The 57,671-nt window shown below is 64.2% G+C and carries 42 protein-coding genes and 2 riboswitches (2 of these 44 cut by a window edge); of the genes, 21 read left to right on the top strand and 21 right to left on the bottom strand.

The window, feature by feature from the left end; all coding sequences use genetic code 11:
* The 6 genes from ACMGF8_RS24125 to ACMGF8_RS24100 all read left to right on the top strand — a co-directional run.
* Positions 1-4,161: the 3' end of a DUF637 domain-containing protein gene (locus ACMGF8_RS24125; RefSeq protein ID WP_416757432.1), read on the top strand. The gene continues 6,906 nt to the left of window position 1, outside the view; the window shows 4,161 of its 11,067 coding nt (coding positions 6,907-11,067); its start codon lies beyond the left edge, outside the window; its stop codon occupies positions 4,159-4,161.
* A gap of 14 nt (positions 4,162-4,175) precedes the next feature.
* Positions 4,176-4,526, top strand: a complete 351-nt coding sequence (locus ACMGF8_RS24120; protein ID WP_102864857.1) for a DUF3969 family protein — start codon at positions 4,176-4,178, stop codon at positions 4,524-4,526.
* A gap of 87 nt (positions 4,527-4,613) precedes the next feature.
* Complete coding sequence (locus ACMGF8_RS24115; protein WP_258009287.1) at positions 4,614-4,742, top strand: hypothetical protein; 129 nt, start codon at positions 4,614-4,616, stop codon at positions 4,740-4,742.
* Between the two features lie 445 nt (positions 4,743-5,187).
* A complete protein-coding gene (locus ACMGF8_RS24110) occupies positions 5,188-5,736 on the top strand; it encodes a fimbrial protein (protein WP_102864858.1) in 549 nt (182 codons plus the stop codon).
* A gap of 78 nt (positions 5,737-5,814) precedes the next feature.
* Complete coding sequence (locus tag ACMGF8_RS24105; RefSeq protein ID WP_416757429.1) at positions 5,815-6,546, top strand: molecular chaperone; 732 nt, start codon at positions 5,815-5,817, stop codon at positions 6,544-6,546.
* Positions 6,547-6,655: 109 nt separating this feature from the next.
* Positions 6,656-9,073, top strand: coding sequence for a fimbria/pilus outer membrane usher protein (locus ACMGF8_RS24100; protein ID WP_416757427.1), 2,418 nt, complete (start codon positions 6,656-6,658; stop codon positions 9,071-9,073).
* Between the two features lie 87 nt (positions 9,074-9,160).
* On the opposite strand, the gene ACMGF8_RS24095 is transcribed toward ACMGF8_RS24100, so the two are convergent.
* Complete coding sequence (locus ACMGF8_RS24095; protein ID WP_416757425.1) at positions 9,161-12,751, bottom strand: ATP-binding protein; 3,591 nt, start codon at positions 12,749-12,751, stop codon at positions 9,161-9,163.
* A gap of 10 nt (positions 12,752-12,761) precedes the next feature.
* A complete protein-coding gene (locus ACMGF8_RS24090; RefSeq protein WP_102864861.1) occupies positions 12,762-13,385 on the bottom strand; it encodes a response regulator transcription factor in 624 nt (207 codons plus the stop codon).
* A gap of 335 nt (positions 13,386-13,720) precedes the next feature.
* Between ACMGF8_RS24090 and ACMGF8_RS24085 the strand changes: the two genes are divergently transcribed.
* Together ACMGF8_RS24085 and ACMGF8_RS24080 are read left to right on the top strand one after the other, a co-directional pair.
* Positions 13,721-14,680 carry a fimbrial protein gene (locus ACMGF8_RS24085; protein WP_416757423.1) on the top strand — a complete coding sequence of 320 codons (960 nt, stop codon included), beginning with the start codon at positions 13,721-13,723 and terminating at the stop codon, positions 14,678-14,680.
* 144 nt (positions 14,681-14,824) lie between these two features.
* Positions 14,825-16,066, top strand: coding sequence for an EAL domain-containing protein (locus ACMGF8_RS24080; protein WP_305949872.1), 1,242 nt, complete (start codon positions 14,825-14,827; stop codon positions 16,064-16,066).
* Between the two features lie 22 nt (positions 16,067-16,088).
* Here the strand turns inward: ACMGF8_RS24080 and ACMGF8_RS24075 are convergent, their stop codons facing one another.
* Both ACMGF8_RS24075 and ACMGF8_RS24070 read right to left on the bottom strand, forming a co-directional pair.
* Positions 16,089-16,715 (bottom strand): response regulator transcription factor, encoded by a 627-nt coding sequence (locus ACMGF8_RS24075; RefSeq protein ID WP_102864864.1) that lies wholly within the window; start codon positions 16,713-16,715, stop codon positions 16,089-16,091.
* A gap of 381 nt (positions 16,716-17,096) precedes the next feature.
* Positions 17,097-17,570, bottom strand: a complete 474-nt coding sequence (locus ACMGF8_RS24070) for a hypothetical protein (RefSeq protein ID WP_102864865.1) — start codon at positions 17,568-17,570, stop codon at positions 17,097-17,099.
* 200 nt (positions 17,571-17,770) lie between these two features.
* On the opposite strand from ACMGF8_RS24070, the gene ACMGF8_RS24065 reads away from it, so the two are divergent.
* Entirely contained in the window at positions 17,771-18,676 is a 906-nt protein-coding gene (locus ACMGF8_RS24065) for a LysR family transcriptional regulator (RefSeq protein ID WP_102864866.1), read from the top strand.
* Between the two features lie 583 nt (positions 18,677-19,259).
* Here the strand turns inward: ACMGF8_RS24065 and ACMGF8_RS24060 are convergent.
* The 5 genes from ACMGF8_RS24060 to ACMGF8_RS24040 all read right to left on the bottom strand — a co-directional run bounded on the left by ACMGF8_RS24060 (position 19,260) and on the right by ACMGF8_RS24040 (position 24,717).
* Positions 19,260-20,618: an OprD family outer membrane porin gene (locus ACMGF8_RS24060; protein ID WP_416757419.1), complete on the bottom strand. Its 1,359-nt coding sequence runs from the start codon at positions 20,616-20,618 to the stop codon at positions 19,260-19,262.
* A 116-nt stretch (positions 20,619-20,734) separates the two neighbouring features.
* Positions 20,735-22,084, bottom strand: a complete 1,350-nt coding sequence (locus ACMGF8_RS24055; protein ID WP_250330149.1) for a citrate-proton symporter — start codon at positions 22,082-22,084, stop codon at positions 20,735-20,737.
* 87 nt (positions 22,085-22,171) lie between these two features.
* Positions 22,172-23,566: an amidase gene (locus ACMGF8_RS24050; RefSeq protein ID WP_305949875.1), complete on the bottom strand. Its 1,395-nt coding sequence runs from the start codon at positions 23,564-23,566 to the stop codon at positions 22,172-22,174.
* 259 nt (positions 23,567-23,825) lie between these two features.
* Entirely contained in the window at positions 23,826-24,095 is a 270-nt protein-coding gene (locus ACMGF8_RS24045) for a hypothetical protein (protein WP_102864870.1), read from the bottom strand.
* Between the two features lie 349 nt (positions 24,096-24,444).
* Positions 24,445-24,717: a hypothetical protein gene (locus tag ACMGF8_RS24040; RefSeq protein WP_416757416.1), complete on the bottom strand. Its 273-nt coding sequence runs from the start codon at positions 24,715-24,717 to the stop codon at positions 24,445-24,447.
* 199 nt (positions 24,718-24,916) lie between these two features.
* Here ACMGF8_RS24040 and ACMGF8_RS24035 point away from each other — a divergent pair, with 199 nt between their 5' ends.
* Positions 24,917-27,550, top strand: coding sequence for an MGH1-like glycoside hydrolase domain-containing protein (locus ACMGF8_RS24035; RefSeq protein WP_416757414.1), 2,634 nt, complete (start codon positions 24,917-24,919; stop codon positions 27,548-27,550).
* 50 nt (positions 27,551-27,600) lie between these two features.
* Here ACMGF8_RS24035 and ACMGF8_RS24030 read toward each other — a convergent pair whose 3' ends face one another.
* The 3 genes from ACMGF8_RS24030 to ACMGF8_RS24020 form a co-directional block, all read right to left on the bottom strand.
* Positions 27,601-29,319 carry a hydrogenase maturation protein gene (locus tag ACMGF8_RS24030; protein WP_305949877.1) on the bottom strand — a complete coding sequence of 573 codons (1,719 nt, stop codon included), beginning with the start codon at positions 29,317-29,319 and terminating at the stop codon, positions 27,601-27,603.
* 259 nt (positions 29,320-29,578) lie between these two features.
* Entirely contained in the window at positions 29,579-29,893 is a 315-nt protein-coding gene (locus tag ACMGF8_RS24025) for an SCP2 sterol-binding domain-containing protein (RefSeq protein WP_011061945.1), read from the bottom strand.
* Positions 29,894-29,943: 50 nt separating this feature from the next.
* Complete coding sequence (locus ACMGF8_RS24020) at positions 29,944-30,654, bottom strand: histidine phosphatase family protein (protein WP_102864874.1); 711 nt, start codon at positions 30,652-30,654, stop codon at positions 29,944-29,946.
* A gap of 203 nt (positions 30,655-30,857) precedes the next feature.
* On the opposite strand from ACMGF8_RS24020, the gene sohB reads away from it, so the two are divergent.
* Positions 30,858-31,883 (top strand): protease SohB, encoded by a 1,026-nt coding sequence (gene sohB / locus ACMGF8_RS24015; protein WP_102864875.1) that lies wholly within the window; start codon positions 30,858-30,860, stop codon positions 31,881-31,883.
* Positions 31,884-31,993: 110 nt separating this feature from the next.
* Here sohB and ACMGF8_RS24010 read toward each other — a convergent pair whose 3' ends face one another.
* Positions 31,994-32,488 carry a DUF934 domain-containing protein gene (locus ACMGF8_RS24010; protein WP_016966421.1) on the bottom strand — a complete coding sequence of 165 codons (495 nt, stop codon included), beginning with the start codon at positions 32,486-32,488 and terminating at the stop codon, positions 31,994-31,996.
* Entirely contained in the window at positions 32,472-34,130 is a 1,659-nt protein-coding gene (locus tag ACMGF8_RS24005; protein WP_047305033.1) for a nitrite/sulfite reductase, read from the bottom strand. The genes ACMGF8_RS24010 and ACMGF8_RS24005 overlap by 17 nt, the downstream gene beginning before the upstream one ends.
* A 596-nt stretch (positions 34,131-34,726) precedes the next feature.
* Here ACMGF8_RS24005 and ACMGF8_RS24000 point away from each other — a divergent pair.
* The gene (locus ACMGF8_RS24000; protein ID WP_416757409.1) at positions 34,727-35,812 is read left to right on the top strand and encodes an ABC transporter substrate-binding protein; all 1,086 of its coding nucleotides are present in this window, start codon (positions 34,727-34,729) and stop codon (positions 35,810-35,812) included.
* Between the two features lie 7 nt (positions 35,813-35,819).
* Here the strand turns inward: ACMGF8_RS24000 and ACMGF8_RS23995 are convergent, their stop codons facing one another.
* Both ACMGF8_RS23995 and metH read right to left on the bottom strand, forming a co-directional pair.
* The gene (locus tag ACMGF8_RS23995) at positions 35,820-36,041 is read right to left on the bottom strand and encodes a DUF2970 domain-containing protein (protein ID WP_102864877.1); all 222 of its coding nucleotides are present in this window, start codon (positions 36,039-36,041) and stop codon (positions 35,820-35,822) included.
* 101 nt (positions 36,042-36,142) lie between these two features.
* Positions 36,143-39,853 carry a methionine synthase gene (gene metH, locus ACMGF8_RS23990; protein ID WP_102864878.1) on the bottom strand — a complete coding sequence of 1,237 codons (3,711 nt, stop codon included), beginning with the start codon at positions 39,851-39,853 and terminating at the stop codon, positions 36,143-36,145.
* Between the two features lie 156 nt (positions 39,854-40,009).
* On the opposite strand from metH, the gene ACMGF8_RS23985 reads away from it, so the two are divergent.
* The gene (locus ACMGF8_RS23985; protein WP_102864879.1) at positions 40,010-42,301 is read left to right on the top strand and encodes a fatty acid cis/trans isomerase; all 2,292 of its coding nucleotides are present in this window, start codon (positions 40,010-40,012) and stop codon (positions 42,299-42,301) included.
* Positions 42,302-42,444: 143 nt separating this feature from the next.
* Positions 42,445-43,029, top strand: a complete 585-nt coding sequence (gene nfuA, locus ACMGF8_RS23980) for a Fe-S biogenesis protein NfuA (RefSeq protein WP_102864880.1) — start codon at positions 42,445-42,447, stop codon at positions 43,027-43,029.
* A gap of 175 nt (positions 43,030-43,204) precedes the next feature.
* On the opposite strand, the gene cobM is transcribed toward nfuA, so the two are convergent.
* The 4 genes from cobM to ACMGF8_RS23960 form a co-directional block, all read right to left on the bottom strand.
* Positions 43,205-43,951 (bottom strand): precorrin-4 C(11)-methyltransferase, encoded by a 747-nt coding sequence (gene cobM / locus ACMGF8_RS23975; protein WP_416757406.1) that lies wholly within the window; start codon positions 43,949-43,951, stop codon positions 43,205-43,207.
* Positions 43,952-44,035: 84 nt separating this feature from the next.
* Positions 44,036-44,449 carry a cobalamin biosynthesis protein gene (locus tag ACMGF8_RS23970; RefSeq protein ID WP_416757404.1) on the bottom strand — a complete coding sequence of 138 codons (414 nt, stop codon included), beginning with the start codon at positions 44,447-44,449 and terminating at the stop codon, positions 44,036-44,038.
* On the bottom strand, positions 44,446-45,147 hold the full coding sequence (locus tag ACMGF8_RS23965) for a CbtA family protein (protein ID WP_115580390.1): 702 nt from the start codon (positions 45,145-45,147) through the stop codon (positions 44,446-44,448). The genes ACMGF8_RS23970 and ACMGF8_RS23965 overlap by 4 nt, the downstream gene beginning before the upstream one ends.
* Positions 45,148-45,158: 11 nt before the next feature.
* Positions 45,159-45,347: a CbtB domain-containing protein gene (locus ACMGF8_RS23960; protein ID WP_060839964.1), complete on the bottom strand. Its 189-nt coding sequence runs from the start codon at positions 45,345-45,347 to the stop codon at positions 45,159-45,161.
* A 96-nt stretch (positions 45,348-45,443) separates the two neighbouring features.
* Positions 45,444-45,676: riboswitch (cobalamin riboswitch) on the bottom strand.
* A gap of 73 nt (positions 45,677-45,749) precedes the next feature.
* Positions 45,750-45,962, top strand: a riboswitch (cobalamin riboswitch).
* A gap of 97 nt (positions 45,963-46,059) precedes the next feature.
* On the opposite strand from ACMGF8_RS23960, the gene cobW reads away from it, so the two are divergent.
* From cobW to ACMGF8_RS23925, 7 genes are all read left to right on the top strand, one after another.
* Positions 46,060-47,130, top strand: coding sequence for a cobalamin biosynthesis protein CobW (cobW, locus tag ACMGF8_RS23955; RefSeq protein WP_102864884.1), 1,071 nt, complete (start codon positions 46,060-46,062; stop codon positions 47,128-47,130).
* Between the two features lie 3 nt (positions 47,131-47,133).
* Positions 47,134-50,907 carry a cobaltochelatase subunit CobN gene (gene cobN, locus ACMGF8_RS23950; protein ID WP_416757401.1) on the top strand — a complete coding sequence of 1,258 codons (3,774 nt, stop codon included), beginning with the start codon at positions 47,134-47,136 and terminating at the stop codon, positions 50,905-50,907.
* 154 nt (positions 50,908-51,061) lie between these two features.
* Entirely contained in the window at positions 51,062-52,069 is a 1,008-nt protein-coding gene (locus ACMGF8_RS23945) for an ATP-binding protein (protein WP_115580388.1), read from the top strand.
* Positions 52,070-52,122: 53 nt separating this feature from the next.
* Positions 52,123-52,722 (top strand): vWA domain-containing protein, encoded by a 600-nt coding sequence (locus ACMGF8_RS23940; protein ID WP_416760363.1) that lies wholly within the window; start codon positions 52,123-52,125, stop codon positions 52,720-52,722.
* Between the two features lie 315 nt (positions 52,723-53,037).
* A complete protein-coding gene (locus ACMGF8_RS23935; protein WP_416757399.1) occupies positions 53,038-54,684 on the top strand; it encodes a phospholipase D-like domain-containing protein in 1,647 nt (548 codons plus the stop codon).
* Between the two features lie 133 nt (positions 54,685-54,817).
* Positions 54,818-56,395 (top strand): tyrosinase family protein, encoded by a 1,578-nt coding sequence (locus ACMGF8_RS23930; RefSeq protein WP_416757397.1) that lies wholly within the window; start codon positions 54,818-54,820, stop codon positions 56,393-56,395.
* 5 nt (positions 56,396-56,400) lie between these two features.
* On the top strand, positions 56,401-57,132 hold the full coding sequence (locus ACMGF8_RS23925) for a DUF2182 domain-containing protein (RefSeq protein WP_416757395.1): 732 nt from the start codon (positions 56,401-56,403) through the stop codon (positions 57,130-57,132).
* 78 nt (positions 57,133-57,210) lie between these two features.
* On the opposite strand, the gene ACMGF8_RS23920 is transcribed toward ACMGF8_RS23925, so the two are convergent.
* Positions 57,211-57,671, bottom strand: the 3' portion of a protein-coding gene (locus ACMGF8_RS23920) for a hypothetical protein (protein WP_416757393.1). The gene runs 1,564 nt beyond the window's last position; the window shows 461 of its 2,025 coding nt (coding positions 1,565-2,025); its start codon lies beyond the right edge, outside the window; its stop codon occupies positions 57,211-57,213.

Raw genomic sequence — 57,671 nt, 5'->3', positions numbered from 1 at the left:
ACCAGCGGCGCTATCACCAACCAGGCCTCCTTGGTGGCGTCCGGTTCTTCCGGCTATGAAGTTGGTGCCGGGGTCAAGATCAAGCGTGGGCTGTTCTTCCAGCTGGCCCGTGACGTGCAAGCCTATGATCGGGCGCACCCCCAGGGCAGTGCCTTCAACCAGCAGGATTTCGCGGCCCTGGTGGCCAAGTTCAACCCGGGGATCTTCTATGGTATCGACCGGCCGGTAGAGACCTCGACCCTGAGTTCTTCCTCCGCGCCGGCCATCATTCAGGCCGGTGGTAAGGCCCGGCTCACGGCGGCCAACGACATCAGCAGCATCAGCGTGATCAAGAGCGCCATTGCCGTGGGCGATCGCGCCCGGGACACCGGCGTGGGGGCGGCGAGCAAGCCGCTGATGGTGGTGCTCAACTCCCAGCTGCCGCCGGACCTGGCGCAGCAGCAGGTCAATCCCCTGAGCCTGCCGAACTTCAGCCTGCCTTCGGGGCAGAACGGGCTGTTTCGCTTGAGTGGCCAGGGGGGCACCGCGCAGCCTGCGGGCCCGGCGCACAGCTGGAACATGGGTGGCGCCAGCCTGGAACTGACCTCGCGTCAGGCCGGGCCGGAGCCGATCCGCCCTCGGGACCTGAGCAGTCAACCGCTGCCGCAGGTGGCCCTGGGCGCCCGTGAGCTGAATCTGCAGGATCACCAGGCCACCGGCGTCGATGGCCGCACCGCAGCGGTCCAGGTCAGCGCGACGGCGGCGGACTCGCCGCTGGGCGTGCTGCCCGTGGGCGGCACCGGCAACCAGAGCGTCAGCCGGGTCCAGGGCCTGCCGGACAGCAGCGTGCGCAGCAATCCCCACAAATACCTGATCGAAACCAACCCGCTGCTCACCGACCTCAAACAGTTCATGAGCTCCGATTATCTGCTGTCGAACCTCGGGTATGACCCGGACCAGAGTGCCAAGCGCCTGGGTGACGGCTTCTATGAGCAGCGGCTGATCCAGCAGGCGGTGACGGCGCGTACCGGCCAGCGGTTCCTCGATGGCCAGAACAGTGACGAGGGCATGTTCAAGTACCTGATGAACAACGCCATCGCCAGCAAGGATTCGCTCAACCTCGCGGTGGGCGTGACCCTGACCTCCCAGCAAGTGGCGGCCCTGACCCACGACATCGTCTGGCTCGAAGAGCAGGAGGTGAACGGCGAGAAGGTGCTGGTGCCGGTGCTGTACCTGGCCAACGCCAACAACCGCCTGGCGGCCAACGGCGCCCTGGTCCAGGGCCGGGACGTGACCCTGATTGCCGGTAAGGACCTGGTCAACTCCGGGACCTTGCGTGCCAGTGAGAACCTGAGTGCGACCACCGGCAACAACCTGGTCAATGGTGGCCTGATCGAGGCCGGCGAGCGCCTCAACCTGCTGGCCGGGGACAATCTGGTCAACCGCGCGGGCGGCATCATTGCCGGGCGCGATGTGACGGTCCGCGCCCTGGGCGGGGACGTGATCAACGAGCGCAGCATCAGCACGTTCCAGAGCAACCCTGGGAGCACCACTCAGCGCCTGGACTACGCCAACAGCGCGGCGCGGATCGAGGCCGGCAATAACCTGAGTGTGCAGGCGGGCCGCGACATCAATAACGTCGGCGGGGTGCTCAGCAGTGGTGCCGACATCGCCCTGGTGGCGGGGCGCGACGTCAACCTGACGTCGGCCCGGGAGCACGACAAAATCACCCGCGATCGTTACTTGAACGAAAGCGTCACTCAGCATGGTTCCAGCGTCAGTGCCGGGCGTGACATCGCAGTCAGCGCCGGACGCGACCTGACGGTAGTCGCCAGCCAGATCGAGGCCAAGCGGACCATCGCCATGGATGCCGTGGGGGACATGACCCTGGCCTCGGCCGCGGATGAGCAGCACAGCTACTCCAAGACCAAGAAGGTCACCCGCCAGGAAGATCATGAGCGTCAGGTCGGCACTTCTCTCACTGCCGGGGCCGATGTGGTCCTCAGTGCGGGCAAGGACCTGAGCCTGATCTCCAGTCGCATCAGCGCCGGCAACGAAGCCTACCTGGTGGCCGGTGACGACCTGGAACTGCTGGCCGCCCAGGACAGCGACTACTCGCTGTACGACATGAAGAAGAAGGGCAGTTGGGGGCGCAAGAAAGCGCGCCACGACGAGGTGACCCAGGTCACCCACGTTGGCAGCCAGATCAGCACTGGCGGCGACCTGACCCTCAAGAGCGGCGGCGACCAGAAGTACCAGGTGGCCAAGCTGGAAAGCGCCAAGGACCTGACCCTGGACAGTGGCGGCGCGATCACCTTCGAGGGGGTCAAGGACTTGCATGACGAGACCCATACCAAGAGCAAGAGCGATCTCTCCTGGTACTCGATGAAGGGCAAGGGCCGCACCGATGAAACCCTGCGCCAGAGCACCCTGGTGGCCCAGGGCAATCTGCTGATCAAGGCGGCCGATGGCATGCGCATCGATATCCGCCAGGTCGACCAGCAGACGGTCAGCCAGACCATCGATGCCATGGTTCAGGCCGATCCGGGCCTGGCGTGGATGAAGGACGCCCAGGCGCGTGGGGATATCGACTGGCGCCAGGTCAAGGAAATCCACGAAAGCTTCAAATACGACTCCTCGGGTCTCGGCGCGGGGGCCAAGCTGGTAGTCGCGATTCTGATGTCCCTGGCCATGGGCCCGGCGGGCCTTGGCCTGGCAGCGCCCCAGGCGGCGGTGGCCGGCAGCCTGGCCACCACCGGGGTCAGCAGCACCATCAGCAACAAGGGCAACCTGGGCTTGGCACTCAAGGAAACCTTCAGCGCCGACAGCCTGAAAAACGCCGCCATTGCCGGGTTCACCGCCGGTGCCTTCGAGTACGCCGATGCCAACTGGTTCGGCGGTGCGGACAGCGCCGGAGCGGGTACTGCAGTCCCGGGCACCGAGGGCAGCACGGCCTCGACCTTGCAGAATGCCAACCCGTCCAAGGACATCTTCCGCTGGAGCACGGCGGCCGACACCGTGACCCGCACCACGGGCCGGGCGCTGATCTCCAGCGGCATCTCCACGGCGATCGGGGGCGGCAGCTTTGGCGACAACTTTGGTGCGGCCTTGCTCGGCGAGGCGGGCAACGTGGCCATGGCGACGGGGTTCAACTGGGTCGGCGACAACGTCCGCTTCCCCAATGGCGGTCTCGAGAAGATCGTCGCCCACGCCCTGATGGGCGGTCTGCTGGCGGAAGCCACGGGCGGCGATTTCAAGACCGGCGCCGCGGCAGCCGGTTTGAACGAGGCCCTGATCAACCAACTGGCGAGCGTGGCCGACGGCAACAAGGACCTGCAGTTGGCGCTGTCACAATTGACCGGCCTGGTGGCAGCTGCGGCAGTGGGCAAGGACCTGGACAAAGGGGCGCAGATTGCCCAGATGGCCACGGCCTACAACTATCTGTTCCACGAGGAAATACTCGAGAAAGACCGCAAGCTGAGCGCCTGTACGACGAAAACCGAATGCGACGGCATTCGCGACTACTACCGCAATCTGGATGAGACCCGGAACAAGGAGTTTCCGCAGCTTTGCCAGCAGAACCCGACACTGTGCCAGGCGGTATTCGAGCGCCTCAGGTCCGAGGAAGGGACCAATCAGCAATGGATGAGCGACCTGCGCAAATCGGACCGGCCCGACCTGTTTGCTCAGTTGACCGATCTGTATCTTGTCATGGGCAACAATCAGGTCGCGCTCAATCGCTACATTGCCAACGCTCAGCGGGACAAGTATGGAACCCTGGGGGTGGTGGCTGCCGACTACATCCTCGAGGCCGCGGACCCCAGGTCAAAACTCTTCACCCCGGGCGGTGGCGCCAAGGGGCTGGCGGATGGGATCAAGCGCGGTATCGTTGGCGGCGGGGCCGGCCAGAACGGCGGCATCAAGCATGTCTATGATTCGCTGCGCAAAGCGCCGGAGTACCCCGTGGGCTTCAAGGAGCGCGCCGGAGGAACCACCCGCAATGCGGTCAAGAACGTGGAGGCGCTGGCTGACTTGCGCAAGGTGGAGCCCGGCAAGTGGAGCAAGGTGTACAAGGATGGTTTCGATAACGCGGGTGCACGGGTCTCGGTGCACTATTTCCAGAGTGAAAGTGGCAAGGTCTTCAACGTGAAGACCAAGAACGGTTGGAGTAATACCCGGTGAAGGAAATATCGTTGATGGTTGAAGCTCTGGGCTCTGAACAGGCCACCCGGCTGGTGTGCACGCTGGCGATTGGCTTGTTGACGTCGTTGCGCACCGAGGCCATCTCCCTGGAGGAGGCCGAGTGGATCCTGTTCACGCCGCGTACCGCAAGCATTTTGCAGGACAAGGGGCTATCGCCCGAGCTCTGTAATCTGATCATGGAGGCATGCGAACTGGAGGATGTGCAGAGCCTGAGGCCGGATCGCCTGGAGGCCAATGTGCAACAACTGGCCGAGCGTTTTGCATCGATCCTGCAAAGCGATCCCGGTTATGCCCACAGAGCCAGTGAAAAGATCCGTCGGGAAGACTTGTATGTCATCCGTTAGTCCTCGACCTGCTGAACTTCGTGTTGCTGCTTGCTCATCTGATCAGCAATCCGCGCTTGCTCGGCGAAGTCAGGGGAGGGGTAGCTGTTGCTGATGCCCGTGTTGGCGCCGCTAGTGACGCTGTTGCGGATCTTCCTGGCCGCCGCCATGACCTGCTGGCTGACCGCGCGTTTGTTCCTGCCGCAGCAGGGTCCTGGTCCCGCCGTGGCCAAGTGATTCACGTGCCCCCAGTTGCCGTTACAGGCAGCCGGGGGGGCGCGCCACGAAGTATCCAGCACTCGGATCGCCGCTGGAGATTGTCCTGGGCTCGGCCAAGGTCCGGCGTCTCAACCTGATCTGGCATCGCCAGCAACAGCTGGCGTCGGGGGCAGTGGTTGCACGGAAATATCAGCGCGATTGCCCCTGCGCTGCAGGTATGAAGAGCACAGGCTCGGCCCCGAAAAAAGCCACTGGTGCGGGCTTCTTAGTTGTTGCAGGCCCTTCGGGCCAAGGCTTTCGGGGGGCTCGAGGCCGAACGTCTTGATGGGCCTCCGGTTTGCAATCAAGAATCTTCTCGGTCACGCCCGAGAGCCGTCCTATCTCATTCACAAGTTAACGTTTGTAGGCTTTCCAGGCCTTGAGGAGCAAGGCAAACGTCAAACACGAGATAGGTATAAAACCCATGAAATTCATCAAGTCCGCACTGTCTGTCGCTGTGTGCTGTGTCGCTGCCCAGGCCATGGCGGCCGACGGCGAAATCAACTTCACCGGCTCGATTACTGCCAATACCTGTTCGGTGAGTGTCGGCGACCTCAACGGCGGTGCCGGCGTTAATGTTTCCCTGGGCAACGCGCCCGCCCTGTCACTGAAAAAGGCCGGCGATACCGCTGGCGCCGGTTCCTTTGCCCTGAGCATGACGGCACCGAAGGACGACAAGGATTGTGTGCTGACCGGCAAGACCGCCACCGTGCGCTTTCTCAGCATGAACGGTGCCGCCGGCCCCAACGGTGAGTGGCTGGCCCTGGAGGGCGCAGGCGGCGCTGGGGTGGCCAAGAACGTCGCGGTGCAGATTCGCGACGCCAAGGGCGTGGACGTGCAACTGGGCCGGGCCTCCAGCGAGTACGCGGACCTGACTCAACCGATGCGTTTCACCGCCAACTACATCGCCACCGGTGAAGCCACGCCGGGCACCGCCAACGCCAAGGCGTCCTTCAGCGTCGACTACAAGTAAGCGCGTTCCGGCCGGGGCTCCTGCCTGTGACTTGGGGGCCTCGGCATGCCCTGTTCCCTGCCTCAGGTTCTGATCGATATGACTACTTTCCCTCGCTTTCGCGGCGCGCTGCTGTGTGCGTCCCTGGCGCTGCTCTGGCCCGTCTCCCAGGCCAGCGCCGGCATCATGCTCAATGGCACGCGGATCATCCTCAACGCCGATGAACGCAGTGCCTCGACCATCGTCTCCAACCTCACCAGCAGCGATTACGCGGTGCAGACCTGGGTCAATGACGCCGCGGACAGCAAGGGCTCGCTCAGCCCGTTCATCGCCATGCCGGCGCTGTTCAAGGTGCGCGCGGGCGAGGAGCAGGTGGTACGGATCATCAAGACGCCCGGGCAACTGCCGGAGGATCAGGAGTCGGTGTTCTATTTCAATGCCCAGGAAATTCCCCTGCTGGAGCAAAAGCAGGAGAACACCCTGAAAGTGGCGGTGCGCACCCGGGTCAAGCTGTTCTATCGGCCCGGCCACTTGCCGGGCAGCGCTCAGGACGCGCCCGGCCAGTTGACCTGGAAACTCCTGGCGCAACCGTCGGGAACGGTGTTGCAGGTGACCAACCCGAGTGCCTATCACATCACTTTCATCGCTATCCGGGTGATGGATGGCGACACCCCGATCGAGCTGCAGGACGTCGACATGGTGGCCCCCAAGTCCACCCAGGACTTCCCTCTCAAGCGCCGGCTCAAGTCCGGCAGCGCCACGGTGGAATTCTCGATCATCAATGACTACGGGGGTTACAGCGATCCGTTGAAGTCCAGTGCGACATTCTGAGCCGATGACGTGCCTACGGAATGAAACCAGCGCATTCATGCAGAGGGTCAAGTTCGGGATGTGTGTGTGTTTGAAAAACTGGGTCGGTTGTTTAGCCGGATCGCTATTGTTGGCCGCGCTCAAGAACAGCGCAGTAGTCGCCGCAGAGTTCGATAGCGGATTCGTGGCGGATTTTGGCGGCAGCGGTGCGCTGAAAAGCGATCTCGAAGCCATGCTCCATGAGCAGGACGTGGGTCCGGGCCGCTACCTGGTGGAGATCAGTCTCAACCGTGATTATTTTGCCCAGCGCGACCTCAGCTTTGTCCCCGGCGACAAGGGCCTCAAGGCCTGCCTGCCGCAGGCACTACTGACGGAAATGGGAGTCAAGCTGCCTCCCTTGCAGGCCCCCGGCATCGATGAGCAATGCCTGGACTTGCCCGGGCTGGTGCAAGGCGCGAGCGTGAATTTCGACAGCCGCCAGCTCCGGCTGGACATCAGCGTGCCGCAGATAGCCATGAACCGCGATGCTCGGGGCTATGTGGCGTCCGAAGAGTGGGACAGCGGGGTCAATGCCGGCTTTCTCAACTATCAGTTCTCCGGATCCCAGAGCAGGAACCCGCAGCGCAACGCGGCCAACTATTACCTCTACCTCAATGGCGGTCTCAACCTCGGCGACTGGCGCCTGCGCTCCAGTTCGTCCTATCGCAAGGATGGCACCTGGGAGCGCGCCGCCAGCTATGTGCAACGCGACCTGCCGGGGACCCTGGGCAGCCTGACCCTGGGTGAAAGCGTGACCCCGGGAGACACCTTCCAGAGTGTGCCGTTTCGTGGCGTGCAACTGGCCAGCGACACGCAGATGCTGCCCGACTCGCTGCAGGGCTATGCGCCGGTGATCCATGGCGTGGCCCAGAGCCAGGCCCGGGTCGAGGTGCGTCAGCACGGCTATTCGCTGTACAGCACCTTCGTCTCCCCGGGGCCTTTCGAGATCCGCGACCTCAACGCCGCGTCCGGCAGTGGTGACCTGGAGGTGATCATCACCGAGGCCGATGGCAGCGAGCGGCGTTTCATCCAGCCTTACGCGACCCTGGGCAACCTGCTGCGCGACGGCACCTGGCGCTACAGCCTCAGCGCCGGCCAGTACCATGAGCCGGGCTCGCAGGTAGAGCAGCCGACCTTCACCCAGGCATCCCTGGCCTATGGCATGCCGCGGGACTACACCCTGTCCCTGGGCGGGTTGCTGGGGGAGGGCTATCGCGCCTATCAAGTCGGCGTGGGCAAGGGCCTGGGCACCTTCGGCGCTTTTTCCCTGGACGTGACCCAGGCCATGACCGACACCCCGCTGGGGTCGCTCAGTGGACAGAGTTATGGCCTGCGCTACGGCAAGGCGTTCGCCACCGGCACCAACCTGCGCTTTGCCGGCTATCGCTATTCGACCCCCGGTTACCGGGACTTCAGCGAGGCCGTGAGCCAGAGCACCTGGGACGGCGATCACGATGCGGACGGCCGCTATCGGCGGGTCAGCCGGCGCAGTCGGCTGGAGGCCAACCTTTCCCAGGCCTTTGCCGACAGCACGTCGTTGTACCTGAACCTGTCACAGCAGGATTACTGGAACTCGTCCCGGCAGCAACGTCAGGTGCAGTTCGGGGTCAGTGGCCAGGTGCAGCGGGTCAACCTGTCGCTGTACGCCAGCAAGAGCCTGAGCGACAGCGATGACCAGGGCGTGCAGGTGGGCCTGACCCTGAGTTTCCCGCTGGGTCGGCACAACGCCAGCGTCAGCCTGGAGCGCAATGCCGACGGCAGCCACGATCAGCGCCTGGGCCTGAGCGGCCTGGCGGGGGACTACCACAACCTCAACTACAACCTGGACATGCTGCGCAGCGAGCATTCGGCCAACACCGGCTCGGCCTCCGTCGGCTATCGCGCGCCCTGGGCCAACCTCAATGCCGGCCTGAGCAGCAGCAGCGCCTACAAGACCGCCAACGTCGGCCTCTCCGGCTCGGTGCTGGCCCATGCCGGTGGTGTGCAACTGGGGCAGAGCCTGGGCGATACCATGGCCCTGGTGGAGGTCAAGGACACCCCCAATGTGGGGGTCAACAATGCGCCGGGCACCTTTACCGATGCCAAGGGCTACAGCCTGGTGCCCTATGTGCAGCCGTACCGGCGCAACCGCATCAGCCTGGACACCAGCAAGCTGGACGCCAACACCGACATCGACAGCGGCGTGAGCACCGTGACCCCGCGGCGCGGTGCGGTGGTGCTGGCGCGCTTCAAGACCCGGCACACCGAGAAGGTGCTGGCCAGCGTGACCCTGCCCGGGGGCGCGGTGGTGCCGTTCGGCGCGGCGGTGCTGGATGCCGCGGGGCATAAGGTCAATGCCGTGGGCCCCATGGGCCAGGTGTTGCTGGCGGTGGGCGAGAGTCGCGACTTCCGCCTGGTCTGGGGGACCGCCGCCAGTCAGCAATGTGCCGTCACCCTGGACCTGCAACAGACCCGGGAACAGGAAGGCTTCAAGCTGGCGAACCTGCGTTGCGCGCCCTTGGGCCACTAGCGCCCGGTCCCGGCGTCAGACCCGGCCCGCAAGCTTCGGCTTGCGGGCTTTTGTTTGGCTCTGCACCCGGGCTTGGTGCGCCCTGGCTCAATGTGGCTGGGCGGAAGTGGCCAGGGTGCTGTTGAGCTGTTCCATCAGGGTCCTGACCTCCTGGCACAGATGGGCCAGGGCGTCGACGGCGGCGTTGTCCGCCAGGGCTTGCTCCAGGGTTTCGCACAAGCGCAGCAGGGCGTCGGACTGCATCATCTGCGCCGAGCTTTTCAGCTTGTGGGCCTGGCTGGCCAGGGTCTTGAAGTCGAGGCGGGCCATGGCCTCCTCCAGGGCGTGAAGGTCCTGCTGATTGCAGACGATCAGGTGGCCCAGCAGGCTGCGGCGCTTGTCCTCCGGCAGGTTGAACAGCAACAGCGCCGAACTGCCGTCTTCCACTTCCTGCGGCGTCCTGCTCTCGCTGAACAGCGGCACGTAGCGGGCCAGCATCGACACGCTCAAGGGCTTGAGCAGGCAGGCATCCATGCCGGCGGCGAGGCCGGCCTGCATGTCCTCGCCCCGGGCGCTGGCGGTGGTGCCGATGATGGTGCAGGGGGGCATGCGCATCTGCTGTTCCAGGCGGCGGATCTCTTCGGTCAGGCCGATGCCGTCCAGCTCCGGCATGTTGCAGTCGGTGATGATCAGGTCGACCTCGTTGTCCTCCCAGATGAACAGCGCCTCAAGCCCGTCGTGGGCCAGGATCGGCAGGTGGCCGAGCAGTTCGATCTGCTCCTTGAGCAGGGTCAGGCTCGGCAGGTGGTCCTCGACGATGAGGATCTTCAGGCGCCGCTGGATGGGCGCCGCCGGTTCGCTCTTGGGCAGCGCCAGTGGGGTGTCGCTGTGGGGGGCTTCTTCGGCGCAGGCGGTCAGGGTCATGGTGGTGCCCTTGCCCGGGCTGCTGTCCACCAGCAGGTCGCCATCGATGATCCGGCTCAGCGACTGGCAGATACACAGGCCGATGCCGGCGCCACTGTTGCGGTTGACGGTGACCCGGGAGAAGGGCGTGAACAGGCTGGCCATGTCGGCCGGATCGATGCCCGGGCCGGTGTCCTGCACGCTGATGGAGAAGGCGAAGCGCTGTTCGCCCAGCGCCACGCCCTGGACCCGCAGGGTGATGTCGCCACTGTCGGTGAACTTGATCGCGTTGCTCATCAGGTTAGAAAGGATCTGCTTGATCTTCAGCCGGTCCAGGCGCAATGGCAGGTCGGCGCAGGCATCGAAGTGGGTGATGATCGACAAGCCCTTGCGGGTCGCCAGGCTGTCGAAGATCCCGCGGATCGAGGTCACTATCTGCCGCAGGGTGCAGGTTTCCAGGTGCAGGCGGGTCTGCCCGGATTCGATGCTGGAGATATCCAGGATGCCCCCCAGCAGCTCCAGCAGGCTGACGGCCGCCTCGTGGGCCAATTGCAGCGATTCGAGGTTCTTGCCCTGGGGCGCCTTGCGGGTCAGTACCAGCTCCAGCATGCCGATGATGGCATTCATCGGGGTCCTGATTTCGTGGCTCATGGTGGCCAGGAAGGTCGATTTGGCGCTGTTGGCCCGGTCGGCGGCCTCCTTGGCCTGGCGCAGCTCTTCGAGGATGCGCAGGCGATCGCCGATATCCAGCCAGCCGCAGACCACGCCGAACACCTGCTGCTGATCGTCGCGCAGCGGCTGGATCCAGTGGTAGATATCCAGGCTCTGGCCGCCCAGGTGCAGGGTCTGGTCTCGGGCAATCGCGCTGCCCGATCGCACCACCTGCTCATAGTCGTGCTGCCATTGATTGACCACGGTGCGGCTGAGCAGCGCGTCGAGGACCTTGCTGTTGGTGCTGGAGGTGGCGCCGGGGACGAAGGTCTGGGCATAGGGGGTGTTGAACAGCAACAGCTCGCCGTCACGGTCACGCACGTAGATCGGGTGGGGAATGCTGTCGACGATGTTCTGGATCAGGCTCAGGCGCTCCTGCAATTGCTTGCGCACGATGGATTTCTTGAAGATCAGCTTGCGCAGGTAAAGGATCCAGATGCAGGTGGCCAGAAGCAGGACGAAGGAGGCGCTGAGCACCTGATAGACCCGCAGGGTCACCTGTTCCCAGTACTTGTTGTCGGTGGCGGCGTTGGCCCGCCAGCGTCCGGAAATGGCCGCGGTCTCGCTCGGGGAAATGCGCAGCAGGGCCTTTTCGATGATGGAAATCAGCACCTTGTTCTGCGGCTGGCTGGCGAGGCCGATCCGTGCGTTGACGCCCTTGAGCAGGCCCGAGACTTTCAGCGCGTCCTCGTATTTGTAGGACAGGTAGTAGCGGGCCTGGTTGGTGGAGGTCAGGGTGAAGTCGCTGCCGCCGTCGCGTACCCGGTTCAGGGAGTCGGCGACGTTGTCGGTGGTGTGGATCTTCAGGTGCGGGTAGTTCTGGCGGATGTGTTCCAGCAGGGCGTCGGAGGTGGGCAGGGCGATGCTCTGCTCGGGACTGTCCTTGAGGTTGAACTCCTCGGGGCCGTTGTTTCGGGTGATCAGGGTATAGGGCGTGGTGATGACCGGGCGGGTAAACAGGTACTTGCGATCCCGCGAGTCGGTTTCCGACATGATTCCCAGGTCCACTTCGCCCTTGTCGAGCAGTTCCATGGCCTTGTGCACCGAGCGGGTGCGGACGATCTCGAAGCGCAGTCCGGAGTTCAGGCGCACCAGTTCCAGAATGTCGGACATGGTGCCGCCGAACTGGCCGCTGTTGTCGAACAGCGCGTAGGGCGCGAGGTCTTCGCTGACGGCGATCCGGAAGGGCCTCTTGCTCTGCAGCAGCTGCTTTTCCTCGTTGTTGAGCACGCTGACGAATTCGTCATCGCTGCACTTGAGGGTCACCACCCACCAGTTGACCATCCGGATGATCTGGCAGCGGCTGCGCGACTGCAGTTGCTGGTTGAGGATCGAGACCAGGCGCCGGTTCTGCCCGGTGTAGGCAAAGCCGATGTAGGCCTCCAGGCCGTTGACGCTGATGTTGGTCACCAGCTGATTGTTGAAGCTCTGGTTCAGCAGGTAGTTGGTGCTGACGGTGTCGCCCAGGTAGGCCTGGGCCTGCCCCTTGAGCACGGCGGCGATGGCGTCATAGGGCGACTGGTAGTTCTTGATGGTGGCGCTGCGGAAGATCTTGAAGGTGTTCTCGTCGATGAAGCCGTCGGGGGTGGAGGAAATCTGTGCCGCGGGATCGCGCAGGTCCACGTCAAGCAGGCTGCCGGTGGTGGAATACAGGGCGATCTGGGTATAGGCGTAGGGCGAGGAGATTTGTACGCCGTACTTTTCCGCCTCCGGTTGGGTGGCGGCATCCACCAGATCGATTTCTCCCGCTTGCAGTGCCTTGAAGGCGCTCATGCGGTCCGGATAGCTGCTGATCTCGAAGCGGATGTTGAGGACTTTCTGCAGCGCCAGCAGGTTTTCCGCAAGGATGCCCTCCAGCTGTTTTTTCTCGGTGAAGATGGTCAGCGGCGGGTAGTCGGGGTAGGTCACGCCGATTCTGACCGGCTTGCGCTGGCTGAGCCAGGCCCGGTCTTGCTCGGTGACCTGGGCGGAGAACTGCAGGGCTTGTCCCCGTGACGATAACTGGAAGGGGTCGGCACCCTGGACAACGGCGGGCAGCAGGGCCGTGAACAGAGTCAGGAGTAGCGTCAGGTAGATGGGGTTCATAGGGCGCAGGTCAAAGCAGATTCATTTCTTTGGCTATGCCGGCCAGCTCTATGGTAGTGCGTACCCCCAACTTGCGAAGAATGTTGATCTTGTGTCCGCTGACCGTCTTGTTGCTCAAGTGCAGGCGTTCACCGATGGCCACATTACTCAGTCCCTGGACCAGTAGTTGCAAAACGATGATTTCCTTATTGGTGAGTCTCTGCGAAGCCGACTCGTTGTTCTGGCCGTGTTCCATGTAATGGGCCAGTACTTCCTTGGGGAAGTAAAGATAACCGTCATTGATGGTGTTGAGCCCCTTCACCAGTTCATCCATGTTGGCGCTCTTGTTGATGAAGCCCAGGGCTCCGGCTTGCATGCAGCGGGCCGCATAAGTGCTGGCCAATTGTGAGGTGAAGACCAGGGTCTTGATCTTGAGGTTTTCCGAGTGGATGCGTTGCAGCACCGACAGCCCGTCCAGGCTATCGAGGCCGATATCCAGCAGCAGGTACTCCGGGGCCAGGCTGCGGATCTTGGCGAGGGCGTCCAGGCCATCGGTTGATTCGGCAACGACCTGATAGCCATGTTGCTCCAGCGTGACTCTGATTGCCCCGCAGATAATCGGGTGATCATCCACGATCAGTACGGTTCTCGTCATGGTTTCCTCATTCTGATTCTTACTTGGAGAGTGTTTATAGCGGTATAGGATAAAGCTCCGGTTTAACATCCGAATTATACCTGCGCACCCTCTTGGACGGTTCTAAAGAGCAGTGCGCTGACGGACTTTTAAGGATGTTCTTGGTTTTCTACAAGAAGCTTCTTGGGTTTTTTGGCGGGTGCTTTTGTTAGCCTGTTGACTCTTTTAGTTGTGCTGGAAAAGAGCATCAGAGGCAGTTAATGCACGGTCGATTATTGTTTTTGCTTTGTTGCATAAGTGGCGGCGCCTGGGCCGATTGCACCGGTGGTGATACTGAAAAGTATCTGGACTTCGACATGGGCACTCAGTATGTGCCCCGTGATGCGCCCATCGGTTCGGTGATCGGCACGGCCAATGCCAGTTTCACTTACAAGCACTCCAGCGAGATTGAATGCCGCCATGGCGATCTGTGGGAGACTCGACTCAATGCCTGGCCCAGAGTGACGGGCATCACCCTGCCACCGTTCACGGGGCTGGATTTGAGCAAGGCCACCATCCTCAAGACCAATGTGCCCGGCGTCGGTGTGGTGATCAGTGCCCCCGGTCGCAGCATGACGCACTGGATCAACGTCAGCGGGGCACATCCTTTGGTCCCGTTCAAACTGAGCAATACCCAGGCCTTGCGTATCGTTGATCCGGTGGAAACCCGCTTCACCCTGATCAAAGTCAGCAATGATATTCCCATGGGCAGTTCGCAGGTCAGTAACAGCCAATCGGCAGTGGCGTTCTGGTCTGGCAACCGCCGTTTCCACAGCGTGTTCCTGCTCGCCACTGTGGTGCGCTCGGAGTGCTCCTTGGCCGGCGGCGCCAACACCTACCTCGAAGTGCCCATGGGCGAGGTCATGCGTCGCCAGTTCAACGGCAAGGACAGCCACATGGACAGCAAGGATGTGGTCATTCCCCTGACCAACTGTACGGCGGGCACCTACCCGACGGATCAGGGCTGGAACTACTACCAGAACGCCAACGCCCACCTGCGCCTGGAGGGCGTCCAGGGCTCGGCGATCCTCGACGCCCATCGGGGCATTCTCGGCCTGACGTCGGACTCCACCGCCAAGGGCGTGGCGGTGCAGGTCCTGCGCAAGGATGGCGTCACCCCCTTGACCCTGGGGCAGGAGGTATCGATGGCCCGTCTCAGCGGCAGCCAAATGAACATCGAACTCAAGGCCCGCTACATCCAGACCTCCAATTCGGCGGCAGGCCCCGAGCCGGGCAAGGCCAATGCCCGGGCGGCCTTTACCCTGACCTACAAGTAACCGCAGCGACTGGTCACACCCGCCCCTGGGGGCGGTGGGGCCGGCAAGGGCATGAACTCGGAAAGCTCTTGCTCCGATTCAGGAAGCGTCCTGAGTTCAAGCGAAGCTGTTTTGGATAGGATGATTTTTTCCGGAGCTGTCTTGATGTCGACGTTGAGCGTACTGCTGTTGTGTTCGAACGCTTTTCGGGTTCGACGCCTTTCTAGAATACTCACAGCCTCCGGGGTTGCCCGGGTTCAGGTGATCGGTCAGGAAAGCCAATGGGCGCAGTTCCCGCCCGAGCTGGATCAACTGGACCTGGTGATCTGCGATTCCCTGCAGTCGCTGACGGCCATCTACTACCTGCGCCGGCTCTGCGAGCACTACGGCTTTTTCTCGATGATCGAATGCGAGGCCCTGGATGCGCCCATCCGCTGGGGGCTGGCGAATTTCCGCGCACATTCGGGCAAGTACTGCGCCGGCAGCTACAGCGACCTGGACACCACGCAGATCAGCGGCTTGCTGCTCAAGGCCCTGACCGTCAAGCGCGCGGTGCACAAGCACACCCGCAGCAGCACCCTGGCCGCGCCGAAACGCCCCCCCGCCAGCAACGACTGGGTGGCGCAACGGGATGTGTTTCAGGCCCTGGCCGCGCAGCAGTTCATTCCCTACTTCCAGCCTCAGGTGTGCCTGCGCACCCGACGCATCACCGGTGTCGAGGTCCTGGCCCGCTGGCAGCATCCCGACAAGGGCGTGCTGGGGCCGCAATTCTTCCTCGACCTGTTCGACAGTCCGTCGCGGCATCGCCAGTTGTTCGAGTGCCTGGTGCACCAGGGGCTGCAGGTGCAACGGCAATTGCAGGGCACGCCGGGCGGCGAGGCCCTGGTGTTTTCCTACAACATCGAGGCCAGTCAATTGACCGACCCCGAGTTTGCCGCGCGGGTGTTGCAGCAGATCGACGCCGCTGGGGTGCCCAAGACTCAGGTCACCCTGGAAATCACCGAGCGCCAGGCCCTGACCCTGGACATGCAGAGCATCGAGAACATCAGCGTTCTGCTCAACAGCGGGGTACGCCTGTCCCTCGACGACTTTGGCACCGGGCATTCGTCGATCATGCGTCTGGCGGACATTCCCTTCGGCCAGATCAAGCTCGACTCGGGCTTTGTCGCCAGTGCCCTGGGGCACAAGGAAACCCGGATCATCGAGGCCCTGGTGGGGCTGGCCCGTTCGCTCGACCTGGAGTTGGTGGCCGAGGGCATCGAAACCGAGAAGCAGCGCCGGCATCTGCAGCGCCTGGGAATCGATGCGGCTCAGGGTTATCTGTTCCACAGGCCGATGAAGGGGGCGGCGCTGGCCCGGCTGCTGGCCACGGACAGCCCGCCGCTGCGGCTGATCCGTCAGGGCTAGTGCCACTGCGGGCCGGCACCGCTCACAGCAGGTCCATCTCCTTGGCGATGGTGGCCAGTTCGATGGTGGTGCGCACCCCGAGTTTCTTCAGCACATTGATCTTGTGCCCGCTGATGGTCTTGTTGCTCAGGTTGAGCTTGCTGGCGATTTCCAGGTTGCTGTAGCCGCTGGCCAGCAATTGCAGGATCACCAGTTCCTTGTTGGTCAGGTTGTTCAGTGCGTCATTGGCGGCGTGGCCGATTCCCCGGTACATCTCCAGGACTTCCTTGGGGAAATACAGATAGCCGTCGGCCAGGGCATTCAGGCCCTTGACCAGTTCCTGCAGGCCGGCGCTCTTGCTGATGAAACCCATGGCCCCGGCCTGCATGCAGCGCACGCCGTAGGTGCTGGCGCGATTGGCGGTGAATACCAGGGTCTTGACCTCCAGTTGGTCCACTGCAATGCGTTGCAGGACCGAGAGCCCATCCAGGTTGTCCAGGGAAATGTCCAGCAGCATGTAGTCCGGACGCAGCTTGTGAATCTTGTCCAGTGCGTCGAAGCCGTCGGAGGACTCGCCGATGGGCTTGTAGCCGTTCTCTTCAAGCAGCTCGCTGACCGCGGCGCAGATGATGGGATGGTCGTCGACGATAAGCACGCGTCTTTTTTTCATGGGGTCCTCGGAAGAAACCCTGGTCAGAGCTGTTAGGGCTCGTTGCGTAAAATGGGTCACTCGGCAGTCACTGCTTTTATTGTGGAAGTCATAGGCCCGATGACTCTTTTGCATGGGGTCAACGATGTTTTGCAGGGTCGCGGAGACCGCGGCGTAACCCCAAGAGAGTGAAGGCTTGGTAAACAGCGCAAGCATGTTAGTTCAGAAAAACGGGCAAAAGATTCGCGCAAGAAGCGACTGGTAAATATCCAAGACGCTTCTTGCCAGGGCGCGCGCGCAGTCTGTGAGCGCTGTACTCAAGTGGGAAGTTTGCGCAGTGTCCTCAGCCGCTCGGGGCTGAGGCTGGCGGGGCGGCAGGTCCTGGGCGCCGTTCAGTAGCTATTACGGCGCCTTGAGCATCACATAGGCTTCACCGCCACGGCGATCGTGCATGAGGATGAAGGTCTGCCCGTCGAGGGTGATCTTGGTCGGCACGCTCTGTGCCAGCGGGGTGCTGGAGAACTTGCCGGCCATGCTCAGAAACTGCTGGGTCAGCGAGCTGTCGTTCTGGCTCGGGGTGGTGATCGCGCATTCCTTGCCGGCCTGGACCTGGACCCCCAGGGTCTGGTCCTCGTTCATGCCCATCTTGGCGAAGCCGGCATCGGTGAGTTCAAGAATGCCATGGGCCCGGGCGGCGGTTTCGGCACCGGCGAAGGACGGCGCGGATTTCAGGCAGATATCGCGAAAGGCCAGGATGCCGGCGGAGGTGATGGTGGGTTCCTGCCTGATTTCCCGGGTCACGCTGGAGCAGGCGCCGAGCAGCGCCAGAGCGGCGAGAAGTGAGGCTAGGGATGCGGTGCGGGGCAGAGTGTTCATGGAAAATCCTTGCAAACGGGCCGGCCAGGGCGCGGGGAATGGTGCTTGCCGAATGAGGCGTCGGCGCTCTAGCAGGTTAGGCAGGGGCACCGTGCAGATCAATCTTTTGTGTGACATCCGCGGAGTCAGGAGCGATTGGCCAAGGGCTGGCGCAGTAATTGCGTGCCTGCTGGATCCGTTCAGCGAGGGGGCCTGTGGCCATGCAGTTACGAGCGTTGCGTTACTTCCACGAGGTGGCCCGGTGTGCCTCCCTGCGTCAGGCGGCCGAGCGCCTGTACGTGACGCCTACCGCCGTGAGCCGGCAGATCGAGCAGTTGGAGCACTTCTTTGGCACTGCGCTGATCGAGCGCGGCCCGCGGGGCATCCGCCTGACGGTGGAAGGCGAGTGCCTGGCCGAGCAGGTCAGTTCCACCTTGCGCGGCTTCGATCAGGTGCGCGACGTGATCGCCAGTCGCCAGAGCCAGGTAGCGGGTAACGTCAGCATCCATGTGTCGGAAAGTATCGTTTCCAGCGTGCTGGCGCCGGTGCTTGCGGCGTTCAACCGGGCCCATCCGAAAGTCACCTTCAACATCGTCATCGCCAGTGCCGGCGCCACCCTGGATGCCCTGTGCAGCGGCGAGGCCGATCTGGGCCTGGCCTTCTACCTGCCGGAGCGGGCCGAGGTGGACGTGACCGCCCATTGCCAGTTGTGGCACCGGGTGCTGGTCAGCGCCGAGCACCCGTTTGCCCAGTGCCCGAGCATTCGCCTGGCGGACCTGCAGGGCCAGCCCCTGGCGATTCCCGATTCGGCCTACGGCGTGCGCCAGGCCCTGGAAGGGGCGGCGAAGAAGCGCGGGGTGAGCATTCTGCCGGTGTTCACCACCAGTTCCCTGGAGGTGCAGAAAAGCCTGGCCCGCCAGCGCGCGGCGGTGCTGATCCTGCCCCAGGTGGATGCCGAGGCCCGGGACCTGGGGGATGGCCTGGTGGCGGTGCCGATCGACGACGAGTCCCTTGAGCGGATCCGCGTCGACCTGTGCGTGGTGCGCAACCGCCCCTTGTCGGTGGCCACCCTGAAATGCCAGGAAATGCTTGCCCGCGCAATGCAGCACTACGCCCTGGTCGATTGAGGTCCTGCATACATGACCCTGTAGCCGCTGCCGAGCCCGTGACGAGGCTGCGACAAGGTCCGCAGGGCCTTGCCTGGCGATCACCTGCCGACCACCCGGGCGGACTTGAAATCGTTGCGTCTGCTGCGCAGCCGTACGCAGCCTGCGGCAGCGGCTACACGATCGCCCAGGTGTGGCTGTAGCCGCTGCCGAGCCTGTGGCGAGGCTGCGACAAGGTCCGCAGGACCTTGCCTGGCGATCACCCGCCGACCACCCGGGCGGACTTGAAATCGTTGCGTCTGCTGCGCAGCCGTACGCAGCCTGCGGCAGCGGCTACACAATCGCCCTGGTGTGGCTGTAGCCGCTGCCGAGCCTGTGGCGAGGCTGCGACAAGGTCCGCAGGACCTTGCCTGGCGATCACCCGCCGACCACCACCGGGTGGATTTGAAATCGTTGCGTCTGCTGCGCAGCCGTACGCAGCCTGCGGCAGCGGCTACACAATCGCCCAGGTGTGGCTGTAGCCGCTGCCGAGCCTGTGGCGAGGCTGCGACAAGGTCCGCAGGACCTTGCCTGGCGATCTCTCGCCATCGCACCGCCCCATTTCTCAGAACAACTTGAACGGAAAGTTGCCCACCAGGCGGAACTCGTCATAGCTGCCGTCGATCTGCCCGCCGCTGGCGCGGTGGTTGTAGACGATGGTGCGCAGCACTGCATCCTTGAGCCGCCCGGATTGCACCACATACGCCAGCATCAGGCCGTTTTCGTCGTGCTTGGCGCCGTCCAGGCCGCGCACGTTGTAGCCGCGGTTGCGGCCGTTGCGATCGCCGTCGTAGTGCGTGCCATCGATGTCCCAGCCCTTGGCGTGCCACAGGCTGGCGCTCAGCCCGGGCACGCCGTAGGCGGCAAAATCCAGGTCGTAGCGCAGTTGCCAGGACTTTTCATTGGGGCCGTTGTAGTCCGAGTACAGGGAGTTGGCCATGTAGTTGCCGGTGGACTCCCAGACATAGTCGAAGTACTCGTTGCCGAACACTTGCTGCCAGGCCAGGGTCAGGCTGTGGGCCTGATGGCTGCCGGTCAGCGCCAGGCTCAGGGCGTCGTTGTCGATGTAGCCCAGGCGCTGCTGGCCCTGGTCTTGGGTGTGGTAGTAGTTGAACGCGGTCTTCAGCGCCAGCTGGCTTTTGTCCCCGGCGCGGTGGGTCAGGCCCAGGTAGTACTGGTCCCACATGTTCTCGAAGCGCGAGGCGTAGAGGCTGCCTTCCAGGCCCGGGCCGGGTTTCACGGTGGCCCCCAGGTAGCTGATGCGCTCACCGCTGTAGGCGCGGTTGCCGAAGGTGGTGGTCAGGCGCTCGCTGCCGGTGCCGGTGCGCGGGATGGCCCGGTCGAAACTACCGGCCTGCAGCGCCAGCCAGTCGGTCTCGTTGCTGTACAGGCCCACGCCCTGAAAGCTTGAGGGCAGGGCGCGGTTGTCCTTGAAACGCAGCACCGGGTTGTCGGTCATCAGGCGCCCGGCCTTGAGCTCGGTGTTGGACAGGCGCAAGCGCACATCGCCGATGCCCAGGCGGCTCCAGGTGGGCAGGGCGTCGCCGTCGCTGTCCACCAGCACCCGGTCGCCGCCATTGGCCACCCGGCCATGACCGCGCTCCAGGTTCACCGCGCTGAACAGCGCGGCATCCACGCCCAGGCCGATCAGCCCCTGGGTGTAGCCCGAGCTGTACTTGAGCATGCCGGTCTGTACCCAGGTTTCCCGCACCCGGGTGCGTTCGATGCCGTCGGGCTTCTTGATGCTCAGGTAGGTGTCGCGCTGGGTGTGCTGGTTGGAATAGTAGTGGCGCAGGTTGAGGTCCAGGTGGCTGCCCTGGATGAACCCCGGCGCCTGGTCCTGCTGGCTCGGGCGCGGGTTGTCCTGGGCGATGACGGCGCTACTGGCCGCCAGTGCCAGGGTGAACAGTACGGGCTGTTGCATGGTGCTTCCCCACAAATCAAAGGCGTCGGTCCTCCGCCCGACCGCGGTCATGCGCGGCCGGCAGGGTAGAGAAAAACGCGGTGCCGTAAAAGGGTGTCGGGCCGTGAGGCGAATGCTCAGCGGGCGCGGGCTTCTGCGAGCCGTTGGCCCGGGTGGCTGCGCCCGGGTGATTGCGGGCGGGTTTCCTTGGCGAACCAGGCCGCGGTCAGGCACACCAGGTTGGCCACCAACAGGTAGCCCACTGGCGACATCGGGTTGCCGGTGGTGCCGATCAGCCAGGTGATGATGATCTGCGCGGTACCGCCGAAGGCCGCCACGCCAAAGGCGTAGACGATGGAGAAACCGGTGGAGCGCACCGCCTTGGGAAAGCTCTCCACCAGCAGCACGATCAGCGCCGCGCCGCTCATGCCGTGCAGGCCGGAGAGCACCGCCAGGGTCAGCAGGAAAGTCGTCGGGCTGGGGTGTTCGGTCATCAGTTGCAAGGCCGGGAACAGCACCAGCAACAGCACCACTCTTGGCGCCATGAGGATGGTGCGGCGGCCGAAACGGTCGCAGAGCATGCCGCCGGCAATTGCGCACACCGCCATCGCCGCGCCGGCCACCAGGGTCGAGAGCATGGAGATGCTGGTGGGCAGCTTGAGCTCGGTGAGGGCGAAGGTGGTCATGTAGTTGATGAAGTACTGGGTGATGGTGCTGCCGGAGAGAATCAGCAACCCCAGCACCAGGGCCCGGCGGTGCTCGCCGAACACCTGGCGCACCAGGCTGCCGGTGCTGGCCTCTTCGCCCTGGCCGTGGAAGGTTTCCGCCAGGTTGCGGCGGATGTAGATGCCGATCGGCAGCACCAGCAGGCCGAACACGAAGGGCACGCGCCAGCCCCAGCTGTTGAGGTCCTCAGGCGATAGCACCTGGGTCAGGGTGTAGCCCACGGTGCCGGCGGCCATGGCGGCCACGCCCTGGGCCACCACCTGCCAGCAGGCGTAGGTGCCGCGCTTGTGCGGCGGCGCGGCTTCGAGGATGTAGGTGGTGGCGGGGCCGGCCTCGCCGCCCCAGGCCAGGCCCTGGATCAGCCGGGTGATTACCAGCAGGATCGGCGCGGCGATGCCGATGCTCTCGTAGCTGGGCAGGATGGCGATGCTGCCGGTACCCACGGCCATCATCACCAGGGTCAGGAGCATCGCCGGCTTGCGTCCGACCCGGTCGGCGTAGGCGCCGATCAGCACCGCCCCCAGGGGCCGCACGATAAAGCCGACGCCGAAGGCGGTGACCGACAGCATCAGGCTGACGAAGGCACTGTCGGAGGGAAAGAAGGTGTGGCCAATCATCACCGCGAAGGTGGCGTAGACCCCGAAATCGAAGAACTCCACGGCGTTGCCGAGGATCACCGCGAACACGCTGCGCTTGCCCCCCGCCGCGTTGGGCGTTTCGGGCTCGGGTGTGGCGGATGGATTGGACGCTTGGCTGTGCATACTGGCCCCTCGAATTTTTATTCATAGGTTGCCCAGGCCCCGGGCGGCAAGGCCCGGAGCTGGGGTGAAGGTGGCAGTTTCGGTGTGTCAGTGAGACGGCGGATTCGGCCAGCTGTGGATTGCTCCGCGCCAGCTCTCATAGGTCTTGGCCACTTGCAGCAGCCATTGATCGGCAAAGCGCGGGGCGATCATCTGCAGGCCGATGGGCAGGCCATCGGCGGCGAAACCGCAGTTGATCGACAGCGCCGGTTGTTCGCCCATGTTCCAGGGCAGGGTGAAGACGATGTGCTCGAACGGTTGCTGCGGGTCGTTGCTCGGCGACGGCCACTGCGCGGGAAAACTGTTGACCTGGTTGGTCGGCGACAGCACCAGGTCGAACTCGCTGAACACCTGGGCGGCGCGGCGGCGCATCTCGAAGGTCTGGTTGAAGCCCTGCACCGCCTCGACCCCGGACAGCTCGGCCCCCGGCGCCGCCCAGTCGCGGATATAGGGCAGCACCTTGGCAAACTGCTCGGCGCCCAGGGCCGAGAGTTCCGCCCATTGCCGGGCGCGCCAGAAGCGGTCCAGGCCGTCCAGTTGCGCGCGATCCATGATCGGCGCCAGGGTGCGCACCTGGGCGCCGTGGCTTTCGAACCATTTCGCAGCACGCTCCACCGCCTCACAGACAAAACCTTCCGGCTGCAGCCCGGCGCCGGGCTCCAGCATCAGGCCGATCTTCAGGCCGTTGACCGACACCGGTTCATCGCTCCAGTCGCCGGTCAAGGGCGGCAGGCTGGTGGCATCGCGGGCGTCGGGCTTGGCCAGGTAGCGCATCAGCAGCACCGTGTCCTCGACACTGCGGGTCATGGGCCCGGCGCAACGCCCGGTGTAATACGGATCGATGGGAATCCGCCCCAGGGTCGGCTTGAACCCCACCAGAGCGCACCAGGCGGCCGGCAGGCGCACCGAGCCGCCGATGTCGGTGCCGATGTGCAGCGGCCCGTAACCGGCGGCCGCTGCGGCCGCGGCCCCGGAACTGGAGCCACCGGTATTGCAGGCAGTGTTCCAGGGATTGCGGGTAATGCCGTGGAAGCTCGACAGCCCCGAAGACAACATGCCGAAATCCGGCACCGTGGTCTTGGCCAGGATGATCGCCCCGGCCTCACGCATCCGCGCGGCCGGTGGCGCATCCTGCAGGGCCGGCTTCAGGGCGGTGGCCGCGCTGCCCAGGGGAATCGGCGTGCCTTGGGTGGCGATCAGTTCCTTGATCGTCACTGGAATCCCGTCCAGCGGGCCGTTGGGGGCGCCCTTGTTCCAGCGCTCGGTGGCGGCCCGGGCCAGCAGGCGTACCTGCTCCGGATCGAAGGCATAGAGCGCCCGGATATGCGGCTCCCAGCGCCCGATATGGGCCAGCAGATGGTCGTAGTAGTCCAGGGGCGAGAGCTGGCGGCTGGCGAACTGCGCCAGCAACTGGGCGGTGGATAGATCGTGCAAATCAGTCATCGAACGCATCCTTGTGTCGGGCGTCAGTCGGGTTGCTGATGACCCGACTGTAGCGCTTGAACCTTAGCCCAACCATCACAAAGGACGCAGCGTGGTGTTGCGTTTTTGTGAGCACTGCGGCGGCGTATTGCTCGGCCTGATTGGAATGCGGCCTCACCCAATCGAGACGTTCTGTGGGAGCGGGCTTGCCTGCGAAGGGGGCCGAAAGGTCTACACATGGCTCCCGCTCCTCTTCGCCGGCAAGCCCGCTCCTACCGGTTCAGCGGGTCTGCGCTTGCAGCTGGCGGCCCAGCACATCCAGCACATCGCAGCCATCGCGCAGCGGGATGGCGCAGATCAGCGCCAGCTCTTGCAGCACCACCGCATCGCCGGGGATGTCGGGGCGGGTAGCGAAGTTTTCCAGCAGTTGAGTGACGGCGCGGATGCGATAGGCGGCTGCTTCGTACAGCACATCGGCAGGGGCCTGGGTATCGATCAGCAGGGAAGGAATGGTGCAGTCGTGGCCGGTGATCGGCATGTATCTGTTCATAAGTAACGCCTCGGTCGGTTGAGAGCGCCACTGGATCGTCGCCAAACGAAAGGTGGCAGCTGTACGCAGGTTGGCGAACCGGGACCGGGGAGCCGGCAGACCCGAAGGTCTCCCGCGTACAGCCGCCATATAGGCAGCGTTACGGATGCGAAAAGCCCTGCAAACAAGCACAGGGCTCTCGCACACGGTCATCGGGTCGCCAAACCCGTTCGTCATCAGGACGACCCGGGACTATAGGCATGCACTCCAGAACGGGACAAGGCACTGGCAGGACAGGACTTTCTGAGTTTGCTGTAGGACTCAGGAGCGCGAGTGTGGATCAAGCGTGCCGCAGGTTCAATGGCGGGGCTCAGTCGAAGCCGACGCTTGCGCTGTGGCGGGTTTCGCGTTCGTGCAGCTGGTCGATATTGGTTTCGTAGGTGCACTGGCCGCTGCAGTGGTGCTCGTAGCTGATGGCCGGCTTGAACTGCAACTTGAGCTTCGGCGTGTCGCTCTCCGGTGCCGGGGCCTGGGCGGTGGCCGGCAACGGAGGCTGCGGGTAGCTCAGGTCAAGGCCGGTGGCCTGGGCCGAACAGGCTGCCATCAGTAACAGGCTGGGGTAAAACGCTTTGCAACTGAACATCATCGAATCCGCATGGCCATAAAAGGGTTGCCGATTATAACGAGCCAGGGGCGGAAAATTTAACCGCACAGGCTCTGGAGCGGGCTTTGCGCGGGGTTTTCGTCGCCGTGGACGTTTGCACCGTGAAACATTTGTCACGGGGCAGGGGGACCGCTCGCTCCTACACTGCAACTCATCTTCGTGGCCAAGGACACCTCCCATGCCGGCAAAGTCTGCACCCCGCCTTCTCGACACCCTTGAAGGCCAGCGCCTGCAAGGCAGCGAGGCCGAGCACTGGCGCCAGTGGGGCCCGTACCTGAGTGAGCGGCAGTGGGGCACGGTGCGCGAGGACTACAGCGCCGATGGCGATGCCTGGAGCTACTTCCCCCACGAGCATGCCCGTAGCCGCGCCTACCGCTGGGGCGAGGACGGGCTGGCGGGGTTTTCCGACAAGGCCCAGCACTGGTGCCTGGGGCTGGCGTTGTGGAACGAGCACGACAGCATTCTCAAGGAGCGTCTGTTCGGCCTGGACAATGCCGAGGGCAACCACGGCGAGGACGTCAAGGAGCTGTACTTCTACCTCGACGGCGTGCCCAGCCATGCCTACATGCGCATGCTCTACAAGTACCCCCAGGCGGCCTTTCCCTATGCCGACCTGGTGGCGGAAAACGCCCGTCGCGGCCTGAAGGATGCCGAGTACGAGATCCTCGATACCGGGGTGTTCGAGGACAACCGTTACTTTGATGTGACGGTGGAGTACGCCAAGCACAGGGCCGATGACATTTTCATGCTCGTCACCGTGCACAACCGTTTCCACCAGCCGGCGCGGCTGCGGGTGCTGCCTCAGGTCTGGGCGCGCAACACCTGGAGTTGGGGTGGCGACGAGCCGCGACCGAGCCTGCGCCTGGAGGGCGACAGGGTGCTGGCGCGGCACGGGCAACTGCCCGAGCGGCAGGTCACCGCCTGGGGCGCCGAGCCTTGCCAGTGGCTGTTCTGCAACAACGACAGCAACTTCCCCAAGCTGGACGGGCTGGCGACGCCGGGGCCGTTCAAGGACGGCATCAACGACTATCTGGTGGACGGGCAAGCCAGCGCGGTGGCCTTCGATGGCGGCACCCGGGTGGCGGCGCATTTCGTCCTGGAGCTGGCGGGCGGCGAGAGCAAGCGGCTGTTCCTGCGCTTTGCCCCGGCCGGCAGTGAACCGGTCAGCGCCCGCAACCTGTTCGAGCAGCGGCGGCGCGAGGCCGATGAGTTCTACGCGGCGCTGCAGCAGGGCATTGAAAGCGCGGACGCGCGCAATGTGCAGCGTCAGGCCCTGGCCGGGTTGCTGTGGTCCAAGCAACTGTATGACTTCGACGTCAACCGGTGGCTGGACGGCGATCCCGGGCAGCCGGCGCCCCCCAGCGAGCGCAAGCACTTGCGCAATACTCATTGGCGCCATCTGTCCAACTGCGACATCGTTTCCATGCCCGATACCTGGGAATACCCCTGGTATGCCTCCTGGGACCTGGGCTTCCAGGCGGTGGCCTTCGCCCTGATCGACCCCGGCTTTGCCAAGCAGCAACTGCTGTTGCTGGTCAAGGATCGGTTCATGCACCCCAACGGCCAGCTGCCGGCCTACGAGTGGCGCTTCGATGATGCCAACCCGCCGGTGCACGCCTGGGCCTGCTGGCGGGTCTATCAGCAGGAAAAGGCCCTGACTGGCGTGGGCGACCTGGACTTTCTCGAACGTATCTTCCACAAGCTGCTGCTGAATTTTTCCTGGTGGGTCAACCGCAAGGACGCCGAGGGCCGCAACCTGTTCCAGGGTGGTTTTCTCGGCCTGGACAATATCGCCCTGTTCGATCGTTCCGCGCCGTTGCCTGATGGTTTCACCCTGGATCAGGCCGACGGTACGGCCTGGGTCGCGGCCTACGCCCTGGACCTGATGCGCATCGCCCTGGAGCTGGCCAAGCGCAATGGCGTGTACGTGGACATTGCGGTGAAGTTCTTCGAGCACTTCCTTTATATCGCCGGGGCCATCAACCGCGTGGATCAAAGCGCCGAGGGGCTGTGGGACGAACAGGACCAGTTTTTCTACGACGTGCTGCACCGTCCCGATGGGCAGAACGAACCCCTGCGCCTGCGCTCCATCGTTGGCTTGATGCCGCTGTTCGCGGTGCAGGTGCTGGAGCAGCACGAGCACCAGAACCTGCCGGGGCTGGCCCAGCGCCTGCTGGGCTTCTTGCATCACCGGCCGGACCTGGCGAGCCTGGTGTCGCGCTGGTACGAACCGGGCAAGGGCAACCGCATGCTCCTGGCGCTGTTGCGCGGCGAGCGCACCAAGGACCTGCTCAAGCGCATGCTCGATGAAAGCGAGTTCCTCTCGGACTTCGGCATCCGCTCCCTGTCCAAGGCCTTCGAGCAGCCGTTCGCCATGCAGGTGGATGGCAAGCAACTGTGCGCCCGCTATGTACCGGCGGAGTCCGATTCACGGCTGTACGGCGGCAACTCCAACTGGCGCGGGCCGCTGTGGATGCCGATCAACTACCTGCTGATCGAATCCCTGCGTGAGTTTCATCGCTACTACGACGTCAACTTTTCGGTGGAGTACCCGCGGGGTTCGGGGTATCTGGCGTCCCTGGAGGAAGTGGCCGACGGCTTGAGCCAGCGCCTGACGCGATTGTTTCTGCTGGACGAGGAAGGGCGCAGGCCGTCCATGAGCGGCTATCCGCAGTTGCAGGTAGAGGCCGAGGACCGCGAGCTGGTGCTGTTCCATGAATATTTTCATGGTGAAACCGGGCGTGGGCTGGGGGCGTCCCATCAGACGGGGTGGACGGCGCTGGTGGCGCTGCTGTTACAGCCACGAGGCTGAAGGCGTCGCCCGGCGAGCCGGGCGACGGTTGCGCAAGGGGAGGCTTTGGATCAACCCACCAGGGCGATGTCCTGGGGCTTGGCCCAGGCTTCGATCAGCCGCTCCGGTGTGCAGCAGGTCTTGCGCTTGTAGACGAAGTTGCTGCACTTCTCGGCGAAGCCCTTGCGGTTTTGCACCATGTCCATGTGCATCTCTTCCAGCTCGGCGTTGCGGCAGTGCTGCATCAACTGTGGGTCGGCGTCCAGCTTGCGCTGGCGCAGGTGCTGGTAGCGCGGGTCGGTGAGTACGCCGTTGGCCCGTTGCAGCAGCCACAGGCCGAACTCGTCCGGGCAGCGCGGGCCGATCTCCTGGACCATGCCCATCTGCAGGGCCTGGAGGGCGCTGATGGGCAGGCAGGCTTCGGTCAGTTGCTTGGCCATGGCCTGGCCGACGGCGCGGGGCAGGCTGTAGGTCCAGTACTCGGAGCCGTACAGGCCCATGCTCTTGTAGTGCGGGTTGTACACGGTGTCGGCGCGGGCCAGGACCACGTCCGCGGCCAGGGCCAGCATCAGGCCGCCAGCGCCGGCATTGCCGGTCAGGCCGCTGACCACCAGTTGGCGGGCGCTGAGCAGTTCCAGGCAGACGTCGTCGATGGCCTGGATGTTGGCCCAGGCTTCCAGGCCCGGCACTTCGGCGGCCTGGATCACATTCAGGTGCACGCCGTTGCTGAAGGCGCCGCGGCCGCCGCGTACCAGCAGCACCTGGGTGTCTCGGGCCTTGGCCCAGCGCAGGGCGCTGACCAGGCGCTGGCATTGCTCAGTGCTCATGGCGCCGTTGTAGAACTCGAAGGTCAGCTCACCGACTCGGCCGGACTCGCGGTAGCGAATCGGCTGGTAGGACTCGGTGCTGAACGGGCTGCTGGAGACCGACCAGTCCAGCACCGGTACATCGGCCAGGCGTTCGCCGAGTACGTGTCGGGCCGGGCGCTTGAAGGTTTCTTCGCCGGGCTGGGGCTTGAGGCGCAGGGCGCCGATCCACAGGCTGTGGTCGCCGCAGGCCACCAGCACCGCATCGTCATGCACCGCCAGCAGTTGCCCGGGCATGCCGGTGCGCGAGTCCAGGTGAGCGTCGTACACGTAGTACTGACCGCCGGCGAGGCTGGCGAGGACGCCGGGCTGGCCGTCAGCGGCGTCGATGCTGCGCTTGATGAACTGCGCGCTGTCGTGCCAGCTGAAGGTGCGGTCGCACTGCTTCATGTTCGGTTGCAGGCGGCCAAGCACTGCGGGGTTGTCGTAGTCCAGAGGGACCGGGGTAAAGCCGTTGCGGAATTTTTCCACCACATCGCGGATGCAATGGATGGCGGCGTCGCTGACCAGGCCGTTGTACAGCTCGGACTTGCGCAGGCCGGCGGGCAGGTTGAATTCGTGGGTCGACCAGATTGGCCCGGCGTCCATTTCTTCCACCGCCTGCAACGCGGTGACGCCCCAGCGCTTGAGCTCCTTGCTGATGGCCCAGTCCAGGGCGCTGGCACCACGGTCGCCGACGATGCCTGGGTGAATGATCACCACCGGACGCTTGGCGTTGCTCCACAGCTGCTGCGGTACCCGGTCCTTGAGGAACGGGCAGATCACCAGGTCGGCCTCGGCCTCTTCGATCTGCCGGCAGACCTCTTCTTCACCGGTGAACAGCACCACGCTGGGGCGGTGCCCGGCCTGGCGCAGGTCGAGCCAGGCGCGTTGGGTCAGGCCGTTGAAGGCGGTGGACAGCAGGATGATCTTCAGTGATCGCATAAGCAGACTCTTCCGTGAGTGATAGCGGTGTGGCAAAGGGCTCCGGCTGTGCCGTCCCTGGCCGCAATGGAGGCGCAAGAGTAGAGGGGGGGGGCGAGGCACAAACTGACCGAGATCAATCAAGCGTGCGGCCGGAAGACTGAGCTGCCCAGTGGTATTGATCCAGGGCAAAGCGGCGGGCTAGAGGCGTTGCGTGGTGCAGAAACGACAAATCCCGCCACGGGGGCGGGATTTGTCTACAGCCGGACCTTGCGGGGTCTTAGGCTGGGAACAGCTCGCTCAGCTTCATGGCCAGCATCATGTCGCCTTCGGCGCGCAGTTTGCCGCCCATGAAGGCTTGCATGCCGTCGGTTTCGCCGCTGACGATGCCGTCCAGGGTTTCGCCGTCCATCACCAGGGTGACTTGGGCGTCTGGGTTTTCGCCTTCCTTGAGTTCACAGGTGCTGTCCTTGACGACCAGCGAGAAGTGCTTGGAATCATCGATGCGGAAACCGAAAACCAGGTCCAGGCCGGCAGCGGCAGCTGGGTTGAACTTGGCTTGCATGGCTTGTACGGCGTCAGCTACGGAGGTCATGGTTCGATCCTTTTATGGGTGGTTACAGCAAGGGTCACAGTAAGCCGGGCTCAACGGAAAGTGATGAGCTCCGGAGCCTTCAACAGTTGCAGATGGGCATGACCGTTGAAGGAAGCCAAAGACACCTCGCGCCCGCGGAACTTCAGCTGGTTGAGCGAGGTGTTGACGATTTGCCAATTCAGTTCGAACGCCTGCTGGGCAGGTATCCGGGTGATCAGGTGGAGCAGGGCGGTGATGGTGCCGCCGGAGGTGAATACGGCAATCTTGTGCTGGTTGTCCGCGGCTTCGAGAATCCGCTGCAGGCCGCCCTGGACCCGCTCGACGAAGCCCAGCCAGCTTTCCAGCCCGGGAGGATCGTAGGTGCCGGCCAGCCAGCGCTGGATGATCAGGGCGAAGATGCGTTGGAACTCGGCGCGGTTCTGCGCGGCGTTGCGCAGGATGTTCAGGGCTTCGGGTTCCTGGGGCAACAGGTCGGGGAGCAGGGCGCGGATAATGGCATCGGCGTCGAACTCGTTGAAGGCTGAATCGATTTCCAATGGCGGGTGGTCAAACCCGGCGGCGTTCATCTGTTCCATCGCGGCCTGCGCGGTGTGCTGCTGGCGCCGCAGGTCGCCGGACAGGCAGCGATCAAAGCTGATGCCCAGCGCCGCCAGATGCTCACCGAGCACTGCAGCCTGGCGCACGCCGGTGGCAGACAGCACGTCGTAGTCGTCTGCACCGAAAGAGGCTTGGCCATGTCGAATCAAATAGATGCTGCCCACGTCCGTGTCGTCCCGGTACGTTGAAAGTTTTGCGAGGTTATGAGGATGCCAGTGAGCTGTCAATGAAAAAACATACGCTTGTTTGAAATGCTTGTTGGAGCCTCGTAACACGAGGTTTCGCGACTGGTGGCCGACCGGTCGCGCCGGTATGCTGGAGCCCATTGCGCTGCTGGTTGGCAGCGGTTCATGTTTGAGGAGTCCCTGTGGAGTTTTTCGCCGAATACGCCAGTTTTCTGGCCAAGACCGTGACCCTGGTGGTCGCCATCCTGGTGGTGCTGATCACTGCCGCTGCGCTGCGCAGCAAGGGCCGCCGCAAAGGCACCGGGCAGTTGCAGGTCAGCAAGCTGAATGATTTCTACAAGGACCTGCGCGAGCGCCTGGAGCAGAGCCTGCTGGACAAGGATCAGCTCAAGGCCTTGCGCAAGGCCCAGGGCAAGACCGAGAAGAAACAGAAGAAACAACCGGCCGAGGCCAAGCCCCGGGTGTTCGTGCTGGACTTCAATGGCGATATCAAGGCTTCGGCGACCGAAGGCCTGCGCCATGAGATCACCGCCTTGCTGAGCCTGGCCACGCCCAAGGATGAAGTGGTGCTGCGTCTGGAAAGCGGTGGCGGCATGGTGCACAGCTATGGCCTGGCTTCCTCTCAACTGGCGCGTATTCGCCAGGCCGGGGTGCCTTTGACCGTATGCATCGACAAGGTGGCGGCCAGCGGCGGCTACATGATGGCCTGCATCGGTGAGAAGATTATCAGCGCGCCGTTCGCCATCCTCGGCTCCATCGGCGTGGTGGCCCAGTTGCCCAACGTCAACCGCCTGCTGAAAAAGCACGACATCGATTTTGAAGTGCTCACCGCCGGCGAGTACAAGCGCACCCTGACGGTGTTTGGCGAGAACACCGAGAAGGGCCGGGAGAAGTTCCAGGAAGACCTGGATGTGACCCATCAGTTGTTCAAGAACTTCGTGTCTCGCTATCGCCCGCAATTGGCCATTGATGAAGTGGCCACCGGTGAAGTCTGGTTGGGCGTGGCGGCGCAGGAGAAGCTGCTGGTGGACGAGCTGAAAACCAGCGATGAGTACCTGGCGGACAAAGCCAAGAATGCCGAGGTGTTCCACCTGCACTATGCCGAGCGCAAGAGCTTGCAGGAGCGTGTGGGGCTGGCGGCCAGCGGTTCCATCGACCGCGTGCTGCTGACCTGGTGGAGCCGCCTGACCCAGCAGCGTTTCTGGTAAGCCACCACTTGCAGAAGCCGGCAAGCCGGCTATTGCGCCAGGGTCGGAAGCAGGTACAAAAAAGCCCTGGACCGGGAAACCGGTTCAGGGCTTTTTGTTGGCGCCAGGGCTTAGCGGCGACGGAACAGCGGCAGCGGTTCGTCGGTAGCGGCCTGGTAGGTCACCGAGAAGTCCTTGAGGCTTTCAAGGGCTTCGTAGGGGTCCTTGTCGGCCCGCAGGGCGTAGGCGTCGAAGCCGCAGCGGTGCAGGTAGAACAGCTGGTCGCGCAACACGTCGCCAATCGCTCGCAGTTCGCCTTTGTAGCCATAACGGTCACGCAGCAGGCGGGCGTTGGAGTAGTTGCGGCCATCGGTAAAGGCCGGGAAGTTCAGGGCAATGACCTGGAAATGCTCGACGTCGTCACCGATCTCCTCGGCTTCTTCGTCCGCATCCAGCCACACGCCCAGACCGCCATCGCGGGCCTTGAGGGCGTGGGCGTGGTCGCGCCACAAGGCCAGCGGCACGATCAGGTCGTCGCAGTTGGAGATGCCGTCGAGGGTCGCGTCCTTGGGCAGCAAGTGCCAGGTTTCGTCGATGACCTCGTTGTTCTTAATGATTCGCTGCATAGACGCGCTCCTTGAAGAGGTCGATGCCAATACGTTGATAGGTGTCGATGAAGCGTTCGTCTTCGGTACGTTGTTCCACGTACACGTCGATCAGCTTCGAGATCACGTCGGGCATGTCGTCCTGGGCGAAGGACGGGCCGAGGATCTTGCCCAGGCTCGCGTCGCGGCTGGCGCTACCACCCAGGGACACCTGGTAGAACTCCTCGCCTTTCTTGTCCACTCCGAGGATGCCGATGTGGCCGACGTGGTGGTGACCGCAGGCGTTCATGCAGCCGGAGATGTTCAGGTCCAGCTCGCCGATGTCGAACAGGTAGTCCAGGTCGTCGAAACGGCGCTGGATGGATTCGGCGATCGGGATCGACTTGGCGTTGGCCAGGGAGCAGAAGTCGCCGCCCGGGCAGCAGATGATGTCGGTCAGCAGGCCGATGTTCGGCGTGGCGAAACCGTTTTCACGCAGCTCGCCCCACAGGGTGAACAGTTGGCTCTGCTCGACGTCGGCGAGAATCACGTTCTGTTCATGGGAGGTGCGCAACTGGCCGAAGCTGTAACGGTCGGCCAGATCGGCGATGGCGTCGAACTGCTTGTCGGTCACGTCCCCCGGCGCTACGCCGGTAGGTTTGAGCGACAGGGTCACGGCAACGTAGCCCGGCTTCTTGTGGGCCAGGGTGTTGCGCGCACGCCAGCGGGCAAAGCCCGGGTGCTCCTTGTCCAGGGCCGCCAGTTCGGCGTCCTGGTTGCTCAGGGCCTTGTAGTCGGGGTCGACGAAGTGTTTAGCCACCCGATGCACTTCGGCTTCGGTGAGGGTGGTCTGGCCGCCCCGCAGGTGGACCATTTCCGCCTCGACCTTCTCGGCGAACACTTCCGGCGTCAGGGCCTTGACCAGGATCTTGATCCGCGCCTTGTACTTGTTGTCGCGACGGCCGTAGCGGTTGTAGACCCGCAGGATGGCGTCGAGGTAGCTCAACAGGTCCTGCCAGGGCAGGAACTCGTTGATGAAGGCGCCGACCACCGGGGTACGGCCCAGACCGCCACCGACCAGCACGCGGAAACCCAGCTCGCCGGCAGCGTTGTACACCGGCTCCAGGCCAATGTCGTGGACCTCGATGGCTGCGCGGTCGGAAGTCGAGCCGTTGATGGCGATCTTGAACTTGCGCGGCAGATAGGCGAATTCGGGGTGGAAGGTGGTCCATTGACGGACGATCTCGCACCAGGGGCGCGGGTCGATCAACTCGTCGGCGGCGACACCGGCAAACTGGTCGGTGGTGACGTTACGCAGGCAGTTGCCGCTGGTCTGGATGGCGTGCATCTGCACGGTGGCCAGTTCGGCCAGGATGTCCGGCACGTCTTCCAGGGCTGGCCAGTTGAACTGCACGTTTTGCCGGGTGCTGATGTGCGCATAGCCCTTGTCGTAGTCACGGGCGATCTTGGCCATCATCCGCGCCTGGCGCGAGGTCAATTGGCCGTAAGGCACGGCTACCCGCAGCATTGGGGCAAAACGTTGGATATAAAGGCCATTCTGCAGGCGCAGGGGACGGAATTCCTCTTCGCTCAGCTCGCCTGCCAGATAGCGTCGGGTCTGATCACGGAACTGCTTGACGCGGTCCTCGATGATCCGCTGATCGTACTCGTCGTATACGTACATATAGGTCCAGTTCTCAGGCTACAGGTGGCGCCAAAGCGCACTTGGCAAATACTGCGGTGAACGGCTTCGGTACGTTGCTTCGACTGGCGTCGACCGGGGCTTGTCGCCGGTTTCACCTCGTCCTGCCTTCGTTCTCGCTCAACCCCACCCATGTAAGCAAATCTGCGCGCACGGCCGCGCACTCCGGTCGGAGCCGCCGAACGATACCAGTTTGTGGTTATGCGCAAAAGTGATGTTTGAGTATATGCAAAGAACCAAAACGACTAACGGTAGGGGTATATGAGTATCCACATTTGAGGTGGGGACAATCCTGGTCTTAACTGTGGTCGTGTCTTTGAGCAGTCACCGACAAAATCTACTAGAGGCGATGCTATGAGCCATCCAACCAAAACAAGGAAAAGTGACAGTAGCGTTGATGCTTGGGCCATTCTCTTTCTGATCATACTGGTCGTGGGTACGGCCGTGTTTTGGGTCAGCCACCAGTAGTCGAGCGTAAAAGAAGAGCCCGAATTGTCGGACAATCAGGACAATTTGCCGCCGTTGGCCAGCAATTTGCCAGTTATACTGCCTGGGATAATCCAGGGGCTCTTTTCACAATGTTCAAGGTTCTGTGCAAGTGGGTGATATGTCTGAGTTTGCCGTTCTGGGCGGTGGCTCAAGCAACGTCGGTGGTGTTTCTCAACCCCGGTAATTCAACGGAAACCTTCTGGGTCAGTTATTCGCGGTTCATGCAGGCAGCCGCCCGGGATCTGGGCATGGACCTGCAAATTCTCTATGGCGAACGCAATCCGCAGAATTCTCTCGATCAGGCTCGGGAGCTGTTTCAGCGAGCGCAAAAGCCCGATTACCTGATATTGGTCAACGAACAGTATGTCGCTCCGCAGATCCTGCGCATGTCGCAGGGTTCCGGGGTCAAGCTATTTATCGTCAACAGCCCACTGACCGAGGATCAGCGGGCGTTGATCCGCCAAAGTCGCAGCAGTTACTCCGATTGGATCGGCAGCATGATGAGCAACGATGAAGAGGCCGGTTATCGGATGCTCAAGGAGTTGTTGCGCCAGCATGGCCCTTTGCCTGCCGGGCAAACAATCGATTTGCTGGCCTTTTCCGGGGTGAAAGTCACGCCGGCCGCGCAGTTGCGCGAGCAAGGGCTGCACCGGGCCCTGGCGGAAAATCCTCAGGTGCGTCTGCGCCAGCTCGTGTATGGCGAATGGAACCGGCAGCGGGCGCACGAACAAGCACAACAGCTGTTGCAGCGCTATCCACAGACGCAACTGATCTGGTCGGCTAACGACGAAATGGCTCTGGGGGCCATGCAGGCTGCCCGGGAATTGGGTCGCAAGCCGGGGCGCGATCTGCTGTTCAGTGGACTCAACAGTTCGCCCGAAGCCTTGCAGGCATTGATCGACGGGGAGTTGTCGGTGCTGATGGCCGGACATTTCACCAGCGGCGGCTGGGCCCTGGTGGCCCTGCATGATGATGCGCTGGGGTTCGATGCTCGACGTCTGGGAGGGCCGGACTGGCATTTGTCGTTGTTCCAGTCATTGACCCGTGACCAGGCCCGGCAACTAATGCGCCTGGGCGATCAGGTCGGTGCCCGGGTCGATTTTCGCGGGCTGTCCGCCCAAGGCAAGCTGGACAGCTACCGCTATCCCTTCAGTTTGCAGCTGTTGCTGCGCTGACGCCGTTTCAGACTCCCGCCAGGTGCATCGCCAGGTTGGCGATGCCCAGCAGCACCAGCACGAACAGGGTGGTAAAGAGAATGCCCAGCACGATGAAGTGACTGGGTTTGCCGTGACTGAAGTCCCGGGCGCGATTTTTCCCGCTTTGTACGCCGAAGGCGGCCGCCAGCACGCTTTGCAGCATCTGCAGGAAGGTTGGGGGCTGATTGTCGCTGCTTGGATCGTCCATAAATCCCTCGACACGGTTGGGTGTCAACAGAGCATAGACAATGTCGCCTGTGATGGCGGGCTGGTGTAGGAGCCGGCAGGCCGGCTCCTACAGAGTCTGGGTCAGTTGTCGTAGCCCAGGTTCGGCGCCAGCCAACGTTCGCTTACGGCCAGGTCCTGGCCCTTGCGCTCGGTGTAGCTCTGTACCTGGTCCTTGTCGACCTTGCCCACCGCAAAGTACTGCGCCTGCGGGTGGGCGAAGTACCAGCCGCTGACTGCAGCCGCCGGGAACATGGCGAAGTGTTCGGTGAGGAACACGCCACTGCGGCCGGCGCGGCCTTCGCTGGCCTCGGGGTCGAGCAGGGCGAACAGGGTGCTCTTCTCGGTGTGATCCGGGCAGGCCGGATAACCCGGGGCAGGGCGGATACCGCTGTACTGCTCCTTGATCAGCGCCTCGTTGTCCAGCTGCTCATCCTGGGCATAGCCCCAGTAGTCCTTGCGCACCTGCTGGTGCAGCCACTCGGCGCAGGCTTCGGCCAGGCGATCGGCCAGGGCCTTGACCATGATCGAGTTGTAGTCGTCGCCGGCGTCCTGATAGGCCTTGGCCACTTCTTCGGCGCCGATGCCTGCGGTGGTGATGAAACCGCCCACATAGTCGGTGATGCCGCTGTCCTTGGGCGCGACGAAGTCCGCCAGGGAGAAGTTCGGCTTGCCGTCGGTCTTGATGATCTGCTGGCGCAGGTGGTGCAGGCGGGCCAATGGCTGGCCGTCGTCGCCGTAGACTTCCAGGTCGTCGTCCTGCACCTGGTTGGCCGGCCAGAAGCCGAACACCGCGCGGGCGCTGATCAGCTTCTCGTTGATCAGCTTGTCGAGCATCTCCCGGGCGTCCTTGTACAGCGCGGTGGCGGCTTCACCCACCACTTCGTCTTCAAGGATGCGCGGGTACTTGCCGGCCAGGTCCCAGGAGATGAAGAACGGCGTCCAGTCGATGTACTCGGCCAGCACCTTGAGGTCGATGTTGTCCAGCACCCGGGCGCCGGTGAAGGTTGGCTTGACCGGCTGGTAGTTGGCCCAGTCGAACTGTGGCTTCTTGGCGATGGCTGCGGCGTAGCTCAGGCGCTCGGTACGGGCGCTGCGGTTGGCGGTGCGCTCGCGCACCTCCACGTACTCCTCCCGGGTCTTCTCGACGAAGCCGGCCTTGAGCTCCTTGGACAGCAGCTGGGTGGCCACGCCCACGGCGCGGGAGGCGTCGGTGACGTAGACCACCGCGTCATTGCTGTACTTGGGTTCGATCTTCACCGCGGTGTGGGCCTTGGAGGTGGTGGCGCCACCAATCATCAGCGGCAGGTGGAAATCCTGGCGCTGCATCTCGCGGGCGACGTGGACCATCTCGTCCAGGGACGGAGTGATCAGCCCGGACAGGCCGATGATGTCGCACTTCTGCTCCTTGGCCACCTGGAGGATCTTCTCCGCCGGCACCATCACCCCGAGGTCGACGATGTCGTAGCCGTTGCAGCCCAGGACCACGCCGACGATGTTCTTGCCGATGTCGTGCACATCGCCTTTTACCGTGGCCATGAGGATCTTGCCCTTGGCCTCCGGCTTGTCGCCTTTCTCCAGTTCGATGAACGGAATCAGGTGGGCTACTGCCTGTTTCATCACCCGGGCGGATTTCACCACCTGGGGCAGGAACATCTTGCCGGCGCCAAACAGGTCGCCGACCACGTTCATGCCGGACATCAGCGGGCCTTCGATCACTTCGATCGGGCGGCTGAAACTCAGGCGCGACTCTTCGGTGTCTTCGACGATATGGCTGGTGATGCCCTTGACCAGGGCGTGCTCCAGGCGCTTGTTGACGTCCCAGCTGCGCCATTCCTCGGTTTCCGCCTCCTTGACGCTGCCATCGCCCTTGAACTGGTCGGCGATGGCCAGCAGCGCGTCGGTGCCGTTTGGCGTGCGGTTGAGCACCACGTCTTCCACGGCGTCACGCAGCTGCTGCGGGATCTGGTCGTAGATCTCCAGCTGGCCGGCGTTGACGATGCCCATGGTCAGGCCATTGCGGATCGCGTACAGCAGGAACACCGAGTGGATCGCCTCACGCACCGGGTTGTTGCCGCGGAACGAGAACGACACGTTGGACACGCCGCCGGAGCTCAGGGCATAGGGCAGTTCGTCGCGGATGTAGGCGCAGGCGTTGATGAAGTCCACCGCGTAGTTGTTGTGTTCCTCGATGCCGGTGGCCACGGCGAAGATGTTCGGGTCGAAGATGATGTCTTCCGGCGGGAAGCCCACTTCATTGACCAGAATGTCGTAGGAGCGCTTGCAGATTTCCTTCTTGCGCGCCTCGGTGTCGGCCTGGCCGACCTCGTCGAAGGCCATTACCACAACGGCAGCGCCGTAGCGCTTGCACAACTTGGCGTGGTGAATGAACTGCTCGACGCCTTCTTTCATGCTGATGGAGTTGACGATGCCCTTGCCCTGGATGCACTTGAGGCCGGCTTCGATCACTTCCCACTTCGAGGAGTCGATCATGATCGGTACGCGGGAGATGTCCGGCTCGCCGGCGATCAGATTGAGGAAGGTGACCATGGCCTTCTTCGAGTCCAGCATCCCTTCGTCCATGTTGATGTCGATCACCTGGGCGCCAGCTTCCACCTGCTGCAGGGCGACTTCCAGGGCCTCGGTGTAGTTGTCCTCGCGGATTAGCCGGGCGAACTTGGCCGAACCGGTGATGTTGGTGCGCTCACCAACGTTCACGAACAGCGAGTTGCGATCGATGGTGAAGGGCTCCAGGCCCGACAGGCGGCAAGCCTTGGGAATGTCCGGGATCTGTCGCGGGGCATAACCGGCCACGGCTTTGGCGATGGCGGCAATGTGCCCCGGGGTGGTGCCGCAGCAGCCGCCGACGATATTCAGGAAGCCGCTCTGGGCGAACTCCTCGATAACCTTGGCGGTTTGCTCCGGCAGTTCGTCGTATTCGCCGAATTCGTTGGGCAGGCCGGCGTTGGGGTGCGCCGAAACGTGGGTGCTGGCCTTGTTCGACAGCTCTTCCAGGTAGGGGCGCAGTTCGCTGGCGCCCAGGGCGCAGTTCAGGCCCACCGAGATCGGCTTGGCGTGGGCCACGGAGTTCCAGAAGGCCTCGGTGGTCTGGCCCGACAGGGTGCGGCCAGAGGCATCGGTGATGGTCCCGGAAATCATGATCGGCAGCTCGACGCCCAACTCTTCGAACACGCCCTGTACGGCGAAGATTGCCGCCTTGGCGTTCAAGGTGTCGAAGATGGTCTCGATCAGGATCAGGTCGGCGCCGCCTTCGATCAGGCCCTTGGTGGACTCGGTGTAGTTCTCCACCAGTTCATCGAAGGTGACGTTGCGGTAGCCGGGGTTGTTGACGTCGGGCGACAGCGAGCAGGTGCGGCTGGTCGGGCCCAGGACGCCGGCGACGAAGCGCGGCTTGTCCGGGTTCTCCTGGGTCTTGGCGTCGGCCACCTTGCGGGCCAGGCGTGCGCCCTCTACGTTTAATTCGTAGGCCAGTTCTTCCATGCCGTAATCGGCCATGGAAATGCGTGTGGCGTTGAAGGTGTTGGTTTCCAGGATGTCGGCGCCGGCATCCAGATAGGCTTTTTCGATGCCACCGATCACGTCCGGACGGGTGATCACCAGCAGGTCGTTGTTGCCCTTGACGTCGCTGGGCCAGTCGGCGAAACGCTTGCCACGGTAGTCCTGTTCTTCGAGCTTGTAGCTCTGGATCATGGTGCCCATGCCGCCATCGAGAATCAGAATGCGCTCTTTGAGGGCTTGCTGGAGAGCGTGGAGGCGAGCACTGCGATCAGACATGAGAACTACCTGGTAGGGCCATAACGAAGGGCGTGGATCATAGCAAACCTGCATGGATTTGCGGCATGTACGGGTTTTACATGAATATCGCTCATGTTGGTGGCCGGGCGACATCGGTAGAATCGCGGCGTTTTTTTTACTTTCGGGACCAGGGACATGCCGTACCGTTTTGTCGTTGCCAGCGCTTTGCTGCTGCTCAGTTCATTGTGCATGGCCCAAGGTCCCGCACCGGCCATTTCCTACACCCGCGACATCCAGCCGATCTTCACCGAGAAGTGCGTGGCCTGTCATGCCTGCTACGACTCCGCCTGTCAGCTCAACCTGGGCAGTGGCGAAGGGGCCGGTCGCGGTGCCTCGAAGATTCCGGTGTACGACGGTGAGCGCAGCAAGGCCCAGGCGCCTACGCGGCTGTTCTATGACGCCAGCGGCAAGGCGGCCTGGCAGCGCCAGGGCTTCTATTCGGTGCTCGACGCCCAGGGCAGCCAGGCAGCGCTGATGGCGCGCATGCTCGAACTCGGCCACCGCACCCCCTTGCAACCCAATGCCAAGCTGCCCAGCGAGATCGTGCTGGGCTTGAGCCGGGAGAACATGTGCCCGCAGCCGGGGGAGTTCGACGCCTATGCCGGTGCTCATCCCAAGGAGGGCATGCCCCTGGCCGTCACCGGCCTCACTGACCAGCAGTACCAGACCCTGCAACGCTGGCTGGCCTCCGGCGCGCCGATCGACGAACAGGGCCTGGCCCCCAGTGCCCGGGAAAGCCTGCAAGTGGCCCAGTGGGAGAACCTGCTCAACGCCCCCGGCGCGCGGGAAAGCCTGGTGGCGCGCTGGCTCTACGAGCACTGGTTCCTGGCCCATATCTATTTCGAAGGCGGCGAGCCGGGGCACTTCTTCCAGTGGGTGCGCTCGCGGACCCCCAGCGGCCAGCCCATCGACCTGATCAACACCCGGCGCCCCAACGACGACCCGGGCACCCAGGTGTATTACCGCCTGTGGCCGGTGCAAGGGGTGATCGTGCACAAGACCCACATCACCTACCCGCTGAGCGCGGCGAAGATGGCCCGGGTCAAGACCCTGTTCTACAGCGGCGACTGGCAGGTCAGCGCCTTGCCGGGCTACGGGCCGGGGCGCCGGGCCAATCCGTTCGAGACCTTCGAGGCGATTCCGGCCAAGGCCCGCTACCAGTTCATGCTGGATAACGCCGAATACTTCGTGCGCACCTTCATTCGTGGCCCGGTGTGCCGCGGGCAGATCGCCACCGATGTGATCCGCGACAACTTCTGGGCGCTGTTCCAGGCCCCGGAACACGACCTGTACATCACCGATCCTACCTATCGTGGCCAAGCCACACCGCTGTTGGCCATGCCTGGGCAGAACGACGATGTCGGCAGCGTGCTCAGCCTGTGGCTGTCCTATCGCGACAAGCGCAACGAGTACGAAGCCCTGCGCCGCGACTTCTATGCCGACTCTCCGGCCCCCAGCTGGTCGACCCTGTGGGCCGGCAACGACAACGCGCTGCTGAGCATCTTCCGCCACTTCGACAGTGCTTCGGTGAGCAAGGGCCTGATCGGCGAGGTGCCGCAGACGATGTGGCTGTTCGATTACCCGCTGCTGGAGCGCACCTATTATCAGTTGGCGGTGAATTTCGACGTGTTCGGCAACGTCTCCCACCAGGCCCAGACCCGGTTGTACTTCGACCTGATCCGCAACGGCGCCGAGCAGAACTTCCTGCGCCTGATGCCCGCTGGGACTCGTGAAGATTTCCTTGACGATTGGTACCAGAACAGCGGCAAGTTCAAGATGTGGCTGGATTACGAGTCCATCGACGACGACAAGCGCAGCGCCCTGAAACTGGACCCCAAGGACCCGAAGAAAGACTTCGCCCATCAGTTGCTGGCCCGCTATGGCGAGCTCAACGCCAAGCCGGACCCGATCAATCGCTGTGACAGTGCCTATTGCTCGCGGCCCAATATCGACCCGGCGTTGCAGGATGCCGATCAGGCCCTGAGCCGCCTGGCGTCGCGTCCGGCGGCGGGACTCAAGGTCATCGAGCAGTTGCCGGAAGCCACCTTGCTGCGGGTCCAGGCCCCGAGCGGCAAGCGCGAGTTCTACAGCATGCTGCGCAATCGCGCCCACAGTAACGTGGCCTTCATGCTGGGCGAGTCGCTACGCTACCAGCCGGGTCTGGACACCTTGACCATTTTTCCGGGCATTCTCAGCAGTTATCCGAACTTCATGTTCAACGTTCCGAGCGAGCAGGTGCCGGCATTTGTCCAGGCCATGCAAGCGGCCAGGGATGCCGCCGGCTTCGAGAAGATCGTCGATCGCTGGGGGATTCGCCGCAGTCATCCGCAGTTCTGGCAGTACTTCCACGATCAGACCCGTTATCTGCAGGAAGTCGACCCGGTCGAGGCCGGAGTCATGGACATGAACCGTTACGAAAACCTCTGATACAGGGCCGCTATCTGTCCTCGGGACGCCCGCTGGCGGGCCCCGGGGAAGCCCTATACCAAGGTCTATCCCGACAAAAATACTAGGACTTTGTCAGCGGCGTCGATTGGCGTAAACTGCGCCCACGTCTGCGAGGAACCACCATGAGCGCCATAACCATTACCGACGCCGCCCACGATTATCTGGCTGATCTGCTATCCAAGCAGAACACCCCGGGGATTGGCATCCGCATCTTCATTACCCAGCCAGGAACTCAGTACGCCGAGACCTGCATCGCCTATTGCAAGCCGGGCGAAGAGAAACCCGAAGACAAGGCCCTTGGCCTGAAGAGCTTCACCGCCTACATCGACGCCTTCAGCGAAGGCTTTCTCGATGACGCGGTGGTCGACTACGCCACCGACCGCATGGGCGGCCAGCTGACCATCAAGGCGCCCAACGCCAAGGTGCCGATGGTCAATGCCGACAGTCCGGTCAACGAACGCATCAACTACTACCTGCAAACCGAGATCAACCCAGGGCTGGCCAGCCACGGCGGTCAGGTCAGCCTGATCGACGTCGTTGACGACGGCATCGCCGTGCTGCAATTCGGTGGCGGTTGCCAGGGTTGCGGCCAGGCCGACGTGACCTTGAAGGAAGGCATTGAGCGCACCCTGCTCGAGCGCATCCCCGAGCTCAAGGGCGTACGTGATGTCACCGACCACACGCAGAAAGAAAACGCCTACTACTAAGGCGTTCGCTGCGAACAAAAAAACGGCGCCCCGTGAGCGCCGTTTTTTTATGCCCGCAAACCAACGCCTCCCGAAATAAGCCTCCGTAGGAGCCGGCTTGCCGGCGAAAGGGCCCTAGAGCCTTGCGCCAATGCCGAGATTGCCTTCGCTGGCGAGCCAGTTCCTGCAAAGAGGGTCAGGGGCGATAGAGGTGCACGTGTCCGGCGCGGTACAGCGATGATTCGCTGAACGCGTCCGTTGCCAGCACCCGGCCCACCAGGATCAGCGCCGTGCGCCGGAAGCCCTTGGCCGCGACTTTATCGGCAATGTCCGCCAGGGTGCCCAGGACCCAGTCCTGGTCCGGCCAGGTGGCTCGGTGTACCACGGCAATCGGGCAGTCGGCGCCGTAGTGCGGCAGCAGCTCGGTGACTATCTTCTCCAGGTGGTTGACCCCCAGGTGAATCGCCATGGTGGCGCCGTGGGCCGCGAGGCTAGCGAATTCTTCACCGGCCGGCATGGCGGTCTTGTCCGCATAGCGGGTCAGGATCACGCTTTGGGACACATCCGGCAGGGTCAATTCGGCTCCCAGCAGGGCGGCACAGGCGGCGGTGGCGGTGACGCCAGGGATGATCTCGAAGGGAATACCCAGCTCCCGCAGGCAGCGGATCTGCTCGCCAATGGCGCCATACAGGCTCGGATCGCCGGAATGTACCCGGGCTACATCCTGGCCCTGGTCGTGCGCGTGCTTGATCGCCTCGATGATCTGTTCCAGATGCAGCTCGGCGCTGTTGATCACTCGTATCGCGCTGTGGCCTTCGAGGACGGCCTCGGGCACCAGCGAGCCGGCGTAGATGATCACCGGGCAGCGATGGATCAGGCGCTGGCCCTTGACCGTGATCAGTTCCGGATCGCCGGGACCGGCACCGATGAAATAGACAGTCATGGCTGTGTCCTGTGCAAAAAAAAGGCGGGAGCAGAGCGGCAGATGAAGAACGCTCATGTTCGAAGAAGGGAATTGTCGGCGATTCTACCGGGCAGTGGCCAATGCCAGGGTGGCTTGGGCGCATTTTTGCCTGGAAACCAGCAGTTCGGCCGGGCCACCGGATAGCTGTTCGGCCATGGCCAGGGCGGCGCTTTCGGCAATGCCATAGCAGCCGCTGTGTTCAAAGGCGATCTGTGAACGATGGCTCAGGCGCGGGGCATAAGGCGCCAGTTGACTGCTGCTGAAGCAGGTCAGTGGCAGGGCCAGTTGATCCGCCAGTTGCAGCAGGCCGGGTTCGTTACGCTTCAAGTCGATACTGGCCAGGGCCAGCAATTGCCCGCTCTCCAGGCCGTGGGCTTGCAGCACCTGCTCAAGCAGGGCGCGCAGCGTGGTCGCCGGGCAGCCTTTCTGGCAGCCCAGGCCGACCACCAGGGCCGGCGCCGCGCGCCTTTCGATCATGCCGGGTACAGGTCCGTGTTCTTGCGCCGGAACAGCCAGGCGCTGATCAGCCCGAGGGCCAGCCAGAACGCCGCATTGGTCAACTGCGAGGCGATCTTGAACTGCGCTTCCAGTTCTTCCGGGGCCAGCATCGAATGCACTTCCGGTTGTGGTGCGCCGATCACGTGAGGCACGGCGATGATGGCGGCGCCCAGCAGTTTCAGCAGCCAGTTGCCTGCGAACACGATCAGGGCAAGGCCCACGGCGGTGGAAGCGGCAGCGCCGATCCACCAGACCTGGCGCTGCACCAGATCGGCGGCAGCGGTGCCCGGCAACTCCGGCGGCAGGCCCAGGGTCGGCGCCAGGCAGAAGGTCGCATAACCGGCCAGGCCCCAGAGCAGGCCCTGGGAAGTGCGGCTGGGCGCCCGCAGGGTATAGAGCCCGGCCAGCATCAGGGCGAAGCCGACCGCCACCACCAGATTGCCGCCGGTGGTGGACAGGGTGCGCTGCCAGCCGTCTTCCGGTTCCCAGGCCTCGGCATCATGGCTGTGACCGGCCATGGCGCCTTCGGCGTGTTCGTGGACTTCGGCCGCCGGGGCCTGTTCATAGGTTTCCGCCTGCAGAATCAGCGGGGCCACCCAGAAGCTCTGCAGCAGGGTCAGCAGCAAGGCCGCCAGCAACCCGCTGAAGCCTGCGGTTTGTGCAATACGCTTGATCATGTCGGCAGGTCTCAGTGGCAAGGGAAAGCAGCGCTGTGACGAGTGTCGTGGGCGGCGTTGTGCACCGCTTCGATATGGGAGAAACCGGCGAAGTACACCAGGCAGGCGCCCAGCAGCGAAGCGCCGATGGCGGCCACCAGGCGCTGGCTCAGGGTGGAGGTGCTGCTGGCGGAATGGCTGGTGCTGCTGATGATCGACATGGCGCTTCCCTTTGGAGTGTCAGCGGGGGAGGAGCGCAGGAAAACCCCGCGTGAGGAGCACGCAGGGTTTGCAACAGCGCCCGCCCACCGCGGGTTTGTTATGTGTGTGTTGCGGGCCGGTCTCCGGGCTCGCGAGGGGCAGGGGGCGACTCATGTCGTACCGTGCCGAAAAGTGTCGCCTTCCCATGCCTTGGCACAGTGGATCTGACACTTCGCTCGCTTACCGTTGCGGGGGCAGCACCGGACTGGTCACGGCTTTTTAGTTAAGCACGTGATTCACCGGTTTCCCGTTTCACCCTGTGAAGGGCACCCGTAACAAGGCGCGTAGCAAATCATGGGCGGGGTAACGTCGTCAATTGCGGATGCCGGTGTATTGCCGATTGACCGTCCCCCGCGCTCTGCGTAGCCTTGCGCCTTCGAGGTTCTTCGGCCAGCGGTCGAAGCTAAGAAGGGAACGCGGTCGATGCCGCGGCTGCCCCCGCAACTGTGAAGGGTTTCGTTTCTGCAAGGCCACTGCCTGCGCGTCCAGAACGCCGGCGGGAAGGCGCAGCAACCGCCGGTCCGACGACTGGCAAGCCCTCAGCCAGGAGACCTGCCTCGATCCCAGATTCTCACTACAACCGGGCGGGGTGATCCGGTGGCGAAATCTCCGCGCGCCTCTGCGCTGCGGCTCTCGTCCCGTATGCCCGCCACCTTTGCCAAGGGGCATCCGATGAAAACACTGGCCAAACTTCCCGTCACCATCGTCACCGGCTTCCTTGGCTCGGGTAAGACCACCTTGCTGCGGCACATGCTGGACAACGCCCAGGGCCGGCGCATCGCGGTGATCGTCAACGAGTTCGGCGAGCTGGGCATCGACGGCGAGATCCTCAAGCAATGCTCCATCGGCTGCACCGAGGAAGAGGCCAGTGGCCGGGTCTATGAGCTGGCCAACGGCTGCCTGTGCTGCACCGTGCAGGAAGAGTTCTTCCCGGTGATGCGCGAACTGGTGGCGCGCCGTGGCGACCTGGACCACATCCTTATCGAAACCTCCGGCCTGGCCCTGCCCAAGCCCCTGGTCCAGGCCTTCCAGTGGCCGGAAATCCGCAGCGCCTGCACCGTCGACGCGGTGATCACCGTGGTCGACAGCCCGGCCGTGGCCGCCGGCACCTTTGCCGCGTTCCCCGAGCAAGTGGACGCCCAGCGCAAGCTCGACCCCAACCTGGACCACGAATCGCCGCTGCACGAGCTGTTCGCCGACCAACTGTCCAGCGCCGACCTGGTGATCCTCAACAAGACCGACCTGATCGACCCCGCAGACCTGGCCAAGGTGCGCCTGGAAGTGGCCGAAGAACTGCCGCCGGCGGTGAAAGTCATCGAAGCCAGCAGCGGTCGCCTGCCCCTGGACGTGCTGCTGGGCCTGGGCGCCGGCTCCGAGGAGCATATCGACGGCCGCCACAGTCACCACGATCACCACCACGACGGCGATGACGACCACGACGACCACGATCACGACGCCTTCGATTCCATCTCCATCGAACTGCCCCAGGCCGACGAAAGCCTGCTGCTGGACGCCCTGACCCAGCTGGTGGTCAAGCACGGCATCCTGCGGGTCAAGGGCTTTGCCGCGATCCCCAACAAGCCGATGCGTTTGCTGATCCAGGGCGTGGGCACGCGCTTCGACAAGCACTTCGACCGCAAGTGGGGCGCTGACGAAGCCCGCACCACGCGCCTGGTACTGATCGGCCAGGAACTGGACGCCGCCCAACTCGAAGCGCAACTGCGCGCCGCCCTCAGCGTGTAAGCCATGCACCTGCTCAGGACCCAGCCCGGCGGTTTCGTGTCGGATGACAACATTGCCGACCTTGGACAAACCCCCGCCGAGCTGGTGATTCTGTGCAGCGGTGACTCCAGCCTGGCGCTGCTGGCGGATGCCGCCGAGCAGTTGCCCGAGGATTACCCGAGCTTTCGCCTGGCCAACCCGATGCAGGTACAGAACCACGCTTCGGTGGACCTGTATGTGGACCAGGTGCTGCGCCACGCCAAGGTGATCCTGATTTCCCTGCACGGCGGCATCGGCTACTGGCGCTACGGCGTCGAGCGGCTGGTGGAGCTGTCCCAGCGCGGGGTGCAACTGATCCTGGTGCCGGGGGACGACCGCCCGGACCCGGAGCTCAGCGACCTGAGCACCGTGGGCCCCGTCGAGCGCGACCGCCTGTGGCAGTTCCTGCGCCAGGGCGGGCGGGACAACGCGCTGAATTTCTACCGCTGCCTGGCCAGCGGCCTGCTGGGGCGCGACTACCCCTGGAGCGAACCGCAGACCCTGCCACGCACGGCGATCTACCACCCGCACAAGAGCCAGGCCGCCCTCAGCGACTGGCAGGCCGATTGGCAGCCTGGTCAAGCGGTGGCGGCGCTGCTGTTCTACCGCTCCCACCTGCAGGCAGCCAACACCGGCTTTATCGACCTGTTCTGCCAGCGTTTGCTGGCGGCGGGCCTCAACCCTTTGCCGATCGCGGTGGCCAGCCTCAAGGAGCCCGGCTGCCTGAGCCAGGTGGAAGACTGGCTGGATGAAACCGCGGCCGGGGTGATCCTCAACACCACCGGCTTTGCCCAGTCCAGCCCCGAGGCGCCGCACCTGCGGCCGTTCCGCCGCAACATTCCGGTGATCCAGGCCATCTGCGCCCAGGACAACGAACCAGGCTGGCGCGACAGCGAGCAGGGCCTGGGCCCGCGGGACCTGGCCATGCACATCGCCTTGCCGGAACTGGACGGACGCATCATCAGCCGGCCCATCAGCTTCAAGGACCTGGCCTGGCGCAGCGAGCGCAGCCAGTCGGACGTGGTGTGCTACCGCGGCCAGCCCGAGCGCATGGACTTTGTCGCCGAGCTGGCCCGGCGCTGGGTCGAACTGGGGCGCCTGGACAACGGCCACAAGCGCATTGCCCTGGTGCTGGCCAACTACCCGACCCGGGACGGGCGCATCGGCAACGGCGTCGGCCTGGATACTCCGGCTGCGGCGCTGAACATCCTCAAGGCCCTGCACGCCGAAGGCTACCCGCTGCCGGCCGAGTTGCCCGCCAGCGGCAGCGAGCTGATCCGCCAGTTGCTCGGCGGGGTCAGCAACGACCTGGACAGCCTCGACCAGCGCCCGTGTCAGCAAAGCCTGGCCCTGGACGACTACGCGCTGATGTTCCAGGCCCTGCCCGCCGCCAACCGCGAGGCGGTGCTGCAGCGCTGGGGCGCACCGCAGCAAGACCCGATGTTCCGCGACGGGCGGATGATGATCGCCGGCCTGCGTTTTGGCCTGACCTTCGTCGGCATCCAGCCGGCCCGGGGTTATCAGGTGGACCCCAGCGCGGTCTACCACGACCCGGACCTGGTGCCGCCCCATGGCTACCTGGCGTTCTACTTCTGGCTGCGCCAGACCTACGGCGCCCATGCGCTGATCCACGTCGGCAAGCATGGCAACCTGGAATGGCTGCCGGGCAAGGGTGTCGGCCTGTCGGAGAACTGCTGGCCGGACGCGCTGCTGGGGCCGCTGCCGAACATCTACCCGTTCATTGTCAATGACCCGGGGGAGGGCGCCCAGGCCAAGCGCCGCACCCAGGCGGTGATCATCGACCACCTGATGCCGCCCCTGACCCGTGCCGAAACCTACGGCCCGCTGCGTAACCTGGAACTGCTGGCGGACGAGTACTACGAAGCCCAACTGCTGGACCCACGTCGCGCTCGGGAGCTGCAACGGGACATCCTGCAACTGGTGCGCGAGACCCACATCGACCGTGAGTTGCAACTGGGCGAACAGCTGGACAGCGACGCCGACGCGGCGATCTGGCTGCCGCGCCTGGACACTTACCTGTGCGACCTCAAGGAATCGCAGATCCGCGATGGCCTGCACGTGTTCGGCGAATCCCCCGACGGCCGACTGCGCATCGACACCCTGCTGGCCCTGCTGCGCATTCCCCGGGGCGATGGCAAGGGCGCCCATGCCAGTCTGCTGCGGGCCTTGGCCAAGGCCTTCGACCTGGGCTTCGATCCGCTGGACTGCGCCCTGGCCGAACCCTGGACCGGGCGCCGCCCGCAGCCGTTGCGACAGCTCAGCGATGCCTTGTGGCGCACGGCGGGCGATGTGCGCGAACGCCTGGAACTGTACGCCGCAGCATTGATCGAAGCCGCGCTCCAGGGCCCGGTGGCGCAGTTGGCTGAGCCGGGCTGGGAGCCGGTGCGGGTCATCATCGACGCCTTGCGCGAAGTGGTCGCGCCGCGCCTGGACGCATGCGGCCCGGCGGAAATGCGTGGCCTGCTGGACGCCTTGAACGGCCGTTTCGTCCCCGCCGGACCCAGCGGCGCGCCCAGCCGCGGGCGTCTGGACGTGCTGCCCACCGGGCGCAACTTCTATTCGGTGGACGTGCGCAACCTGCCCACCACCACCGCCTGGCGCATCGGTTTCCAGTCGGCGAACCTGATTCTCGAACGCCACCTGCAGGACCACGGCGATCACCTGCTGCACCTGGGCCTGTCGGTGTGGGGCACCGCCACCATGCGCACCGGCGGCGACGACATCGCCCAGGCCATGGCCCTGATGGGCGTGCGCCCGGTGTGGGCCACCGGCAGCCAGCGGGTGGACGATTTCGAGATCCTGCCCCTTAGCCTGCTGGACCGGCCCCGGGTCGACGTGACCCTGCGGGTGTCCGGGTTCTTCCGCGACGCCTTCGCCAACCTGATCCGCCTGTTCGACGCGGCGGTGCAGGCGGTGGCGGCCCTCGACGAGCCTGAGGACATGAACCCGCTGGCGGCCAGGGTTCGCGCCGAGCGCGAGGCCTTGATCGCCTCCGGCCTGGAGCAGGACGCGGCCGCGCGTCAGGCTGGCTGGCGGATCTTCGGCGCCAAGCCCGGAGCCTATGGCGCCGGGGTCCAGGGTGCCATCGACGGTCGCCTGTGGCAGAGCCGCGAGGACCTGGCCGAGGTCTACCTGAACTGGGGCGGCTACGCCTATGGCGGCAGCGACGAAGGCACCGCCGCCCGCGAGCAGTTCGCCACCCGCTTGAGCCAGGTGCAGGCGGTGTTGCAGAACCAGGACAACCGCGAGCACGACCTGCTGGATTCCAACGACTATTACCAGTTCCAGGGCGGCATGCTGGCGGCGGTGGAAAGCCTCAGCGGGGCCAAGGCCGCCAGCTACCACGGCGACCACAGCCAGCCGGACCTGCCGAAGATCCGCACCCTCAAGGAAGAACTGAACCGGGTGATCCGCTCCCGGGCGGCCAATCCGAAGTGGATCGAAGGGGGCAAGCGCCATGGTTACAAGGGCGCCTTTGAAATGGCCGCGACCCTGGACAACCTGTTCGCCTTCGACGCCACCACCGAGCTGATCGACGATCACCAGTACGCCTTGCTGGCCGATGCCTACCTGCTGGACGCCTCGACCCGCGAGTTCGTCCGCCAGCATAATCCCCACGCCCTGCGCGACATGACCGAGCGCCTGCTGGAAGCCCAGCAGCGCGGCCTGTGGCAAGAACCCGGCGATTATCGTGAAGCCCTGGAGCACCTGTTGCTGGATATTGAAGAAGACAGCTGAGCCTGTAGCCGCTGCCGCAGGCTGCGAACGCCGACGACGTCGACGTCACGTGCTACCGCCCCGAACCTCCTCGCGACGGCTCTGCGGTGCCGATCGCAACCTGTAGCAGTGGCCACCCCCTGATGTTTGCACAACCCTTGAGCGAGACCCCGACATGAGCGACACCCCCCATTTTCCGCTGTCCGCCGTGGTCGGCGCCGAACGCCTGAAACTGGCCCTGTGCCTGACCGCCATCGACCCGAAGATCGGCGGTGTGCTGATCGAAGGCCCGCGGGGCATGGCCAAGTCGACCCTGGCGCGGGGCCTGGCCGATCTCTTGGCCAGCGGCCAGTTCGTCACCTTGCCCCTGGGCGCCACCGAAGAGCGCCTGGTGGGCACCCTGGATTTGGACGCCGCCCTGGGCGAAGGCCGGGCGCAGTTCTCTCCGGGGGTTCTGGCCAAGGCCGACGGTGGTGTGCTCTATGTCGATGAAGTCAACCTGCTGCCTGATCACCTGGTGGACCTGCTGCTGGACGTGGCCGCCAGCGGCACCAACCTGATCGAGCGCGACGGTATTTCCCATCGCCATTCGGCGAAGTTCGTGCTGATTGGCACCATGAACCCGGAAGAGGGCGAACTGCGTCCGCAACTGCTGGACCGCTTCGGCCTCAACGTCGCCTTGAGCGGCCAGCCCGCGCCGCAGGAGCGCGGGCAGATCATCCGCCGGCGCCTGGATTTCGACAGCGACCCCCAGGGCTTCTGCGGCCAATGGGCCGAGGCGCAAACGGCGTTGCGCGAGCGTTGCCAGCAGGCCCGAGCGCTGCTGCCGGCCATCGCCCTCGATGACCTGTCCCTGGAGCTGATCACCGAGCGTTGCTTCGCTGCAGGCGTCGACGGCCTGCGCGCCGACCTGGTGTGGTTGCGAGCCGCCCGGGCCCACGCCGCCTGGCGCGGTGCCAGCGCTATCGCCGAGCAAGACATCGACGCGGTCGCCGAGTTTGCCTTGCGCCACCGCCGCCGAGAGACTGCGCCCAGTGCGCCGCAATCGGAGCCCAGCCCCCAGCCGCCGGCGTCAGCCAATGCCAACCCCAGTGAAGGCCAGGGCCAATGGGGCGAAATGCCGGCCCAGGCGTTGCCCACCGGCGCCCGGCGTGAAGTGCCCAGCTGGCCAAAAAAGCCCTAGGCATTCGTCCCCGCACTGATCGGGGGGCGGATGCCAAGCCCCGGGCGGGGCACCTGGATCATGGCCGGCAAGGCAAAGGCCGCGAGGCCCGCGCCGGTTCCATCAACTGGCCCGGCACCTTGCTCAAGGGCCGGCCGCGCTTGCGCCAAGACCTGCTGTTTCGCCTGCGCAGCCGCGCGCCCCATGAACTGTGGCTGGTGATCGTCGACGCCTCGGCCTCGACCCGCCGCCACAGCGCCCTGAGCGACGCCAAGGGCCTGCTGGCACAACTGTTCGACGACGCCTACCGCCAGCGCGCGCGCCTGGCCCTGCTTACCGCCAGTGGCCGCGCACCGAACTGGCAGGTCCAGGGCCTGAAAGCCTCCCAGGACCTGCGGCACTGGCTCGATGGCCTCGGTGCTGCTGGCGGCACGCCCTTGCCACAAGCCCTGAGCGAAGCGGCCCAGTGGCTGGAACAGCGCCAGCGGCGCCTGCCGGCGGAACAGCAGCGCGTACTGCTGATCACCGATGGCCGCTTGAAAACCCTGCCGCTGTTGCAGCCCCTGAACTGCCCGACCTTATTGCTCGACATCGAACGCGGCCCGATCCGCCTGGGCCGCGCCCGCGAACTGGCCACACGCCTCAACGCCACCTACCAACACATCGACCTGTAGCCGCTGCCGCAGGCTGCGAACGGCCCGCAGGGCCGCACAGTTCCAGAGGGCGCCGGGGCTTGACGGTTGATCGCCAGGCAAGGCCCTGCGGGCCTTTTCGCAGCCTCGCCGTGGCTCGGCAGCGGCTACAGCCAGTGTCAATCCGGGCTGGTGTAGCCGCTGCCGCAGGCTGCGAACGGCCCGCAGGGCCGCAAAAACCCTGAGAGCACTAGAGACTCGTCGGTCGATCGCCAGGCAAGGTCTTGCGGACCTTTACGCAGCCTCGCCGAGGCTTGGCAGCGGCTACACTGCCTGCGCCAACACAGGAGTGAAGCGATGCGGGTACTGGTGCGTAACGATAAGGACGATTTCCGGGTCAAGGCCTATGCCGGGACCAATGGGGTGTTGCTGGCCATGGATCTGGATGCGTCACGGCGCAAGGGGCTGCTGGGCTTCGCCATCGAGAAGCAGGTCGGCAGCAAGCCCTGGCTGTTTCTGTTCAATAGCCTGACTTTCCCCGGCAAGACCCATACCTTCCCCCAATACAACGCCACCCCCAGCGATCAGGCGCCGCTGCAGAAGTTTCGCTGGGCCGACTACGCGGTCCGCCCCGGCACCACCCTCAACTATCGGGTGCATCTGGCCTACGGCAGCCCCGATGCGCCGCAACTGGGGGAGGCCCTGGAACTGAGCATCACCGCCGACAACGGCCAGCCGCCGGGGCAGCAGGTGATCTTCAACCGTGCCGTGGCCGCCAGCCAGGCCTTCTCGCGCAAGTTTCCGCAACTGGATGCGTTGCTCAGCAACAACAAGAAACTGCCCATCGAATCCTGGCCCGACGCCCCGCGGCAATGGCTGGAAAACGGTCTGCTGGAGGCGCTTCTGGGGTTTATCCAGCGCGCCACGGATGCCAGCTGGAGCCTGGACATCGCCATCTACGAGTACCAGTTGCAGGCCGTCGTTGACGCGGTCAACGCCGCCTTCGACCGTGGCGTGCACGTGCGGGTGCTGTACCACGCCGGCCCCGGGGACGACGACACCACGCAGAACCAGGCCAGCCTGCAGCACCTGCCCGAGCACAGCAAACGCGGGCGGGTGACCCACGGGATCTTCCATGACAAGTTCATCGTCCTCAGCCGCCTCGACGCCGCCGGCCAGCGTCAGCCCGAAGCGGTGCTCTGTGGCAGCACCAACTTCACCGCCAACGGGGTCTACCGCCAGGCCAATGTGCTGCACAGCCTCGATCACCCGGACATTGCCGGGCGCTATCTACAGGTGTTCGAGCAGATCTGGCAGGCGCCGACGGACGTGGGCGCCACGCGCAAATGGTTGACCCAAGACAATCCCATGCAGCCGGATGCACCGCTGTTCGCCGGTTTTTCTCCGCGCAGGGGGCAGGGCGATCTCAGTGAGTTCGTCGACATCATCAACGGCGCCCGCCGCGACCTTCTGTTCGTCACCGCCTTCGCCTTGCCCGACAGGATTCTCGACGCCTTGCTCGGCGAGCCCCACGACGATGTGCTGCGTTATGGCCTGCAAAACACGGCCAGTCGCATCACCGGCTTCCACGCCGATCGCACCGCCGAGTTTGCCGCCACCGCCTTGCTCAACAAGGGCCTGGAAGGCTGGCTCAAGGAGGGTCTGAAGGGCCAGAGGGGCAACCTGCTGGTGCACACCAAGGCGCTGGTGACCGACTTCACCAGCGAGGCTCCGGTGATCATCAGCGGCAGCCACAACCTCAGCGTCGGCGCCAGCCAGAGCAATGACGAGAACTACCTGATCATCCGTGGCGACACCGATCTGGCGGATCGCTACGGCCTGGAACTGCTGCGCTTCTATGAGCATTACCGGTTTCGCTACTTCGCCAGGCAGTTGGCCCTCAAGCAGGTCCGGCCCCTGGCGGTGGACGACCGCTGGAGCGATGACTATTACCTGGAAGGCGACCTGCGCCAGCTGTCGCGCCTGCGTTTTTCCGGGCGCTGAACCGAGCCGCCGAACGGCCTGCCATCGGTCCGCTTTTACCGGGGCCGGGCAGGCAGATTGATATCACCTGATCTAGCGTTGCCAGCGGAGGAAATCCGTCCTCTGTAGCGCGGTTTTATCAGGGAGATAGGCCATGGTTCATGTTCGGCGTGATGTATGGAAGTTCAACAGCGACTGGGATCACACCTTGCTGTGGTATGCCAAGGCGGTCGGCGTCCTGCAGCAGCGACCGATCACCGATCACACCAGTTGGCGGTTCCTCGCGGCGATTCACGGGTTTGACGAAGGCATGTGGCGCGACGCCGGTTATCTGCACAAGGGCGAAAAGCTGCCTGACGAAAACGAGCGTCAGCTGTACTGGAACCAATGCCAGCATTCCAACTGGATGTTCCTGCCCTGGCATCGCGGCTACGTGGCGTCCTTCGAGCAGATTGTCCGTGATGCCGTGGTCAAGCTCGGTGGCCCCAAGGACTGGGCGTTGCCGTACTGGAACTACAACCTGGGGCAGAAAGCCTTGCAGCTGCCGTCGTGTTTCGCCGCCCGGACCCTGCCCGATGGTGGTGGCAAGAACCCGTTGTATGTCGAGCGCCGCTACGGTCCCGACGGCGATGGCAAGGTGGTGCTGATAGCCGACTTGATCGGCCTGGGATGCCTGGATGATCCAGTGTTCGAAGGCGGCTACATGGGCAATCCGCCGGGTTTTGGTGGCACCGCCAGCAGCCTGGGCGGGCACAAGAGCGGTATCCGTGGCGGCCTGGAGGCGCGCCCGCACAATATCGTGCATACCGAAGTGGGGGGTGAGGACCAGGTGACGCCGGTGCCTGCGGGCCAGCAGCCGGCTCAGGGCTTGATGAGCTACCCGCAGACGGCGGCCCTGGACCCGATCTTCTGGCTGCACCACGCCAATATCGACCGTCTCTGGCAGGTCTGGCTGGACAGCAACCAGGAGCACCAGAACCCTGATGTGCCCGACTGGTACAACGGCCCGACCGGCCTGAACCGGCCCTTTGTCGTGCCCACCGTCAGCGGGCAACCGTGGAAATTCAAGGTGGCGCAGATGCTCGACACCCAGGCCCCCGGTCTCGACTATCGCTACGACACCAGCACCGCCGCCAAGCCCGACGTCCATCCACTGCACCAGCGGCTGGTGCGCCTGGGGTTGGCGGTCGATCAAGTGCAGCAGTTCTCTACCCAGGGGCTACTGATGAGCAATCAGCAGAGCAGTGAATTGATCGGCGCCAATCAGGCACCCCTGGACCTCGTCGGCCGTTCGACAGAGACCCGGGTGGTGCTGGACAAGGCCAGTACACAGAAGGTGTTCAGCAGCCTCAAGTCGAACCTATTGGCCGCCGACCTGACCCCTCCGGACCGGGTCTTTCTCAACCTGGAGAACATCCGCGGCAAACGCGATTCGATCGTGTTGCAGGTCTATATCAACCTGCCACCGGGCGCCGACCCGGCCGAGCATCCGCAACTGCGTGCCGGTGTGCTGTCGTTGTTCGGCCTGTGCCAGGCCTGCCGGGCGGACGGTGATCACGGTGGCCAGGGCATCACCGAGGTGTTTGAAATCACCGACATCATCGATGCCTTGCACTTGAACGGCATCACCTCGGCGGATCAGCTGGATGTTCGTTTCATCTCCAAGACTCCGGTCCGTCCGGAGGATCAGGTGACGGTCGCGCGGGTCAGCCTCACGCGGTTGGGAGGCTGAGGGGCGTGAAGGGCTATCTGCAGCGCCTGGGGCGTGGTGCGGTGCCTTGGTTGCTGCTGGCCAGCCTCTGCGGTTGGGGATGGTTGCTGGGATCGACGGCGCTGCTGTCGATCCCGGCGTTCTGCGGCAGCCTGCCGTTGGCCGGTTATGCCCTGGGCTGGCAGGGCATCGAGCAGGCGTTGCTGTTCAACCCTCCGGGGCCGCTGTTGCTGGCCTGGCTGCTGATGCTGCTGGCCATGACGCCGTTGTTGCTGGTGCAGCCACTGAGGTACGTCTGGCACCGCAGCCTGCGGCGCAAGCGCTGGCAGGCGGTGAGTCTGTTCGTGCTGGGTTTTGTCGCGGTCTGGAGCGTGATGGGGTTGGTGTTGCTGGGGCTGGTGGTGGTAACCCGACTCTGGTTGGGGCTGTCGTCCCTGCCGAGCCTGGGGGCGGCCCTGGCCCTGTGCCTGATGTGGCAGGCGTCGCCGTTCAAGCAGCACTGCCTGAACCAGTGTCACCGGCAACCGCGAATCGCCGCCTTCGGTTGGCGCTTTGTCCGTGACTGCCTGGGGTTCGGGGTGACGCTCGGAAGTTGGTGCGTGGGTTCCTGCTGGCCGCTGATGTTGTTGCCGCTGCTGGTGGAGCAGGGCCACCTGTTGTTGATGCTGTTGTGCACCCTATGGATGCTCTACGAACGCCTGTTACGGCCGCGACCGGCGCAATGGTACTGGCCGTTGGCCCTGCGCCGGCGCCCGTGAAGCAGGTCCCGTCCGGCCACAGGGGGCACAGCGCCCGGCCCGGCGTTGCAACGGGGGCAGGCGCTGGGCAGCCTGTGGCTAGAGCTTGGGCGCCGGGCTCACCGTGGCATTGCGCCAGGCGGTTTGCAGTTGCTCCTCGAGCAACGCCGGGACCTGTTTGCCGGGCTGGTTTTCCAGGCTCAGCTTCAGGCCGTTGAGGGAGCGGCCGCTGAGGCGGTTGCCCGCCAGATCCTCACGAAACACCTGTTCCGCCTCGGCATAGCGTTTCTGCGCCAGCAAGGCATAACCCAGCGACTCGCGCAGGGTGTAGTACCAGTCCGGCGGCTCGTTGTAGGCCAGGGCGTCTTGCACCTCCACTGCCTTGCGCCAGGCGGCAATCTGCTGCTGGCCGGCATCGCCGGTCAGGGCCTGCAGGTCAGCGTTGAGGCCCTCTTTGGCGTTGTTGAATACCTGGTTGCCCAGGTTTTTGAGGGCTGCGAGGTCCAGTGGGCCGGCGGCACGGGTCAGGGCGCGGTCGAGCAGGGTCAGGTTGGCGATGC

This window comes from Pseudomonas sp. BNK-7, assembly GCF_048072025.1.
GTDB classification, from domain to species: Bacteria; Pseudomonadota; Gammaproteobacteria; order Pseudomonadales; family Pseudomonadaceae; genus Aquipseudomonas; species Aquipseudomonas danubii.
Note: the sequence above shows the minus strand (reverse complement) of the source record. Positions and strands in the feature narration are given on the sequence as shown.

Excerpts from the sequence above, each read along its gene's own strand:
- ACMGF8_RS24065 (WP_102864866.1), top strand. The coding sequence starts at position 17,771 with ATGCAGTTACGAGCGTTGCGTTACTTCCACGAGGTGGCCCGGTGTGCC.
- ACMGF8_RS23995 (WP_102864877.1), bottom strand. The coding sequence starts at position 36,041 with ATGGACGATCCAAGCAGCGACAATCAGCCCCCAACCTTCCTGCAGATG.
- nfuA (WP_102864880.1), top strand. The coding sequence starts at position 42,445 with ATGAGCGCCATAACCATTACCGACGCCGCCCACGATTATCTGGCTGAT.
- ACMGF8_RS24040 (WP_416757416.1), bottom strand. The coding sequence starts at position 24,717 with ATGTTCAGTTGCAAAGCGTTTTACCCCAGCCTGTTACTGATGGCAGCC.
- ACMGF8_RS23985 (WP_102864879.1), top strand. The coding sequence starts at position 40,010 with ATGCCGTACCGTTTTGTCGTTGCCAGCGCTTTGCTGCTGCTCAGTTCA.
- cobN (WP_416757401.1), top strand. The coding sequence starts at position 47,134 with ATGCACCTGCTCAGGACCCAGCCCGGCGGTTTCGTGTCGGATGACAAC.
- ACMGF8_RS24080 (WP_305949872.1), top strand. The coding sequence starts at position 14,825 with ATGTCGACGTTGAGCGTACTGCTGTTGTGTTCGAACGCTTTTCGGGTT.
- ACMGF8_RS24110 (WP_102864858.1), top strand. The coding sequence starts at position 5,188 with ATGAAATTCATCAAGTCCGCACTGTCTGTCGCTGTGTGCTGTGTCGCT.
- ACMGF8_RS24095 (WP_416757425.1), bottom strand. The coding sequence starts at position 12,751 with ATGAACCCCATCTACCTGACGCTACTCCTGACTCTGTTCACGGCCCTG.
- ACMGF8_RS23935 (WP_416757399.1), top strand. The coding sequence starts at position 53,038 with ATGCGGGTACTGGTGCGTAACGATAAGGACGATTTCCGGGTCAAGGCC.
- cobM (WP_416757406.1), bottom strand. The coding sequence starts at position 43,951 with ATGACTGTCTATTTCATCGGTGCCGGTCCCGGCGATCCGGAACTGATC.
- ACMGF8_RS24090 (WP_102864861.1), bottom strand. The coding sequence starts at position 13,385 with ATGACGAGAACCGTACTGATCGTGGATGATCACCCGATTATCTGCGGG.
- ACMGF8_RS23970 (WP_416757404.1), bottom strand. The coding sequence starts at position 44,449 with ATGATCGAAAGGCGCGCGGCGCCGGCCCTGGTGGTCGGCCTGGGCTGC.
- ACMGF8_RS24105 (WP_416757429.1), top strand. The coding sequence starts at position 5,815 with ATGACTACTTTCCCTCGCTTTCGCGGCGCGCTGCTGTGTGCGTCCCTG.
- ACMGF8_RS23945 (WP_115580388.1), top strand. The coding sequence starts at position 51,062 with ATGAGCGACACCCCCCATTTTCCGCTGTCCGCCGTGGTCGGCGCCGAA.
- ACMGF8_RS24035 (WP_416757414.1), top strand. The coding sequence starts at position 24,917 with ATGCCGGCAAAGTCTGCACCCCGCCTTCTCGACACCCTTGAAGGCCAG.
- ACMGF8_RS24010 (WP_016966421.1), bottom strand. The coding sequence starts at position 32,488 with ATGCAGCGAATCATTAAGAACAACGAGGTCATCGACGAAACCTGGCAC.
- ACMGF8_RS24060 (WP_416757419.1), bottom strand. The coding sequence starts at position 20,618 with ATGCAACAGCCCGTACTGTTCACCCTGGCACTGGCGGCCAGTAGCGCC.
- metH (WP_102864878.1), bottom strand. The coding sequence starts at position 39,853 with ATGTCTGATCGCAGTGCTCGCCTCCACGCTCTCCAGCAAGCCCTCAAA.
- cobW (WP_102864884.1), top strand. The coding sequence starts at position 46,060 with ATGAAAACACTGGCCAAACTTCCCGTCACCATCGTCACCGGCTTCCTT.
- ACMGF8_RS23930 (WP_416757397.1), top strand. The coding sequence starts at position 54,818 with ATGGTTCATGTTCGGCGTGATGTATGGAAGTTCAACAGCGACTGGGAT.
- ACMGF8_RS24075 (WP_102864864.1), bottom strand. The coding sequence starts at position 16,715 with ATGAAAAAAAGACGCGTGCTTATCGTCGACGACCATCCCATCATCTGC.
- ACMGF8_RS24055 (WP_250330149.1), bottom strand. The coding sequence starts at position 22,084 with ATGCACAGCCAAGCGTCCAATCCATCCGCCACACCCGAGCCCGAAACG.
- ACMGF8_RS24000 (WP_416757409.1), top strand. The coding sequence starts at position 34,727 with ATGTTCAAGGTTCTGTGCAAGTGGGTGATATGTCTGAGTTTGCCGTTC.
- ACMGF8_RS24005 (WP_047305033.1), bottom strand. The coding sequence starts at position 34,130 with ATGTACGTATACGACGAGTACGATCAGCGGATCATCGAGGACCGCGTC.
- ACMGF8_RS24045 (WP_102864870.1), bottom strand. The coding sequence starts at position 24,095 with ATGAACAGATACATGCCGATCACCGGCCACGACTGCACCATTCCTTCC.
- ACMGF8_RS24120 (WP_102864857.1), top strand. The coding sequence starts at position 4,176 with ATGGTTGAAGCTCTGGGCTCTGAACAGGCCACCCGGCTGGTGTGCACG.
- ACMGF8_RS23965 (WP_115580390.1), bottom strand. The coding sequence starts at position 45,147 with ATGATCAAGCGTATTGCACAAACCGCAGGCTTCAGCGGGTTGCTGGCG.
- ACMGF8_RS23960 (WP_060839964.1), bottom strand. The coding sequence starts at position 45,347 with ATGTCGATCATCAGCAGCACCAGCCATTCCGCCAGCAGCACCTCCACC.
- ACMGF8_RS24085 (WP_416757423.1), top strand. The coding sequence starts at position 13,721 with ATGGGCACTCAGTATGTGCCCCGTGATGCGCCCATCGGTTCGGTGATC.
- ACMGF8_RS24030 (WP_305949877.1), bottom strand. The coding sequence starts at position 29,319 with ATGCGATCACTGAAGATCATCCTGCTGTCCACCGCCTTCAACGGCCTG.
- ACMGF8_RS24025 (WP_011061945.1), bottom strand. The coding sequence starts at position 29,893 with ATGACCTCCGTAGCTGACGCCGTACAAGCCATGCAAGCCAAGTTCAAC.
- ACMGF8_RS24050 (WP_305949875.1), bottom strand. The coding sequence starts at position 23,566 with ATGACTGATTTGCACGATCTATCCACCGCCCAGTTGCTGGCGCAGTTC.
- ACMGF8_RS24070 (WP_102864865.1), bottom strand. The coding sequence starts at position 17,570 with ATGAACACTCTGCCCCGCACCGCATCCCTAGCCTCACTTCTCGCCGCT.